43 protein-coding genes and 1 tRNA gene (1 of these 44 running past the window's edge) are annotated in these 57671 nt (G+C 43.8%); 35 read left to right on the top strand and 9 right to left on the bottom strand.

All coding sequences use genetic code 11. From position 1 onward, the window contains the following. Together ACQP6D_RS08865 and tsaD are read right to left on the bottom strand one after the other, a co-directional pair. Positions 1-1793 carry the 5' portion of an ATP-binding cassette domain-containing protein gene (locus ACQP6D_RS08865; RefSeq protein ID WP_427857985.1) on the bottom strand. It extends 112 nt beyond the left edge of the window, so the window shows 1793 of its 1905 coding nt (coding positions 1-1793); its start codon is at positions 1791-1793; its stop codon lies off the left edge, out of view. A 40-nt stretch (positions 1794-1833) separates the two neighbouring features. After that, positions 1834-2856, bottom strand: coding sequence for a tRNA (adenosine(37)-N6)-threonylcarbamoyltransferase complex transferase subunit TsaD (tsaD, locus tag ACQP6D_RS08860; RefSeq protein ID WP_427857984.1), 1023 nt, complete (start codon positions 2854-2856; stop codon positions 1834-1836). Between the two features lie 196 nt (positions 2857-3052). On the opposite strand from tsaD, the gene queC reads away from it, so the two are divergent. The 4 genes from queC (at position 3053) to lipA (ending at position 5692) form a co-directional block, all read left to right on the top strand. Further along, complete coding sequence (gene queC / locus ACQP6D_RS08855; protein ID WP_100152182.1) at positions 3053-3715, top strand: 7-cyano-7-deazaguanine synthase QueC; 663 nt, start codon at positions 3053-3055, stop codon at positions 3713-3715. A gap of 110 nt (positions 3716-3825) precedes the next feature. After that, positions 3826-4098: an HP0495 family protein gene (locus ACQP6D_RS08850; protein ID WP_100156240.1), complete on the top strand. Its 273-nt coding sequence runs from the start codon at positions 3826-3828 to the stop codon at positions 4096-4098. Next, positions 4095-4739, top strand: a complete 645-nt coding sequence (lipB, locus tag ACQP6D_RS08845; protein WP_100139671.1) for a lipoyl(octanoyl) transferase LipB — start codon at positions 4095-4097, stop codon at positions 4737-4739. The genes ACQP6D_RS08850 and lipB overlap by 4 nt, the downstream gene beginning before the upstream one ends. Then, on the top strand, positions 4736-5692 hold the full coding sequence (gene lipA / locus ACQP6D_RS08840) for a lipoyl synthase (RefSeq protein ID WP_267408305.1): 957 nt from the start codon (positions 4736-4738) through the stop codon (positions 5690-5692). Before lipB ends, lipA begins: the two co-directional genes overlap by 4 nt. A gap of 141 nt (positions 5693-5833) precedes the next feature. Here the strand turns inward: lipA and ACQP6D_RS08835 are convergent, their stop codons facing one another. Next, positions 5834-6091, bottom strand: a complete 258-nt coding sequence (locus ACQP6D_RS08835) for a hypothetical protein (protein WP_427857983.1) — start codon at positions 6089-6091, stop codon at positions 5834-5836. 763 nt (positions 6092-6854) lie between these two features. Between ACQP6D_RS08835 and gltB the strand changes: the two genes are divergently transcribed. Both gltB and ACQP6D_RS08825 read left to right on the top strand, forming a co-directional pair. Further along, on the top strand, positions 6855-11321 hold the full coding sequence (gene gltB, locus ACQP6D_RS08830; RefSeq protein WP_427857982.1) for a glutamate synthase large subunit: 4467 nt from the start codon (positions 6855-6857) through the stop codon (positions 11319-11321). A gap of 50 nt (positions 11322-11371) precedes the next feature. After that, entirely contained in the window at positions 11372-12781 is a 1410-nt protein-coding gene (locus tag ACQP6D_RS08825; RefSeq protein WP_427857981.1) for an FAD-dependent oxidoreductase, read from the top strand. A gap of 80 nt (positions 12782-12861) precedes the next feature. Here the strand turns inward: ACQP6D_RS08825 and ACQP6D_RS08820 are convergent, their stop codons facing one another. Together ACQP6D_RS08820 and ACQP6D_RS08815 are read right to left on the bottom strand one after the other, a co-directional pair. Further along, positions 12862-14490 (bottom strand): FAD-dependent oxidoreductase, encoded by a 1629-nt coding sequence (locus ACQP6D_RS08820; protein ID WP_427857980.1) that lies wholly within the window; start codon positions 14488-14490, stop codon positions 12862-12864. A gap of 13 nt (positions 14491-14503) precedes the next feature. Continuing rightward, positions 14504-16012 (bottom strand): polyamine aminopropyltransferase, encoded by a 1509-nt coding sequence (locus ACQP6D_RS08815; RefSeq protein WP_267391434.1) that lies wholly within the window; start codon positions 16010-16012, stop codon positions 14504-14506. Positions 16013-16256: 244 nt separating this feature from the next. Between ACQP6D_RS08815 and ACQP6D_RS08810 the strand changes: the two genes are divergently transcribed. The 6 genes from ACQP6D_RS08810 (at position 16257) to ACQP6D_RS08785 (ending at position 21296) form a co-directional block, all read left to right on the top strand. After that, the gene (locus ACQP6D_RS08810) at positions 16257-16655 is read left to right on the top strand and encodes a DUF350 domain-containing protein (protein ID WP_100139677.1); all 399 of its coding nucleotides are present in this window, start codon (positions 16257-16259) and stop codon (positions 16653-16655) included. Positions 16656-16683: 28 nt separating this feature from the next. Continuing rightward, positions 16684-17715 carry an SPFH domain-containing protein gene (locus ACQP6D_RS08805; RefSeq protein ID WP_267391432.1) on the top strand — a complete coding sequence of 344 codons (1032 nt, stop codon included), beginning with the start codon at positions 16684-16686 and terminating at the stop codon, positions 17713-17715. A gap of 8 nt (positions 17716-17723) precedes the next feature. After that, on the top strand, positions 17724-19586 hold the full coding sequence (locus tag ACQP6D_RS08800; RefSeq protein WP_427857979.1) for a DUF4178 domain-containing protein: 1863 nt from the start codon (positions 17724-17726) through the stop codon (positions 19584-19586). Beyond that, positions 19586-19951, top strand: a complete 366-nt coding sequence (gene speD, locus ACQP6D_RS08795) for an adenosylmethionine decarboxylase (protein WP_370388575.1) — start codon at positions 19586-19588, stop codon at positions 19949-19951. The genes ACQP6D_RS08800 and speD overlap by 1 nt, the downstream gene beginning before the upstream one ends. A 226-nt stretch (positions 19952-20177) precedes the next feature. Then, positions 20178-20915 (top strand): MBL fold metallo-hydrolase, encoded by a 738-nt coding sequence (locus ACQP6D_RS08790; protein ID WP_427857978.1) that lies wholly within the window; start codon positions 20178-20180, stop codon positions 20913-20915. An 81-nt stretch (positions 20916-20996) separates the two neighbouring features. Continuing rightward, complete coding sequence (locus ACQP6D_RS08785) at positions 20997-21296, top strand: helix-turn-helix domain-containing protein (RefSeq protein WP_427857977.1); 300 nt, start codon at positions 20997-20999, stop codon at positions 21294-21296. Between the two features lie 78 nt (positions 21297-21374). Here the strand turns inward: ACQP6D_RS08785 and ACQP6D_RS08780 are convergent, their stop codons facing one another. After that, a complete protein-coding gene (locus ACQP6D_RS08780; protein WP_100152195.1) occupies positions 21375-22181 on the bottom strand; it encodes an outer membrane protein assembly factor BamD in 807 nt (268 codons plus the stop codon). On the opposite strand from ACQP6D_RS08780, the gene rluD reads away from it, so the two are divergent. Both rluD and pgeF read left to right on the top strand, forming a co-directional pair. Continuing rightward, positions 22180-23304, top strand: a complete 1125-nt coding sequence (rluD, locus tag ACQP6D_RS08775) for a 23S rRNA pseudouridine(1911/1915/1917) synthase RluD (RefSeq protein ID WP_427857976.1) — start codon at positions 22180-22182, stop codon at positions 23302-23304. The two genes, ACQP6D_RS08780 and rluD, sit on opposite strands and share 2 nt — an antisense overlap. A gap of 12 nt (positions 23305-23316) precedes the next feature. Beyond that, a complete protein-coding gene (pgeF, locus tag ACQP6D_RS08770) occupies positions 23317-24111 on the top strand; it encodes a peptidoglycan editing factor PgeF (RefSeq protein WP_427857975.1) in 795 nt (264 codons plus the stop codon). Between the two features lie 86 nt (positions 24112-24197). Here the strand turns inward: pgeF and ACQP6D_RS08765 are convergent, their stop codons facing one another. After that, on the bottom strand, positions 24198-25034 hold the full coding sequence (locus ACQP6D_RS08765) for a hypothetical protein (protein WP_427857974.1): 837 nt from the start codon (positions 25032-25034) through the stop codon (positions 24198-24200). Positions 25035-25272: 238 nt separating this feature from the next. Then, the gene (locus ACQP6D_RS08760) at positions 25273-25725 is read right to left on the bottom strand and encodes a hypothetical protein (RefSeq protein WP_371688035.1); all 453 of its coding nucleotides are present in this window, start codon (positions 25723-25725) and stop codon (positions 25273-25275) included. Between the two features lie 771 nt (positions 25726-26496). Between ACQP6D_RS08760 and ACQP6D_RS08755 the strand changes: the two genes are divergently transcribed. The 10 genes from ACQP6D_RS08755 (at position 26497) to ACQP6D_RS08710 (ending at position 36196) form a co-directional block, all read left to right on the top strand. Continuing rightward, on the top strand, positions 26497-28287 hold the full coding sequence (locus ACQP6D_RS08755; protein ID WP_267391403.1) for a 2-isopropylmalate synthase: 1791 nt from the start codon (positions 26497-26499) through the stop codon (positions 28285-28287). A 227-nt stretch (positions 28288-28514) separates the two neighbouring features. Continuing rightward, positions 28515-28817, top strand: coding sequence for an urease subunit gamma (gene ureA, locus ACQP6D_RS08750; RefSeq protein ID WP_100156253.1), 303 nt, complete (start codon positions 28515-28517; stop codon positions 28815-28817). Between the two features lie 90 nt (positions 28818-28907). Beyond that, positions 28908-29222, top strand: coding sequence for an urease subunit beta (gene ureB / locus ACQP6D_RS08745; RefSeq protein ID WP_267408279.1), 315 nt, complete (start codon positions 28908-28910; stop codon positions 29220-29222). An 82-nt stretch (positions 29223-29304) separates the two neighbouring features. Further along, entirely contained in the window at positions 29305-31026 is a 1722-nt protein-coding gene (ureC, locus tag ACQP6D_RS08740; RefSeq protein WP_427857973.1) for an urease subunit alpha, read from the top strand. Positions 31027-31060: 34 nt separating this feature from the next. Next, positions 31061-32773 carry a DUF262 domain-containing protein gene (locus ACQP6D_RS08735; RefSeq protein ID WP_427857972.1) on the top strand — a complete coding sequence of 571 codons (1713 nt, stop codon included), beginning with the start codon at positions 31061-31063 and terminating at the stop codon, positions 32771-32773. A gap of 13 nt (positions 32774-32786) precedes the next feature. Further along, on the top strand, positions 32787-33284 hold the full coding sequence (gene ureE / locus ACQP6D_RS08730; protein WP_427857971.1) for an urease accessory protein UreE: 498 nt from the start codon (positions 32787-32789) through the stop codon (positions 33282-33284). Positions 33285-33295: 11 nt separating this feature from the next. Then, positions 33296-34015, top strand: a complete 720-nt coding sequence (locus ACQP6D_RS08725; RefSeq protein WP_427857970.1) for an urease accessory protein UreF — start codon at positions 33296-33298, stop codon at positions 34013-34015. Positions 34016-34038: 23 nt separating this feature from the next. Continuing rightward, positions 34039-34596, top strand: a complete 558-nt coding sequence (locus tag ACQP6D_RS08720) for a HupE/UreJ family protein (protein ID WP_367420100.1) — start codon at positions 34039-34041, stop codon at positions 34594-34596. A 137-nt stretch (positions 34597-34733) separates the two neighbouring features. After that, positions 34734-35369 (top strand): urease accessory protein UreG, encoded by a 636-nt coding sequence (gene ureG, locus ACQP6D_RS08715; RefSeq protein WP_100139710.1) that lies wholly within the window; start codon positions 34734-34736, stop codon positions 35367-35369. Continuing rightward, complete coding sequence (locus ACQP6D_RS08710; RefSeq protein WP_427857969.1) at positions 35369-36196, top strand: urease accessory protein UreD; 828 nt, start codon at positions 35369-35371, stop codon at positions 36194-36196. Before ureG ends, ACQP6D_RS08710 begins: the two co-directional genes overlap by 1 nt. 540 nt (positions 36197-36736) lie before the next feature. On the opposite strand, the gene ACQP6D_RS08705 is transcribed toward ACQP6D_RS08710, so the two are convergent. Next, a tRNA-Ala gene (locus tag ACQP6D_RS08705) sits at positions 36737-36812 on the bottom strand. A gap of 245 nt (positions 36813-37057) precedes the next feature. Between ACQP6D_RS08705 and mltG the strand changes: the two genes are divergently transcribed. The 11 genes from mltG (at position 37058) to ACQP6D_RS08650 (ending at position 57390) form a co-directional block, all read left to right on the top strand. Further along, the gene (mltG, locus tag ACQP6D_RS08700) at positions 37058-38062 is read left to right on the top strand and encodes an endolytic transglycosylase MltG (protein ID WP_427857968.1); all 1005 of its coding nucleotides are present in this window, start codon (positions 37058-37060) and stop codon (positions 38060-38062) included. A gap of 14 nt (positions 38063-38076) precedes the next feature. Then, positions 38077-38703, top strand: a complete 627-nt coding sequence (gene tmk, locus ACQP6D_RS08695; RefSeq protein WP_267391393.1) for a dTMP kinase — start codon at positions 38077-38079, stop codon at positions 38701-38703. Continuing rightward, positions 38700-39683 carry a DNA polymerase III subunit delta' gene (gene holB, locus ACQP6D_RS08690; protein WP_427857967.1) on the top strand — a complete coding sequence of 328 codons (984 nt, stop codon included), beginning with the start codon at positions 38700-38702 and terminating at the stop codon, positions 39681-39683. Before tmk ends, holB begins: the two co-directional genes overlap by 4 nt. Positions 39684-39698: 15 nt before the next feature. Beyond that, positions 39699-40058, top strand: a complete 360-nt coding sequence (locus ACQP6D_RS08685; RefSeq protein ID WP_100139715.1) for a PilZ domain-containing protein — start codon at positions 39699-39701, stop codon at positions 40056-40058. Further along, positions 40058-40840 (top strand): TatD family hydrolase, encoded by a 783-nt coding sequence (locus tag ACQP6D_RS08680; protein WP_427858014.1) that lies wholly within the window; start codon positions 40058-40060, stop codon positions 40838-40840. The genes ACQP6D_RS08685 and ACQP6D_RS08680 overlap by 1 nt, the downstream gene beginning before the upstream one ends. Next, positions 40837-41628, top strand: a complete 792-nt coding sequence (locus tag ACQP6D_RS08675; protein WP_427857966.1) for an MBL fold metallo-hydrolase — start codon at positions 40837-40839, stop codon at positions 41626-41628. Before ACQP6D_RS08680 ends, ACQP6D_RS08675 begins: the two co-directional genes overlap by 4 nt. Before the next feature lie 1530 nt (positions 41629-43158). Further along, positions 43159-45930, top strand: coding sequence for an SdrD B-like domain-containing protein (locus ACQP6D_RS08670; protein ID WP_427857965.1), 2772 nt, complete (start codon positions 43159-43161; stop codon positions 45928-45930). Between the two features lie 541 nt (positions 45931-46471). Continuing rightward, complete coding sequence (locus ACQP6D_RS08665) at positions 46472-47341, top strand: L,D-transpeptidase family protein (RefSeq protein ID WP_267391387.1); 870 nt, start codon at positions 46472-46474, stop codon at positions 47339-47341. Positions 47342-48463: 1122 nt separating this feature from the next. Beyond that, a complete protein-coding gene (locus ACQP6D_RS08660) occupies positions 48464-49324 on the top strand; it encodes a hypothetical protein (RefSeq protein ID WP_267408267.1) in 861 nt (286 codons plus the stop codon). Between the two features lie 131 nt (positions 49325-49455). Continuing rightward, positions 49456-53157: an Ig-like domain-containing protein gene (locus ACQP6D_RS08655; protein ID WP_427857964.1), complete on the top strand. Its 3702-nt coding sequence runs from the start codon at positions 49456-49458 to the stop codon at positions 53155-53157. A 48-nt stretch (positions 53158-53205) separates the two neighbouring features. Further along, on the top strand, positions 53206-57390 hold the full coding sequence (locus tag ACQP6D_RS08650; RefSeq protein WP_427857963.1) for an RHS repeat-associated core domain-containing protein: 4185 nt from the start codon (positions 53206-53208) through the stop codon (positions 57388-57390). The last annotated feature ends 281 nt before the right edge of the window (positions 57391-57671 follow it).

Genomic DNA, 57671 nt, shown 5'->3' with positions numbered 1-57671 from the left:
TTTGTGCGGTTTTCGTCAAGGTAGGCTTCTTCGCTGGCGAGAAAGGCTTCGCCTTCCTGCTGCTGTTGTTGCCAGATTTCCATGTCGCGTTCGGCTTTTTCGATATTTTTCATCAAGGGTTTGGTCAGTTTGGCTCGTTCCTGTCGCTGTTGTGCTTCGATGCGTTTTTGCTCTTTGCGCTTAATGCTGTCGCTGGAGTTTTGCGGCTGGTCGATACTGGTTTGCTCTTGTGTCAGACGCCATTGGCGGTAGTTGCTTAGGTCACCATCAAAGTGTCTGAGCTCACCATGATTAAGGTATATCAGGGCGTCGGTGGTGGATTCGAGCAGGCTGCGATCATGCGACACTACGATTAATGCGCCCTGAAAGCTTTGTAACGCTAGCGTCAGGGCGTGGCGCATGTCTAAATCCAGATGGTTAGTGGGTTCATCCAGCAGTAAAAGGTTGGGCTTCTGCCACACAATCATGGCCAGTGCCAGCCTTGCTTTTTCGCCACCTGAAAAGGGGGCTATAGGTTGCATTGCCATATCACCGATAAAGGCAAAGCTGCCAAGGAAATTGCGAATTTCCTGTTCGCGCACGTCTGGAGACAGTTGCTGAATGTGCCATATTGGGCTTTGGTCGGCACGTAGGGTTTCAAGCTGGTGCTGTGCAAAGTAGCCGATTTTGAGTTTTTCAGCTCGCACAATCTGGCCGCTTAATGGTTGCAGGCTGCCGGAGATGGCTTTTATTAGGGTGGATTTACCGCTGCCATTGACACCTAGCAGACCATAGCGGGCACCCGATTCGACTGAGAGGTCGATGTTGTGCAATACCGTTCGGTTGCCATAACCTAGATTGATGTTTTCCAGTTTTAGCAGTGGATTGGGCAGATGGTCTGGCTGGGCAAATTCAAATGAAAATTCGCTGTCCAGATGTGCTGGTGCGATACGTTCTAATCTGGCCAATGCTTTGATGCGACTCTGTGCCTGTACTGCTTTGGTGGCTTTGGCTTTGAAGCGGTCAATAAAGGATTGCAGATGCTGTATGTGTGCCTGTTGTTTGATATAGGCGGCCTGCTGCTGTGCGAGTCGCTGTGCGCGCTCTTGCTGGTAGAAATCGTAGTTGCCACCGTAAAGAGTCAGTTGTTGCTGTGCCAGTTCGACGGTTTGGGTGGTGGTGGCATTGAGGAAGTCGCGGTCGTGCGAGATGATTATCTGGGTAGTATCTAGTCCGGCCAGATGTTGCTCTAGCCACAGGACAGTTTCTAAATCCAGATGGTTGGTGGGTTCGTCTAGTAGAAGCAGGTCAGTACGGCACATGAGTGCCTGAGCCAGATTTAGGCGCATACGCCAGCCACCGCTGAATGATTTTACTGGCTGATGCTGTTCTTGTTGTGAGAAACCTAGGCCGTTTAGTAATTTGGCGGCACGTGCTGGTGCGCTGTAGGCACCGATTTCATCTAGACGTGCATGGTATTCGGCCTGTTTGAGTCCGTCGTTGCCTGCTTCGGCCTGTTGCAGCAGTAGTTGTAGTTGCTGTAATTCTGTGTCGCCTTGAAGTACGTAGTCCAGCGCAGGGATATCCAGTGCCGGTGTTTCCTGCTTGACGGTGGCTAGCTGCCAGTGTTTGGGTAGGCGTAGGTCGCCGCTGTCATGGCTGATTTTTCCTTCCAGCAGGGCAAACAGACTGGATTTGCCGGTGCCATTTTTGCCAATCAGGCCGACGCGCTGACCGGGATAGATGGTCAGGCTGGCGTGTTGCAGAAGCTGTTTGCTACCGCGCTGTAAGCTGAGATTTTTTATTTCAATCATACATATCAAACGCTACAAATTGAGAGGCAAGGGGGGCGGGTTAGTTGACAATCTGGCTAAGCGGCCAGCGCGGTCTAACATTAAAACTGCCGGTAGGGCGGGCGCTGGACAGATGCATAGCTCCGGCAAAGGCAATCATGGCACCGTTGTCGGTGCAGTAGGCTAGCGGAGGAAAGAATGTATGCACTTCAGGAAGGCTGCTGAGGCTTTGGCGCAACTGCCAATTGGCACCCACACCGCCAGCTACGACCAGTTGTTTGTAGCCGGTTTGCTGTAGTGCCTGTTTGGCTTTGCTGGTCAGTACATCGACAACGGCGTTCTGGAATTCGCGGCAGATATCATGTCTGATTTGTTCGGGTAAAGCTTCGCCGCAGCCAGTTTCTGCTTTGATTTTGTTGACGGCAGTGAGTACGGCGGTTTTTAAACCGGAAAAACTCATGTTCAGATCGTGCGAATGCAGCATAGGGCGCGGAAAATGCAGGCTGCCGCTGTGGCCAAGTCTGGCTAGCTCAGACAGTTTAGCACCGCCTGGATAGGGCAGGCCAAGTAGTTTGGCAGTTTTATCAAATGCTTCACCGGCTGCATCATCGATGCTTTCGCCCAGTAGGGTGTAGTCGCCGATGCCTTTGACGGCCATAAATTGGGTATGACCGCCAGAAACCAGTAAGGCGACAAATGGAAAATCCGGTTTGTCGTCGCTGAGCAACGGCGACAGCATATGGCCTTCTAGATGATGGACGGGAATGATGGGTTTATTTAGGGCAAAAGCCAGTGCGTTGGCAAAGCTGGCTCCGGCCAGTAATGCACCACCTAGCCCTGGGCCTTGGGTATAGGCGATGGCATCAATTTCGGCAAAAGTTTTGCCGGCCTGATGCAGACACGCCTGTGTAAGCGGGGTTAGGCGGCGAATATGGTCGCGGCTGGCCAGCTCGGGTACGACGCCGCCATATTCGGCATGCATGGCAATTTGTGTATGCAGCTGATGAGCCAGTAGTCCGTGTTCGGTGTCGTATAGGGCAACGCCGGTTTCGTCACAGGATGATTCGATTCCCAGTACCAACATGTTTGAATATTTGAATTTAAAGCAGTAAAGCGGTTTATTTTACCTGTTTTGGAGGCTTTCGTGGACTGGCTATCGGTAGGGGGAGAGCAAATGTTTTATAATAAGTACTTGCGTGGTTCGCAAACTTCCCACGTCAGGCGGCGGTAAAAGCGGTTTTTACGGCTGTTTCTGAAATCAAAACTAAGGAAACGAAATAATGAAACAACATACTCGAGCGCTGGTGATTTTTTCCGGCGGTCAGGATTCGACGACTTGTCTATTGCAGGCTATTGCGACTTATGGACGTGATAATGTGCAGACGATTACTTTTCAGTATGGTCAGCGCCATGCGATTGAGCTGGAAAAGGCACGCTGGATTGCGCAGGACTTAGGCGTAGCACAGACGGTAATGGATTTGTCATTGCTGCAAAGCATTACGCATAATGCGCTGATGGATAAGCAGCAGTCTATTGAAACTCCGGCAAATGGGCTGCCGAATACGTTTGTAGATGGACGTAATGCGTTGTTTTTGTTGTATGCCGCTATTTTTGCTAAAGGACAGGGTATTCATGATGTGATTGCTGGCGTATGTGAAACCGACTTTTCTGGCTATCCGGATTGCCGCAATGTGTTTGTACAGTCGATGAATGTGACGTTGAATCTGGCTATGGATTATGAGTTTCGTCTGATTACGCCGCTAATGTATCTGGACAAGGCACAGACATGGGCGCTGGCAGATGAGCTTGGCTATCTGGATTATGTGCGTGAGCATACGCACACTTGTTATAACGGCGTGGAAGGCGGCTGCGGTGAGTGTCCAAGCTGTGTATTGCGTGAACGGGGTCTGCAAACCTATCTGGCACAGAAAAGAGCTGTTTAATATGGGTTTAGGGCTGCTGTTTGCCTGTGATTAAATTTTTTTACGTGATTAAGCCTGTTTTGCATGTGATTTACATGGTAAAAACGTGACCAGACAGGAAAGGTATGAAGATGAGTGATGATCTGAAAACCAGTATTATTGAATTTCCGCTGGATTTCCCGATTAAGGTAATGGGTGAACAGCATCCGGAATTTGCGGCTCGGGTGCTGGACGTGGTGCAGCAGCATGCGCCAGAAACCGCAGCTTCAGATATTAATACCCGCCCGAGCAGTAAGGGTAATTATATTAGTGCTACAGTGGTTGTTCGTGCCGAAAGTCAGCAGCAGTTGGATGATATTTATCGTTCTTTAAGCAGCCATCCGATGGTGAAAGTTGTACTATGAAAGTGGTGCAGCTGGGTTTACGCGCTTATCAGCCGGTATTTGCTGCAATGCAAGAATTTACGGCTGCTCGCACAGCCCAAACCGAAGATGAGTTGTGGGTTGTTGAACATCCGCCCGTATTTACACAGGGCATGGCCGGTAAACCGGAACATATTCTGGTGCATGATGATATTGAGGTAGTACAGATAGACCGCGGTGGGCAGGTGACTTATCACGGCCCAGGTCAGTTGGTGGTGTATACGCTGATTGATTTTAAGCGTCGCCATATTACCGTGCGTGAGCTAGTAAGCCGGTTGGAAAACAGTATTATTGCCACGCTGTCCGATTATGGCATTGCAGCGGAGAATGACCCGAAACGGCCCGGTGTCTACGTTAGCGGCCGGAAAATCGCGTCGCTGGGGCTGCGCATTAAACAGGGTGCGGTGTATCACGGGCTGGCGCTGAATGTGAATATGGACCTGACTCCGTTTACACACATTAATCCTTGCGGCTATGCCGGCTTGCATATGACGCAGATTGCTGAGCTGATAAAGCCGTGTCCAACACTGGCTGAAGTGGCAGAACGCTTAACCGGCTACCTGAGTTTGCAATTGAATGCTCCGCCTCCTGAGCGGCCATCTACACAGAAAGTTGTACTATGAATCAAGATAACAGCCAAGGGGTAAAACACAAGGGTGCAGAAAAAACGGCACGTATTCCGATTAAAGTGGTTCCTCTGGAACAAAAGCTGAAAAAACCGGAATGGATTCGGGCACGTTTACCGAGCAGTCAGAAGTTTTTTGAAATTAAAAGTATCGTGCGCGAACAGAAGTTGCATACGGTATGTGAGGAAGCCAGTTGTCCAAATATCGGTGAATGTTTTAGCAAGGGTACGGCTACTTTCATGATTATGGGTGATATCTGTACTCGTCGTTGTCCGTTTTGTGATGTAGGCCATGGCCGTCCCAATCCGCTGGATGAGCAGGAACCAAGCCATCTGGCTGCTTCGGTAAAAGCAATGAATTTGCGCTATGTGGTGATTACGTCTGTTGACCGTGATGATCTGCGTGATGGTGGTGCGCAGCATTTTGCTGACTGCATTACTGCTATCCGTGAAGCCAGCCCGCATACTCAGATTGAGGTGCTGGTGCCGGATTTCCGTGGACGCCTAGATATTGCACTGGAAATTCTGGCGCAGACTCCGCCGGATGTGCTGAATCATAATCTGGAAACGGCACCGCGGCTGTATAAACAGGCGCGTCCTGGTGCAGATTATCTGCATTCACTGAAATTGCTGAAGCAATATAAGGCGCTACGTCCTGAAGTAGCCACCAAGTCTGGATTGATGGTTGGTCTGGGTGAAAGTGATGAAGAAATTCTGCAAGTGATGCAGGATTTACGCGACCATGATGTAGAAATGATTACGATAGGCCAGTATTTGCAACCCAGCAACAGCCATTTGCCAGTGCTGCGCTATGTGACACCGCAGCAGTTTAAGGCTTTTGAAAAACGTGCTTATGAGATGGGATTTAAGCATGGTGCTATTGGGGCGATGGTTCGCTCTAGTTATCATGCAGATGTGCAGGCTGAGCACGCAGGCGTGGTAAACGAATAAAACTTCAAGGGAGATGCGGGCATCTCCCTTATTCATTGATAACAAGATACAGCATACAAGCTAGAAGATGCGTATTTTGGTTGTTATTTACGATACTCGTGAATTTTAGCCGCTAAAATTTCAATGTGTCTTTTCGTTTTTTCAGCGGCATTTACGTGGACTTAGACTTTTTATTTCTTCGTTTGTATGTAAATCGTATACGCGAATAATAGCTCCTGGAGAACCTGCACACAGGCTAATTTTAGTGCTGGTAATACCTGTGCCATTTTGGGCAACAAATTTGATATTCGGAGCTAAATCTCTTCCAAATTCATCTTCCGCGACAATGTGATAATCGCCTTTCGGAGTCATACAACCACAGAGTAAGGCAATGGTGATCAGGCAAAAAATATTTTTCATTTATTTAAATTTCTTTTAATTTTGTAATGATATTTTATTTTATCGATAAATACTTTAAATGTCATTTGTTTGTCAATTTTCATTTTCTATCAGTTGTGTTTATTTAGGCAGATAGCTTTACCAGTGGGAGATTAAATAAATATTTTGGCAAAAAATTGATATTGGTTGGAATGGAAATGAATATATTGCCGGTGATCATCGGCATGGTGCTGCTCAGAGAATTTACTTTTCTGGTTCTGGATAGGGATTATTGAATACTATTTTTGGCGCAAGATCTGCGCTGTTGTCGCAAACATAAATTAAAAAATGTTTTAGGCTGGTGAGAGGATTTCAAATAAAGTCTGCACATTCATTCAAGTTAAAGATACGCAGGATAAGGACAATTTTTTTCTTTAGGGTCAGGTGTAGGCTGCCAGTTGTTATATATAATTGAATTACAATAATAATTGATTATTATTTTCATTTAGAATAATTTGCTGATGACATTATTCGTGTTTTCAGCAAATTTTTTTGCTTTCTGAAGACTGATTAACACGTTTATGTAAATTGGTGAAATATAGTGATTTTTTGATTAAATGCCGGTTTAATCTGCATATATATGTCTCTGGGTAGTGATTTATGCTGTAATTGATTCAAATTATAGCGTTTTTTTTATCGTTTCTATGAAAAAAGGTTTTGACGTTAAAGGGTAAATTTTTGTATGTTTGTTACCTTGTCTAACTAAATTGTGCTTTGCAATCAGTGCAGCAAACGAGGTTTCCTGATGTCCGGCTTATACGACCATACTCTGGTAAAAGAAAACTGCGGTTTTGGATTAATCGCCAATATTGAGGGTGAACCCAGCCATAAGGTGGTGCGTACCGCAATATTGGGGCTGTCGCGCATGCAGCATCGCGGCGCGATTTTGTCAGATGGTAAAACTGGTGATGGTTGTGGCCTGCTGCTGCAAATGCCGAAAAAATTCTTTCAGGCTGTGGCTGAGGAAAGCGGCATCACTCTGGCTAAAAATTTTGCCGTCGGCATGATTTTCTTTCCGCGCGATGAGGCGCTGGCACAGGAGTACAAAGCCATTATTGAAGAAGAGCTGACGCAGGAAACGCTGAATATTTCTTTGTGGCGCACGGTGCCCACCAACCCTAAAATGCTTGGCGCCATTGCGTTAGCCGATATGCCACATATTGAGCAGGTGTTTGTGAATGCACCTGCCGGCTGGCTGCCGCGCGATTTGGAGCGGCGGCTGTTTATGACGCGCCGGCGGATTGAGAAACGCATTAGTCACCGAGATTTTTATATTTGCAGCTTGTCTAATCAGGTGATGATATATAAAGGGCTATGCATGCCCAAGGATTTGCCGCGCTTTTATCCTGATCTGGCTGATTTGCGTATGCAAAGTGCAATTTGCCTGTTTCATCAGCGCTTTTCTACCAATACGCTGCCGCGGTGGCAATTGGCGCAGCCTTTTCGCTATTTGGCGCACAATGGGGAAATCAATACCATTTCCGGCAACCGTGCTTGGGCACGAGCACGCTCCTACAAATACCATACGCCTTTGATTCCGGATTTACAGACCGCTGCGCCGTTTGTGAATGAAACTGGCTCGGATTCCAGCTCTCTGGATAATATGCTGGAGCTGTTTGTGAATGGTGGTATGGATTTGTTTCGTGCTATGCGTTTGCTGGTACCACCGGCATGGCAGCACAATCCAGATATGGATGAGGATTTACGCGCATTTTACGATTTCAATTCTATGCATATGGAGCCATGGGACGGGCCAGCAGGAATTGTGCTCAGTGATGGGCGCTATGCAGCCTGTACGCTCGACCGCAATGGTCTGCGGCCAGCGCGCTATGTGATTACGCAGGATAAGCTGATTACTATTGCCTCCGAAGTAGGTATCTGGGATTACGCTCCCGATGAGGTGGTAGAAAAAGGCCGTGTCGGCCCCGGTGAGCTGCTGGTGATTGATACGCGTGAAGGACGGTTGATGCAGTCGGCAGACATTAATACCGAGCTGAAAACGCGCCATCCGTATAAAGAATGGCTAGACAGAAATGTTTTATCGCTAATTCCATTTGAAAAACTGCCGGAAAATGAAACCGGAGAAGCCATTTTTTCAGCAGACCAGCTGTTGGTTTACCAAAAACTATTTGGCTATGACATGGAAGAGCTGGAAAGTGTGATTCGTGTGCTGGGCGAGAATGGACAGGAAGCAGTAGGTTCGATGGGAGACGATACGCCGTTTGCGGTACTTTCGCAGCGACCACGCCTGCTGTTTGATTATTTCCGCCAATACTTTGCTCAGGTAACCAATCCGCCAATAGACCCTTTACGCGAAAAGCATGTGATGAGCCTTAATACTTGTATCGGGCGTGAGATGAGCGTGTTCTTTGAGGCTGAAGGCATGTCGCATCGGGTGAATTTTAAATCACCTGTATTGCTTTACTCCGATATGCAGCAGTTGCTTCAGCTTTCTGCCGAACACTATCAGCATCATCACCTGCAGGCGGTGTACAACCCACATGAAACCAGCTTGCAGGAAGCTTTGCTGCATTTGTGTGATGAGGCAGTTGCCGCGGTCAGAAATGGGGCAGTTCTGCTGGTGGTATCCGATCGCAATGTCAGCCGTAATGCTATGCCGATTCCGGCTGTGCTCAGTGTGGGCGCGATTCAGCAGCGGCTGGTAGAAACCAATTTGCGTTGCGATGCCAATATTGTGGTTGAAACCGCATCTGCACGAAATCCGCACCATTTTGCCGTACTGATTGGTCTAGGTGCTACAGCGGTGTATCCGTATCTGGCGTATGAAAGTCTGGCCAGAATGGTAAGTATTGGTGCGATTACTAAACCTTTACGGCAGGTGATGCTCAATTTCCGTAATGGTATCAATAAGGGGCTGTATAAAATCATTTCCAAAATGGGTATTTCTACCATTTCGTCTTATCGCTGTGCCTGTCTTTTCGAAGCCATTGGTTTTCATCATGAAGTCATGCAGTTGTGTTTCAAAAATATGGTAAACCGTATTGAAGGGGCTACATTTGCACAGCTAGAAGATGATCTGCGCTGGTTCCACAAACGTGCATGGCAGAAAAGCCGTGGTCTGGAAATTGGCGGTTTTCTGAAATATAAGCCGCAGGGTGAATTCCATGCCTACAATCCAGAAGTGGTGAATACCTTACAGGCTGCCATCAACAGCGGTGACTATGCCTGCTACCGCCACTATGCGGATGCTGTGAATAAACGCCCTCCCTCCATGCTGCGGGATTTGCTAAGGCTTAAAACGGAAGCAGCCACACCAGTGGCACTTGAACAGGTAGAAGCAGCAGAAAATTTATATAAACGATTCGATAGCGCGGCTATGTCGATTGGTGCATTAAGCCCAGAGGCACATGAGGCACTGGCCACGGCGATGAATCGTCTGGGCGGCTATTCCAACTCTGGCGAGGGTGGCGAAGACCCACGTCGCTACGGCACCGAACGTGTTTCACGGATTAAGCAAGTGGCTTCGGGACGTTTTGGCGTCACACCGGCCTACCTGATGAGTGCTGATGTGATTCAGATAAAAGTAGCGCAAGGTGCCAAACCGGGTGAGGGCGGACAGCTTCCCGGAGATAAGGTCACACCATACATCGCGCAATTGCGCTTTGCTGTGCCCGGTTCCACCTTGATTTCACCACCCCCGCACCATGATATTTATTCCATCGAAGATTTAGCACAGCTGATTTTCGATTTAAAACAGATTAATCCGCGTGCGCTGATTTCGGTAAAACTGGTGTCTTTACCGGGCGTGGGTACCATCGCTACCGGCGTAGCCAAAGCTTATGCAGATTTAATTACTATATCCGGCTATGACGGCGGCACTGGTGCCAGCCCGATAACCAGTGTGAAATACGCTGGTAGTCCTTGGGAGCTGGGACTGGCAGAAGCCCAGCAGGCACTGGTAGAAAACAATTTGCGCCACAAAGTGCGGTTACAGGTTGATGGCGGCTTGAAAACCGGTCTAGACATCGTTAAAGCGGCCATTCTGGGAGCGGAAAGCTTTGGCTTCGGCACTGGCCCGATGATTGCGCTGGGCTGCCGCTATCTGCGTATCTGTCACCTGAATAACTGTGCCACCGGCGTGGCTACGCAGGATGACACTCTGCGCCACGAACATTTCCACGGTCTGCCTGAAAAAGCGATGAATTATTTTAAATTCATTGCACAGGATGTGCGTGAAATCATGGCACAGCTCGGCATCACCCGCCTGACTGATTTAATCGGCCGCACGGAGCTACTGGAAATCGTTGCTGGCATCACTCCGAAACAGGGTACGCTGGATTTAAGCAAGTTACTGTATTCACCCAAGGTACCGGATGGCAGTGCTCGCTACTGTACGCAAACCAATCCGCCATTCGATACTGGTCGCCTCAATCACACTATCATGCAGGACGTTGGCGATGCCGTACAGAGCGGTGCCGATGTGGATCTGACCTATGATATCAATAATACCGACCGCTCCGTAGGCGCTGCCTTAGCCGGACAGATTGCTGCTACTCATGGAAATCGTGGCCGTACTTCACAACGCTTTGACATCTATCTAAATGGTACTGCCGGACAGAGTTTTGGTGTTTGGCTGGCTGGTAGCATGAATCTGTATCTAACTGGTGATGCCAACGATTATGTAGGTAAAGGTATGGCCGGCGGCAAAATCGTGATTAGGCCGCATGGCGGCACTGCTTTCCGGCCAGAAGACACCACCATTATCGGCAATACCTGCCTTTATGGTGCTACTGGTGGCAAATTGTTTGCTTCTGGCAAGGCAGGTGAGCGCTTTGCTGTGCGTAATTCTGGTGCCACAGTCGTGGTGGAAGGTATTGGCGACAACGGCTGTGAATACATGACCGGCGGAGTAGTGTGTGTATTAGGCAAAACCGGTATCAATTTCGGTGCCGGTATGACTGGTGGCTTTGCCTATGTGCTGGATGTGGATGGCGGCTTCAGACAGCGTATTAATTCTGAGCTGGTTGAAGGTTTAGACATCGCCGCACTTACCATGCATCAGGAAAATCTACGCGGCCTCATCGCCGAGCATGTGGAAAATACTCACAGCCCTCTGGGGGAACGCATTCTGGCTGAGTGGGACAACTATGTGAACCGCTTTGTGCTGGTGAAACCAAAAGCCAATGATGTCGATGCGCTTCTGGGGCACAAACCGCGTACCGTCACTGAATTGCGCGCTGTTACCCAGTAAGAGCAGACATTAAGACAGCAATAATCAAAAAATCGTGCAAGGAACACCACATGAGTCAACGCGAAAATGTTTATCAGTTTATTGATGTACCGCGTGTCGATCCACCGAAAGAACCGCTGAGCGTACGCCAGCAGGAATTTGCGGAAATTTATCAGCCCTTTACCACAGCACAGGCAATTGCTCAGGCAGACCGCTGTCTGGCCTGTGGTAATCCGTACTGCCAGAATAAATGCCCGTTGCACAACAACATTCCTAATTGGCTGCGACTGGCGAATGAAGGGCGGATTATCGAAGCAGCTGAGTTAGCACACACCACCAACAGCCTTCCTGAAGTCTGCGGTCGCGTGTGCCCGCAGGATCGTCTGTGTGAAGGCGATTGTACCTTGAATGCGGAATTCGGCGCCGTTACCATCGGAGCCATCGAAAAATACATCACCGAACAGGCATTTGCGCAAGGTTGGCATCCAGATATTGCCACCGTGGAGAAAGTGGGTAAAAAAGTAGCGGTGGTTGGAGCCGGCCCCGCCGGCCTCGGCTGTGCCGATGTTCTCATCCGCAATGGTGTGGACGTGACCGTATACGAACGGGCATCCGAAATCGGCGGCCTGCTCACCTTTGGTATACCGGCGTTCAAATTGGAAAAAGAAGTCATGATGCGGCGGCGGCACGTACTCACTGATATGGGCATAGAATTCAAACTGGGTGTCAATGTCGGCACCGACATTAGCTTGCAAGAGCTTGAGCAGCAATATGATGCAGTGTTTTTAGGCGTGGGTACTTATCAGGGACTACGTGCCGGCATCGAAAATGAAGAGGCCAGCGGTGTTTATCTGGCTTTGCCCTATCTGATTGGCAATACGGAACATCTGCTAAACATCGATAGCAAAGATTATGTATGCATGGAAGGTAAGCGTGTGGTGGTGCTTGGTGGCGGCGATACTGCCATGGATTGTGTACGCACCGCGCTGCGGCAGCAGGCTAAAGAAGTAATCTGTGCTTACCGCCGCGATGCTGCCAATATGCCGGGCTCCAGAAAAGAATTCAACAATGCGCGGGAAGAAGGCGTGCAGTTTAAATTCAATGTGCAGCCTCAGGCTGTGGTGACAAACGAAGCTGGCATAGTAACGGGCATTCAGGTTGTCCGCACCAGCATGGGTGCACCAGACGAACGCGGCCGGCGCCGTGCCGAAATCATAGCCGGTAGTGAAGAAATCATTACCTGTGATGCCATAATTGTAGCCTTTGGATTTGCACCTCACAGCATACCGTGGTTAGGTGAAGTTGGTGTCACCGTGGACGAACGCGGCCGTATTCAGACTAGTGGTGAATACAAACAGCAGACCGCCAATCCAAAAATCTTTGCTGGCGGCGACATCACCCGTGGTTCGGATTTGGTGGTTACCGCCATAGCAGAAGGACGTGATGCCGCACAAAGTATTATGGATTACTTCGAAATCTAGTATATCAGTAGCAGATTAAGCAGCCTGTGGACAAGTTCGTACACAGGCTGTTGTTTTTCAAATCAGACCTGTAATCAATATTACTGTTGTGCCAGAATCTGCTCAGCGGCACGTTTACCCCAATAGCAGGCTTCCTCGAAAATCGAATAGCCGGATAAATCACTATGGGCAAACTGTAAACGACCCTGATACGAGCGCAACGCCATTAAGCCCGCATTGGTGAGATAACCGGGCTGTGGTACGGCCATGGCATGGCCGCGTAGACTGATACGCGCCTGTACCATACGCTTTCGTAGCACAATGCCATAAATCTCTTCCAATTCTTTAGCCGCGCATTGGTATATTTCTTCAGGTGAGGCCGATAGCATCCAGTGACGTATGTTGGTCGGCGAATCATGATTCAATGCTGTATAGGCAGTGAAAGATGTAAAGGGTGGCGGCCCTTGCCGAATTTGCTGGTGCGTGGCCACCACATAGCCTAGCCCATCACCTTGATACAAAATGTTGTCCCATGCCAGCGCGCTGCCTCTTTTTTCTGGCGGCATGCCGCGCAGCAAAAAATTAGCCACAATCCAAGGGGCATACTGAGGCATATGGGTCTGCGGCTGAAAACCATATCGCTGAATATTCTGCACCACGTGAGCTGCGATATACAGTGGCATGGCACAGATTGCATGCTGTGCCTGTAGCCAGAAATATTGCTGTTGTGCAGTACAGATTAACAGACGTACTCCCTGAGCCTCTTCTTCAATCGAAACTGCATAAGCACGGAGACTGCGCGGCTGAGTAAATGGCTGATCGGTTTCAGGAATGTTTTCGATAGCTTGCAGACGGCAAAATGCGCGTATCCGCTGTGACAGCTCATGTAAACCGTGCGGCCAGGTCAGCACTGTACCGTGTTCATTCTGCTCTGTGCCACGGGCGCAGAAATAGTGCAGGCCGGCCCACGCACAGATTTGGCCGATGCCTTGCCCATAGTCATCTCGACAGCAATAGTCCAGATACCACAGCAGAGTAGGCGAGTGATAACCTTGCTGTTCCAGCCAATTGGCAAAAGTTATCCGTTCCAGACGGCGCCATTCGTTGTCGTTACTGGCCAAATCCAGCGGAATGGTAAATACACGCTTGCCATCCACACCGCGCTGGCTGCTGAGCTGATGAATAAAACGGAAAAAACGCTGACTATCGGCATCACGCTGAGGCAGCAATTCATTCTGCCAGTGTTGCTGATAGAATAATCGCTCATTGGGCACCTGTAGCAGTGAGCGCTCATCATACACACCATGCTGATACAGTTGTAAATCGCCGAGTAATTCTCGGATGTGTTCCGATTCCGGTGAGGGTAGGGGCAGATAATGCGCACCGGTGGGGTAATCCACACCAAACTGGTGTTCACCGCGATTATTGCCATTGCGTTCAGCACCATCAAGTAAAATATAATCGTGCATGCCCTGTCTGGATAACTGCCAGGCAGCAGACAGCCCCGCCGCACCACTGCCGACAATCACCGTATTCACATGGCGTGTTGGAATATTAGCTGGAGGTTGTCGTTGCGCATCACGAATAGCATGCCCCACAGCTTTACCGGGGAAATCCACACTGATTGGTGGCTGCCCTGGTGCAAAATAGCGCCACGCCTCATAGCTGCTCAAACCCACCATACTGGCGCCCAACACATTGCTGAGAAACCGGCGGCGACTGATTTTCATCTGCTTACCCCTATCAGCGCATCACCGCGCGCCAGTCAGCCTCAAAATATTCCACTAACTTCTGCGTGTTTAAATGATTTGGTTCTACTGCTCGCCGTTGCATATCTTTTGGAAACACAAACATTTCGCGTGTCGTTTCTGCATCTAGATAGCGTGTCGGCACCCGATAATGGTCTGGAATCAGAAACTCACCAGTCTGATTGGCCATCACATAGCCCCACTCACCAAAAGAAGGGACATACACATGAAAAGGTAGCGTTTTTAATCCGGCTGCTTCCAGTGTATTGACAATGCACCAGAACGCATTAGGTGCAAAGTAAGGTGAAGTAGACTGCACCACCAGATTACCATGCGGATTTAAATGTCGCGCCACCATACGGTACATTGGTACCGAATACAGTTTGCCAAGAGAAAAATTGGAAGGGTCAGGAAAATCGATAATCACTACATCGAATTTTTCCTGATTGTGTTGCAGCCATTGCGCTGCATCCGCATTAATAATGCGCAGTTTCGGGTGATTAAGGGAATTCTGATTCAGCTCACGCAAAGCTGCCGAAGTACGGAAAACACGCGTCATACTTGCATCCAGATCCACCAGCGTAATCTGACTTACCTGTGGATATTTCAGCACCTCCCGTGCTGCCAGCCCATCTCCGCCACCTAGTATCAAAATGCGGGAGGCCTGTGGATTCTGCTCCATCACCGGCAGTACCAGTGCTTCGTGATAGCGTGCCTCATCCACTGAAGAAAACTGTAAATTACCATTAAGAAACAATCTTGTATCATTATGCCATTTCGTAATCACCAGCCGCTGATAAGGAGAAGCGGTGCTAAACACCACTGGGTCACCAAAATAATGTTGTTCTGCTTTATTCGTAATGTGATTGGCGTAACAGAAAAACAGCAATAAAACCAACAGCACTATATTGCCGCGCATACGTAGACGCTGGTAACGAGGTAGCTCGTGCTTAAACAGCCGCGCTGTCAGCAGTGCCACTGCCGTATTTAAAATCCCGAACAACAGCGCACTTCTTGCCATGCCCAGCTTTGGAGCCAGAATCAGAGGAAACAACAACGAAACAGCCAGCGCTCCTAGATAGTCAAAAGTCAGTACACGGCTGACCACTTCTTTAAACTCCACCTCACGCAGATTCAGCACCCGCATCACCAGCGGCAGCTCCATTCCCGTAATAATACCGATAATCAGCACCAGCCCGTATAGCACCGAACGAAAAGGTGCCGCAGAAAAACCAAATAAAACAAACAAAAGCAGCGCCGAAACACCGCCGACAATTCCCACCAGAATTTCAATATCAATAAAGCGGCTCAGCGCATCACGGTCGGATATATAACGAGTCAGATGCGCACCAATGCCCATCGCAAACATATACACACCGATAATCGACGAAAACTGGAGTATCGAGTCACCAAGCAAATAGCTGGCCAGTGCCGCCATAATCAATTCATAAGCCAGCCCACAACTGGCCACAACAAACACAGAAACAATCAAAGCAGGATTCACAAATTATCCTTTTAATATTTTTTCAGCATCACAGCAGCCACCTGCCGTCCGTTGAAACCAGCTCTGTAATAAAAATAAAGCATCCCGATTAAAAAATACTTAATAAATATTTCTGCTCTAGCAACAAACCTGATACCACATTTCAAGCTAAAGCTAACAAATTGCAAAAAAAAGTAAATAATAAACTATACAAAAACATTATTATACGGTATGTTAAAAAACTAAACAGTCAGGATAATAAACTATGGTAATTACTCTCTGGCAGTACATACAATATTTAAAATATTTTGGCGTTGCCCTGTTGCTACTTATCGTATTTATTATTTTTTATATACGAATAACTCCGGTAGCCGAACTAAAATTGATTAAGCAGGGCAACCTTGCCTGTGCCGTCTCAATGAGCGGCGCCATGATCGGATTCTGCATCACCCTCATTTCCAGCATGTTGCAATCTGTCAATCTCATCAGTTTCATCATCTGGGGCGCGGCAGCCATGATTGTGCAGATTCTGGTGTACTTTATTGCCACATTGCTTATCCCCAAGGCCAATTTCGAACTGGCGAACAACAATATCGCCGTCGGCGCCTTGTTTTTCGGGCTGTCAGTGTCTATCGGCATCCTTAATGCAGCTGCACTAAGTTAACAATCAAACATCTGAACGGGATACAAAAATGGTTCTGAACTCAATTTTTGGCATTAACAAACTCGGTGGCTTCATCAAGAAACAATTCATTGATGTAATCCAGTGGGAAAACCCCGACCCTGAAGTCCTGATGTGGCGTTTTCCGATTAAGGATCAGGAAATTCAAAACGGAGCCGCACTCATTGTCCGCGAATCACAAAATGCCTTGTTTGTAGACGAAGGCGCCATCGCCGACCTGTTTGGTACCGGTACATTCACACTCAATACCCAGAATCTGCCCTTACTAACCGATCTCAAACATTGGGGTAAATTATTTCAATCACCATTCAAATCCGACGTGTACTTCTTCAATATGCGTCAGCAGCTTTCCAGACGCTGGGGCACCGCACAGCCGGTTACCATCCGCGACAATGATTTCGGTGCTGTTTCTGTGCGTTCATTTGGTATGTATTCATTCCGTATTGCCCAGCCAGAATTGTTTTTTAGCCAAGTAAGCGGTGTATGCGAAGAATACCGCACCGAAACACTGGAAGAACAGCTGCGCAATCTGGCTGTTACTCAGCTTGCATCCGCTTTTGGCAACGCAAATATTCCTTTTCTGGATATGGCCGCTAATCAGATGCTGCTGTCGGAACAAATGACTACTCTATTACAACCGGCATTCACAGCCATGGGACTTGCGCTGGAAAATTTCACCGTAGAAAGCATTACCCTACCAGAGAGCCTGCAAGAGCGGCTGGATGAACGCATGGGCATGGGTATCGTTGGCGACATGGGACGCTACACCCAATACCAGACGGCTCAGGCTATTCCACTGGCTGCACAGAATGAAGGCGGAGTAGCCGGCATCGGAGCTGGATTAGCTGCCGGTATGAATATTGCTAATGTCATGACTTCAGGTATCACCGGTGCTGCCACTTCCGCACCGGCCTCTAAACCAGAAACAGCAGATATAACCGCTCGATTGTCACAGCTGAAAACCCTGCTGGAGCAGAATCTTATCAGTCAGAGCGACTATGATTCAGCTAAGGCCGAGATTCTCAGAAAACTCACTGACTAAATGGCTGTATGAACAGTTTTTCCTATCTGCTGCACAGTACTTGTCCGAGCTGTGGTGCCGAAATCGGTATACGCTCAGCAACCGCCGTCACCGCAGTTTGTGGCTATTGTCATTCTGTTTTATTAATCCAACAGAATGCATTAGTACTATCCGGCCGCCATTCTGCAGTTTTAAATGATCTATCACCACTGCAAATCGGTACTACCGGGATGTGGCAGGGTAAACCGTTCACCCTCATCGGGCGTATGCAAGTCAGCTACGAAGCCGGTTCGTGGAGTGAATGGCATGCACTGATGCATGATGGCAGCAGTGCATGGCTATCTGAATCCAATGACCGCTTTGTTTTCACCCGCCTGCAGTCTACACCTCCTCAAGCGAAAGCTTTACCAGAATTCAGCAATCTCAAAGTAGGAAGCTCTTATTTCAAATACAGAGACCGGCACTATGCCGTAGCCGATATCCGTGATATCCGCCGCGGCCAGTATGCAGCCGAAGGCGAACTGCCGGTGCCTTTACCTGAATCGGAAAAGGCACAGGTAGCAGATTGCCGCAATGGTACATCCTTCATTACACTAGATTACGCCGACGGTCAGGCACAGCCACAAGTCTTTGCCGGTAAAGGCGTGGCACTCAGTGCCCTGAGACTGCAAAACACCCGTACACCCGACCAGATTCGTACCCGTTCCGGTTATGTCAAGGGCAGTACCAAAAGAGGTAAATGTCCTAATTGCGGCGGGGAAATACGCTGGGTAAGCGGTGTGGCAGACCACGTTGTCTGCCAGTATTGCCGCAGCCAGCTCAACATGAGTGAAGAAACGGCTCACCAGAATGCGACGCATGAAATGCGTGAGCATCAACAACGCGCTCTAACCATTAAAATCGGCAGCAAAGCACGCATTGATAATGAAAACTGGTGGGTGCTGGGCGCCATGGTGTTGTATTACGTACCGGTAGAAAAAGTTATGCCGGATGTACCGCTTTATATCCAGCTGGCTGAACGCAAAGAAAGTGAAGATGAGAATGACTCAGCTGGCTGGACAGAATATCTGCTCTATTCACCCAAAAAAGGGTTTCTATGGCTGGTGGAGCAGGGAAAAAACCAATGGGCAATAGCTACCACATTGGATGACTGGCCGGTTCTGAAAAAACCGCTAGAACCAATTGATGCAAACAAAGACAGCGTCCCATTTTTATATGATTACGCAGCTCAAGTTGAGTATGCAGCTGGAGCCTTTTACTGGCAAGTCTCTCCTGGCGACAGAATGTATTACATCGATTATGGGTGCGAAGAGCGTAAATTATCTACCACCCTGACCCGAAACGAACAATCATGGTCTGTCGTCAGCAATATACCGGCGACACTGGTGTCTGCATGGTTTCAGGGAAATAAAAACATCAGCATTGATGCCAAACCCATGCCTGCTGATAAAGCAGCAGTTCTTGTTCGTGAACATCAAAACATTAAAGCAAACGATTTTACCAAAGCCAACATTAAAAGCTGGCGGGTGAAAAACGTATTGCATCTCAGTACCGATATCTACACGCCAACCTTCTGGATGCTGGTATTTATTGTTTTGAATTTGCCTATTTTTATTAAAATTTTTATTGCTGGTGTAGCAGATTTTGAATATCTGTTCACGCCTTTGTGTTGGCATATTCTTGCCTATGGATTACTCCGTGATTTTCCTTATCGGGAACTCTTTATATTCGGTTCAGCAGAAGGTTATAAAAAATTCAATATCTTCATGGCTATCCTGATTGTGATCGGCTTTACTTGGATAAATTATGCTTCGTATTCTTCTGAGAAAGCAGATGATTCTACTGTTGGTCACAGCTATTATGGAGGTAGCAGTGGACATTGGCACAAATAATGCAGAATAATCATATTATCGGGCAGCACTGTCTGCTGGATGTTTATCAGTTGGACAGCAAATGGTTACAGAACAGTAGTGCAATTGAGCAGCTCCTGCGTCAGCTAGCCCAAGCTGCACGGGCACATATCTTAGAAAGCTATTTTCATACTTTTGGTGGTAGTGGAGGCGTAACCGGCGTATTGCTACTGGCCGAGTCACATATCAGTATCCATACGTGGCCGGAGCATCAGTATGCCGCTATTGATATATTTATGTGTGGAAAGTTGCTGGCAGAAGCAGCAGTTACTGAATTAAAACAATTGCTACCAGACGCACAGATGCACATTCGCTGGCTGGCACGGACATATCAGCCACAAGAATAAATGCCAGTTTCATTGCTTTTGAGCATAAAATTTCGCAGATTCAGCAATACTGCAAAAAATAAATAGCTGGCAAACAAACAGGCCAGTGCAACACAATTAGCAATCAGTAAAAAATTTTTAAAAACGAGATATTAACTTTTATAGATGTTCATCACTATCGGCTACTATAATTCCAATACAGGCTAATTAGCTTACGGATAAAAGTATCGAATAAGGTGAGCATAAAATGAAAATAATTGTACTTGCTATAAAGTTTGAATATAACGGTATTGAGCAGATAATTAATCCTGTAATTATACAAGATGATAGTCATATGATCTTAATTGATGCGGGGTATCCTTGTCAGTTTGAGTTATTTAAGGCAGCAGCAAAAAAGAGTGATATTGATTTAAATAAGTTATCTCATATTATCATTACGCACCATGATTTTGATCATATAGGTTCGTTAGCAGAATTTAAGAAAAGATTTCCTCATATTCAAATATTGTCATCAAGTATAGAAAAAGCTTATATAGAAAAGCATAAAAAACCATTGCGTTTAGAGCAAGCAGAAAAAAGATATCCTTTCTTGTCTGATAATGAAAAGCAACAGGCACTGATCTTCCATAAAATATTAGAAAATATAGAAGGTGTTGAGGTAAATGATATTTTGCACAACCATCAAGTTTTACCTATTGGTGAAGGGGTAGAGGTTATTTTTACGCCTGGGCATACCCAAGGTCACATATCGTTATATATCAAGGAAAATAAAACCCTGATAACGGGTGATGCACTTGTTTTAGCTAATGGTAAATTATTTATACCTTTTCCAGAGTTTGCTTATAATTTAGCTCAAGCCCAAAGTTCTATAAAAAATCTAATGAATTATGAGATTGATGAGATGATTTGTTATCATGGGGGCAGATATAAAGGTAACTGGCAAGATATATTTATTTTAGACAATGATTTAATCGAAAATTCATAAACACAAGCATAATGTTTAATATTGATACCTATATTCTTAATATAAAATACGCGGTGTTAGCTAATACTTTTTAATTAAAAAGTGAATAATGAAGCAGCTAAAAATTTAAATATTACCCAACCCAACTTGTCGACAGCGGTTAAAGAGTTAGAGGCCGAATTTGGCATTGAAATTTTTGTACGCACTTCAAAGGGAGTATCTTTATCAACCGATGGTGTAGAGTTTTGGGGTATGCCAAAAACAATCAAACCTAGAATAAATAATATCGATACAAAATCACCCTCAACTCAAAAACATCAATATCCAAATTATTATCTTATCTGGAGAAAAATTTTTATAGCATACAGGATTAAAAAGAATTTCAGTCTCCAGTCCAAATAACAAAATAAAAAATTAGACCGATACCTTGTATCGATCTAATAGGAATGTTCATCGGTTTTTAAGATTCACTGTTAGGTTTTACTTCCAATAACGCCACCATGGAATGGCATTGTGATCCTGCCACGGAGATTGCAGATAGGGGCTATTTGGAAAATTCTGTGCCAGAACGCGCTTGGTATCATCACTGAGCTTCTGCTCACCCAGTTTTTCATACGCAGAAACCATAATAGCCAGCGCTTCCTCCACATTAGGCGTATTCTGATATTGAGAAATAACCGTCTGTGCACGGCCAACAGCCGCCAGCCATGCACCACGTTTCATATAATAACGTGCTACTGAAAGCTCATTTCCGCCTAGTGCATCCAGTAGTTTCTGCATCTTATCGCGAGCATCAGCAGCATATTTACTTTGAGGGAAATATTCTACTAGTTGAGCAAAAGTGGTATAAGCTTCCCGGTTAGCTTTCGGGTCGCGGTCAGACCAATCTTGTTTGGCCAGCTTATTAACAAAGGATTTATCCTCATTCAGCTGAATCAGTGCTTTCAAATACAAAGCGTAATCCATATTGGGGTGCTGCGGGTACAAACGCTGAAACTGTTCAATTGCCGCCAATGCTTTATCATTCTCATCATCTTTATAATAAGCATATGCCGTGTCCAGCTGAGCCTGCTCCGCATACGAACCATACGGGAAACGAGACTGCAGAATTTCGTATAATTTCTCTGCATGAGTATAATTACGATGCATCAGCTCATCGTGTGCTTCATTATACAGACGCTGAACAGACCAGTCCTGAGTAATCTGGGAATCCTTATCGACCGTACTTGTGCTGGCACAGGCACTCAGTAAAAGGCCTAAGGCCACCGCCAAAAACAAATTTTTCATGAAAGACACTTCTTTGTTAGAGAATGATGACGATTATAACGATGATTTGCCCTTTGCGGCAGATGAAGCTGCACAAAGTTATAAAAATTGGACCGTACCTAATGAACTAGCCGGCCTACGCCTAGACGCAGCATTGGCCAAACTGGCACCTGAGTTCTCCCGCAGCCGTCTCACTGCCTGGATCAGGGAAAATCACGTTACCGTTAACGGCCACATCGTACCGCCGAAGTATAAACTGATCGGCGGTGAAACCATACAGGTAGCCATACAACAGGATGAAAGCCAGCTCGCATTCACCCCCGAAGCCATGGCACTAGACATTATATATGAAGATGATAGCGTACTGGTATTGAATAAACCGGCTGGTCTTGTTGTACATCCCGCAGCAGGCAATTGGCAGGGCACACTACTGAACGGCCTGCTCGCCTATTGCCCAGCACTGGCACAAGTACCGAGAGCCGGTATCGTGCACCGTCTAGATAAAGATACCAGCGGCCTCATGGTTGTAGCCAAAACCGTGCCGGCACAAACACACTTAGTACGCCAGCTACAAGCACGGACTGTTAAACGGATCTATCGTGCAGTGGCTGACGGAATCGTACCTTATGATGGCAAAATCGAAACACTGATTGGCCGAGATCCGCATAACCGCACACGAATGGCCGTGGTACCGTTTGGTGGCAAAGAAGCCATCACCCACGTCAAAGTGCTCGAACGATATGCCGATTTCAGCTATATCGAATGTCAGCTCGAAACCGGACGTACCCATCAGATACGCGCACACATGAAAGCCGCAGGCCATCCGCTTGCTGGAGATCCGCTCTATGGCAATCCGCGCCATCCAGCTACCACCGAAGCCAAAGCAGCAATAAAAGCAATGGCACGGCAGGCACTGCATGCTTACCGGCTCAGTTTCATTCATCCGCAGACACAAGATAAAGTACAGTTTGAAGCTTCACTGCCCGAAGATATCTATCACTTACTTTCTGTACTGCGTCTACAGGCAGGCATGGATTCAGCCATCAAAAACGCTGATGAATGGCAGAAACGTCTGACTGATGATGAAGACGAAGACTGGGATGACGATGATTACGACGTGGATGTAATTTACATACGCGAATAATAAGGCCGCCGCATGAATACAAAATGGGACATGAATCAGGCACTTGGTCTGAGTCAGGACAAAAACACCTTTGCACAGGCAGACTGGCCAGCACCAAACAATGTACATACCCTGATCACTACACGACTGGGTGGCATCAGCAAAGCGCCATTTGCATCATTGAACGTTGGTGCACACGTAGGTGATCATCCTCAAGCCGTAGCACAAAACCGCGCCATCGTGCAACAGCAGGCAGCACAGCTAATCGCCTATCTGAATCAGACTCACAGCGTAAATGTAATCGCAGCCACAACGGCATTATCTGCATTGCAGTCTGGACAGCCAGCTGAAGCCGACGCCAGCTATAGCCGCCAAGGGGAAAAAGTCGCCTGCGCCATCATGACAGCCGATTGCCTGCCGGTACTACTGTGTGACCGTGCCGGTACAACCGTAGCTGCCGCCCATGCCGGCTGGCGCGGACTGGCCGGTGGCATATTGCAAAATACCATAGAAGCCATGCGGGTCAGCCCATTGGAAATACTGGCTTATCTTGGTCCGGCAATCGGACCCGAAGCTTTCGAGGTCGGCTCCGACGTATGGAAAGCTTTCTGCCTGCATCAGCCCAAAGCACAGGCTGCTTTTACTGATATCGGCAACAACCATTATCTTGCCGATATATATGCGCTGGCACGGCTAGCTCTGGCAGATGCCGGTGTACATCAAGTCTATGGTGGCACAGAGTGTACGGTATTGCAGCGCGAACGCTATTTCTCGTATCGGCGTGATGGACAAACAGGCCGCATGGTTAGTGCCATCTGGCTTGATTAAAGCGTATCTCATCGGCTTAACTTTCCGTTTGGTTAATCACAAGCATAAAATGTGACATCAAACCCAAAGGTAGATTTCAAGAAAAATCAATTGTTAAGCGGCGGTAAACCAGCATTCTGCAATACAGCTTCAATTTCCTGCATTAATGCTGAGGCAGCACTTAGACCCAGATGGGTAGGGCAGGTAAACATATTTTCAGCCTGCCGATGAGAATACTGTGTACATTGATTAACCAATAAATGACTTTCCGGTGGTGCCGTTTTAATTAACCATTGCCCGCCAGCCCATGAAACCCAGTTTTCCCATTCAGCAGAAAAGCGGTTTTCTGCCAGCCTTATGTGAAAGCCACGGATATTCATCCACTTATTCGCTACGGGTACCGGAATATTGTGGTAAATCTGAGCCTGACGCATCAGATGACCGGCGATCCGGATATCGTGATTTCCACAGCCTACTGGATCCAGCGTAACTAAAAAACGGCAGCGGATACCATGAGCAGCCAATATCCGGCTCAGATGCGCACCGTTCCAGCCGCCAAGGCTGTGGCCAACAATAAAAACCTGAGTATGCTGGCCAATATTTTGGCATAAACGGATAAACGCCGGATTTAGTCTCAGCGAAGGCACCGAAGCATCATGATAACGTTTAGCCTCACGGTAAAAAATTTCTGTATAACTTAAATAATCACAACGATAATAATGCCGAACAAATACAGACGGCAAATGCCAGTGCGCTTGCAAATATCTAAACATACGAAAATGAAAGCGCCGTGCTAGATGATAGGTAATACGATGCGGCCACGGACTCTTCAGAGGCAAATTGACATTACCCCACAAAAAAGATTCCTTATCAGCTGCACCACCTATAAAGAGCACATAAATTAAAGGCCTAGAAGAAGTATCATTTGTGAATATATGGTTCATAATTAAACGTACACAACAAATTAGTTTTGATATACACAATACTTCTCAAGATTTTGGGTTATTGCATAAAATTGAAGATAAGATGTCTAATCCATACTCTAAAAATATAATTTAATCCTTATTTAACTGATTTTTCTGTCTAGTTATTTTTATCCACCCCTCTTTCTGCTGCTACATGAGGCAGAAAACAAATATATATTTATAGAAATAAAAAGAAAAACTACAAAAAACTTTAAGTTTAGCTGAGTAATGATTTTTTAATTTTATTAATCCGAATACCATCACGAATATTTAAAATGATTAATATGCAGTTTATTAATCCGGCACATAGTTCTAAGGTTTGTACTGAATAAAAAGTACTATCTAACATCTGAAATGAAAGATACTCTAGATATATAGCACAAGGAATAAGGATAAAAACGCCATTCAACGCAATAAATGGCATTCTCTTTCTCTTCTTTAAAATATTAACATTTTTTGATTGCCCAGCCAGTTTGAAACCAATAGCCCCTGTGATAATTAAACATGGAATCAGAACAAACAGACCGCGCCAAACAATCAAAGATTTTACTTTTTGAATTAGAAGAATATTTCCACTTATTTCTGCATAAATGGTACTGCCCATAAATAATAAAATTAATATTAAAGATATTAATCCTGTAACCTTGTGCAAATTTCTCAATATTTTCATTAATTACCCCAATAAAACAAAAAATTATATTAATTTATGTGAAATCAATTAATAATGAGCTTATTTATTATAAATAATAATTAATGTATATATGTTGATTTTAAGCAAAAATTTAAAGTTGATTCTTTTATTTATTAGAATATGTAAACAAATAGGTTGGTAAGGTAATTGAAAAATGATTGTTTAATTAATCATTTTGCTAGCGAAATGCCTTTACCAAAGCTGCGTTAAACATTATTACCATAGTAGTACAGCCTACAGGCTTTGCTAATCCCAATATTTTGCCAAAAGCTTAAGGCAAATTGTGCAGGCTAATTTGGTGGGTAATCGAAAAATAAGCAGTATTGATAAGTCAGAAGAAGCAATATGTTAGAGGGTATTTCTGGCTACTGTAAAACACTTATTAGGAGCAAGTCTCAGCGACTCATGCTCCTAATGTCACGCATGTTGTCATCTGTAAGAAAAAATAAATTGGCTACTACAAAGTGTACGAATGTCATGCTGAAGGTGTAATTGCAGGTATTTGATTGAAAGAAAATTTAGCCATGTAAGGCTGAGGCCGATAGGAAAGCCGTTGTCTGACCTATTCAATATTAGGGTAGTGTGGCGATTTATCGTGCTTCATTATAAAAATGTACAAAATGTCTAAAAAATAATTTCAATAATATCTTTGAATAAAATAAACTTGTTTTTTTGTCCAATTTTACGTATATTAGCGTAATAGAATAATTGTAGCATGATGAAAAAAGTAAATTGGACAAAAGGTCAGTTATGCAATTGAATATAGACCGCTTAATTGCCTATTTTGGTGGCGTAAATGCTTTAGCTGAAGCCCTGAAACAGCATTATCCTGATAGCGCAGCCTCTGCCGCTGCCATCTATAAATGGCGTAAGCGTGGTTCCTTACCACTGAATCAACTGCAAAAAATTATTCTGATGGCTGAGAAACAAAACAAGCCGCTCGATATCAATGCATTTATGCAACACAATAACACTACCTTGGAGAGACCAAGAATGACCAGTACCAATAATCGAGTCATTATATTTGATACCACTCTGCGTGATGGAGAACAGTCGCCGGGAGCGGCTATGACGAAGGAAGAAAAAATTCGCATTGCACGCCAATTGGAGAAGCTGGGTGTGGACGTAATTGAAGCCGGATTTGCGGCAGCCAGCCCAGGGGATTTTGATGCTATTCACACCATTGCTGAAATTATCCAGAATGCCACAGTGTGCTCATTATCCCGTGCAAATGAACGCGATGTACGTAAGGCTGGCGAAGCAATCGCACCAGCCAGGAAGAAACGAATTCATACTTTTATCGCCACCAGTCCCCTGCATATGGAGCATAAACTGCGGATGAAACCGCAGCAGGTGAAAGAAACCGCAGTCAAAGCCGTTAAAATCGCGCGCGAATATACGGATGATGTTGAATTCTCTTGCGAAGATGCATTGCGTAGCGATATTAATTTTCTAGCTGAAATCTGTCAGGCAGTGATTGAAGCAGGTGCCACCACCATTAATATCCCTGATACCGTGGGCTATGCCATCCCATTTCAGACAGAAGCCTTTTTCCGTGAATTGATTCAGAAAACACCGGGTAGCGATAAAGTAATTTGGTCGGCACACTGCCATAATGATCTCGGACTTGCTGTGGGTAATTCACTAGCAGCGGTGATTGGCGGTGCTAGGCAGGTAGAATGTACCATTAATGGATTGGGTGAGCGTGCCGGCAATGCCAGCCTTGAAGAAGTGGTAATGGCATTGAAAACCCGCCATGATGTTTTTGGCTTGGAAACCAATATCGACACCACGCAGATAGTACCAACCTCGAAAATGGTGTCTACTGTAACCGGTTATCCGGTGCAGCCGAATAAAGCCATAGTTGGTGCTAATGCTTTTGCACATGAATCCGGTATCCATCAGGATGGCGTGCTGAAATGCCGTGAAACATATGAAATTATGTCTGCTGAATCAGTAGGTTGGAGTACCAACCGCCTGACACTAGGCAAACTCTCCGGCCGCAATGCTTTCCGTACCAAATTGCAAGAGCTGGGTATTGAACTGGATAGTGAAGAAGCTTTAAATGCGGCTTTTGCCCGCTTTAAAGAGCTGGCGGATAAAAAACGCGAAATTTTCGATGAGGACTTGCATGCACTGGTATCAGATGAGTTAGTCAGCCGCGCGCCTGATCGTTACAAATACGTTTCACTGAGTATTCATAGTGAAACCGGTGAAGAGCCGGTAGCTGAAATCGTCTTTAATGTGGACGGAAACGAGAAACGCGCCAGCAGCCATGGTTCTGGTCCGGTTGATGCTGTATTCAAAGCTATTGAATCAGAAGCGGGTAGTACCGCGGATTTGCAGCTGTATTCGGTAAATGCCATTACAGCGGGTACCGAAAGTCAGGGCGAAGTAACAGTGCGGCTGTCGCGTGAAGGCCATCTGGTTAGCGGGCAGGGAGCTGATACCGATATTATTGTTGCCAGTGCCAAAGCCTATCTGTCAGCCCTCAATAAACTGGAAAGCCAGCCCAGAGTAAAAGCTCAGGGAGTGATTTAACTTGCATTGTTCTTTATATTGGGTTGTTTATATTAAATAAATCCAGTTTTCAGCAGTGTTAAACCCGTATAAGCATATGTTTATACGGGTTTATCAATTTCACCGAAACATTCAGCTACCTATATACAGAAACACTACTTTAAGTTTATTATCAATTGTAAATAAAACTATCTTAGTTTATAGCGCAATGTAAATAACACTCAGATATTTACACAGGAAAACAAACCATGCATTTAACCAGTCGTGAACAGGAAAAACTAATGCTGTTTCTGGCCGGCGAACTGGCTGCCAAACGCCGTGCTCGCGGTGTACTGCTGAATTATCCCGAAGCCATAGCTTACATCAGCAGCCAGCTACAGGAGGCAGCACGTGACGGCATGAGCGTAGCAGAATTAATGCAGTATGGTGCGACATTATTAACCAGCGCTGACGTGATGGAAGGTGTGGCTGAAATGGTAAATGAAGTACAGATTGAAGCAACTTTTCCGGATGGTACCAAACTGGTGACCGTGCACCAGCCCATTCGCTGATACAGAATTCAAACATTGCAGGTTACGCCCTGCTAAATAGCGACTGCATGCGAACAAAATATTCGTACAACGTCTGATCAGGAGAAATGTATGATTCCCGGAGAATATGTGCTGGCCGCAGACGATATTATCGCCAATCAGAATCGCCGTACCCTTACCATTACTGTAGTGAACCGTGGCGACCGTCCCATACAAGTGGGCTCACATTATCATTTTTATGAAACCAATGCGGCACTGGAATTTGAACGAGAACAAACGCGCGGCATGCGCCTGAATGTGCCTTCTGGTAATGCTGTACGTTTCGAGCCTGGTGAAGTAAAAACCATAGAATTAACTGAATATGGTGGTTTGAAAAATATATTTGGATTCCATAATGCCATTAATGGCAGTCTAAACAATCAATAATTATTTGTATCCAGATACCAGACAGAACCAAACTAAGTCACCATTAAATATTTCTACCAGTGAATTGAATCGAGAATCTGCCATGAGCCTGAAAATTTCCCGTCAGCAATATGTTGCTACCTATGGGCCTACCGTAGGCGATAAAGTGCGTTTGGGTGATACTGAATTGTTTGCCGAAGTAGAACGCGATTTACTTACTTATGGAGAAGAGGGCAAATTTGGCGGTGGAAAGTCCATTCGGGATGGTATGGCGCAGTCTGCTACTGCCACACGCAGCAACCAGAATGTGTTGGATATGGTAATTACCAATGTACTGATAATGGATTACTGGGGAATCGTCAAAGCTGATATCGGTATTCGTGATGGTAAAATTGTGGGCGTTGGGCAAGCAGGTAATCCCGATACTATGGATGGTGTGACACCAAACATGATTATCGGTGCGGCCACCGAAGTCCATAATGGTGCCAATCTGATAGCCACAGCCGGGGGAATAGATACCCATATCCACTTTATTTCACCGCAGCAGATTACCCATGCCATTGAATCCGGCATCACCACCATGATTGGTGGAGGGACAGGGCCAGCAGACGGCACCAATGCCACCACAGTCACACCAGGTGCGTGGCATATACAAAAAATGTTACAGGCGGCAGAACAGGCACCAGTCAATCTGGGCTTTTTTGGTAAAGGCAATTGCGCCAGCCTCGAGCCTTTACGTGAACAGATAGCCGCCGGTGCGCTGGGGTTGAAAATTCACGAAGATTGGGGTGCCACCGCGGCTGTTATCGATGCTTCCTTAAAAATTGCGGATGAAATGGATGTGCAGGTAGCTATCCACACCGATACTCTGAATGAAGGCGGATTTCTGGAAGATACCATGCGTGCTATTGATGGCAGAGTAATCCATACCTTTCACACAGAGGGCGCAGGCGGCGGCCATGCACCGGATATCATCAAAGCTGCTATGTATCCGAATGTTTTACCAGCGTCTACCAATCCCACACGCCCGTTTACCGTGAATACCATCGATGAGCATCTGGATATGCTGATGGTATGTCATCATCTGGATAAAAGTGTGGCTGAAGATGTAGCCTTTGCCGATTCACGCATTAGACCGGAAACCATTGCTGCCGAAGATATTCTGCATGATATGGGTGTATTCTCAATTATGAGTTCGGATTCACAGGCGATGGGCAGGGTTGCGGAAGTTATCGTACGCACATGGCAAACTGCCGACAAAATGAAACAGCAGCGTGGCTCGTTGCCTGAAGAAACCGGCAACAATGATAATTTCCGTATCAAGCGCTATTTAGCCAAATACACCATTAATCCTGCCATAGCTCAAGGCATCAACGATTATGTCGGTTCAATCGAAGCCGGCAAAATCGCCGATTTGGTTTTATGGAAACCAGCTTTTTTCGGCGTCAAACCTGAAATTATCATCAAAGGTGGCACCATCAGTTATGCCCGTATGGGTGACCCGAATGCCTCTATCCCGACTCCTCAGCCGGTAATCTATCGTCCTATGTTTGGTGCACTGGGACGGGCTGTGCAAGATACTGCCGTATTATTTGTTTCACAGGCTGGAGTAGATAACGATATCCGTAGCCGGTATGGATTGCATAAACAAACTCTTCCTGTGCGCAATTGCCGTAATATCGGTAAAAAAGACCTAATTCATAATCATGCCATGCCGGAAATTACCGTGAATCCGGAAACATATGAAGTACGCGTGAATGGTGAGCATATTACCTGTGAGCCAGCTAGAAAAGTAGCTTTGGCGCAGCGGTATTTTCTGTTTTGATATATTTAAAATTATTCGATATTGGATTAAAAAAATGAATCTTCGTGCTTATTCTAGATCTATTAAAGACATTCTCACATTACAAAGAAAATACATTATACCTAGATATCAACGCGAATATTCTTGGGAAATTGAGCAGGTTGAGGAATTTTGGAAAGATATTACTGAACAATTTGACTATAAAACAGAAGAATATACAACTCGGGATTACTTTATAGGTTCTTTTGTTTTAGTTGGAGATGATGAGAAAGACACTGAATTTATGATTGTAGATGGTCAACAAAGACTAACAACAATTACAATTTTACTTTCAGTTTTGACTCATATCGGAGAAAGTTTTGATAAAGATTTTGCTAATAGTTGCTATGTTTATATAGAAGGTAAAGATTCAGATTATAAAGATTTTTTTAAATTAGAAAATGAATCTCCCAAACCATTTTTTCAGAAAGCAATTCAATTTAAACAGCCACAATCTATTACAAATTTAAATGATCTTACAACTGAAGAATATAAGTTATTAAAAGCTTATAAGTTTTTTGAAGAAAAGATATTATTTCAAAAAGACAAAATTTCTGAATTTAAAAATTTTTTAAAAGCACTACGAAATCAGCTTATTCGCTGTAGTACAGTTTACATAACAGTAGAAGAAGAGAAAGATGCCCAAACTATTTTTGAAACATTAAATGCTAAGGGAAAAGAATTATCAACTTTAGACCTAATTAAAAACAAAATTTTCGAAGTCCTTGATGAATTACATCCCAGTGACGAAGCTAAAAATTCTTGGAAACAACTAAAATTAATTTTAAATTCAAAAAATGATAAAGTACTTATGAATGTCTTTTTCAGGCATTTTTGGATTGCAAATTATGCATTTGTTACTGAAAAAAAAATATATACCAGTTTTCAAAATAAAATACCCAAAAATAAAAAAAGTTATATAGATTTTTTGTTCAAACTTTTAAGTTTTGCTAGAAATTATATGAAACTAATCTCTCCAGAAAGAGTTTTTTATGCTGAAATAAGTATTTATAATTCGGTAATGGCTATCAAGGATTTCAGAGTAAAACAACCATACCCTTTAATGACAACTTTGTTGGGATATTATAATGAGAAATTAATAAACCTTAAACAGTTAATAAAAATATTCAATCAATTGGAAATATTTCATTTCATATTTACAGCTGTTACTTCTTCACGAGCATCTGGATTAGAAAGTACTTATTCCAAATATTCTCAAGAGTTAATTAAAACTAGGGATGAGAAGAAAATAAAAAAAATTTTAGGCAATTTGTCTGAATATTTATATAATAAAATTATCGATATACCCTATGAAAATTTTGAAAAAAAATTTGTTGAGTTAAAGTTTTCCAATGAGTTTACAAAGGACAAAAAAATTATTCAATATATATTTAAAAATTATGAAAAAATCCTTTTAAAAACTGACGAATTATCAGTGAATAAATTTTCTATCGAGCATATTCAATCTCAGAAAACAGATACCGACTGGACCCATACAATAGGTAATCTTTTGCCTTTAGCTGAAGATTTAAACAAAGAATGCAAAAATTACCATTTATCAAGAAAAATAAAAGTATTTAATACTTCGGAATTACAGCAAGTTAAGGAATTCTGCAGATATTATAAATCTAAACAGGTTTGGACTGAGATAGATTCTGTAAATAGGGCTAAAGAATTATCTAAAACCATTTACAACTATAGTATAGATGTGCTTAAAAACGATGATTAAAATAGAAAAAATTTTGGACACAAAAAAAAATCTTGAGCAGAAAAATTTATTGATCAACCAATTGATTGATTATGTGTTTTTGCAATGGTTTGAAGCAGACCGCCGCATTATCCGCACTACCACCAATGACGGCCGTGAAATTGCTTTTCGCCTGCTGAAAGAAGGACAACGTCTGCATCATGATGATGTGGTGTATCTGGATAAGCAGCTGGCTATCGTAGTGCAGATTGAGCCTAGTGAAGTGATGGTTCTGGCACCACAGACACTAGCGGAAATGGCACGCGCCTGCTATGAAATCGGAAACAAACATACACCATTGTTTTTAGACGGAAATGAATTACTGTTACCATTTGATAAACCATTGTTTGAATGGTTGCAAGCAGCTGGTTTTGCGCCTACGCGCCAGCAACGGCGGTTAAGTGAACAATTGCGTGCCAATTCTGCACCAGGTGTGGGCGGTAGTCACACGCATAGCCACAGCCATGATTTTGCAGAACACCACCATCATTAATGTTTGCATCTATGAGCAGCTTTGGAAGCCAGCTTGATATTCACGCTTTAACCCGTGCAGGTTTATTGTTGCAACTGGCTGATCCTACGCTGCCAATTGGAGGCTTTAACCACTCCGGCGGGTTGGAAACCTTTGTTCAGCACGGCGCAGTACATAATTCGGCTACCCTGAAAGAATTTGTTTGTACCCAATTGCAGCAAAACTGGATACACAATGATGGTGCCTATGTATCATTGGCCTATCATTCCAGCAAAGACAATAATCTGCCAGCACTGATGCAGCTAGATAAACAGATAGGTGCTGCCAAAGTAGCTCGTGAACTGCGTGAGAGCAGCTACAAACTCGGCATACGCCTGCTGAAAATTTTTGCACCGCATTACCAGACAGCCATAGTGAGATCGTTTCAAGATGCACTGTTGTCACAGCAGGTACGGGGATTTTATCCACTGGTATTTGGTCTGCTGGCAGCTGCAATGCATTTAGATAAAGCGGCTACCCTACAGGCATTTTATTACAACGCTGTCGTGGGCCTGATTACTAATGGGGTGAAATTGATTCCACTTAGCCAGATGGCGGGGCAGGAACTGTTAATTGAATTGCATGAAAAGATTGCTGAAACCGTAGCTGCTAGTATGCAGCCTTCTATAAAGCAATTAGGTGCGACAACACTGGCCACAGATATCAGAGCCATGCAGCATGAACGATTATATACTCGTTTATATATGAGTTAGATTCATCTTTAATGGAGAAAATCATGAAAAAAATATTTACCTTGTTATTGTTAAGTCCGGTACTGGCTTTTGCTCACCCCGGGCATATAACTGAAGGCTGGCAGGCGGGTGCATTGCACCCGCTCAGTGGCTGGGACCATTTGCTGGCAATGCTGGCCGTGGGTTTGTGGGCTGCTACTTTCCGCGGAAAAGCACGCTGGCTAATACCATCAACATTCGTTGGGGTGATGATAGTTGGTTTTATACTTGGTGCACATGGTATGCAGATACCGATGCTGGAGCAGGGAATAGCCGCTTCGGTACTGGTACTGGGTCTTGCTGCAGCGTGGCTTAAAAAAGTACCGGCTTCAGCAGCCATGGTTTTGGTCGGACTGTTTGCTCTGTTTCACGGCGTAGCACATGGTGCTGAAATGGGTGTTCATGGCGCATTCAGCTATGCATGTGGCTTTGTTATTGTTACCGCTGCGTTGCACGCCGCCGGTTTTGGATTGGGTACGGCCTTGAGCAAACAGCAATGGTTATTACGCCTGACTGGCAGCTTGATTGGTCTGGTTGGCTTTGGGATGCTGTTCACAGCCTGATCGCTATCAACTCTCCGTTCAGACAGAAAAGGCTGATTTGCCTTTCTGTCTGTCCACATGAGTTTAACAGTCTAAAAACATTGTTCACAAAATAAATACAATTAAGCGCTTACCAAAGCGAAAGGTCTGCACATAAGATGCGTCAATACATAAAAATCGGCGTTGCCGGTCCGGTGGGTTCGGGCAAAACCGCATTGATTGAAAAACTGACTCGCCATATGGCACAGCAATACAGCATTGCAGTAATCACCAATGATATATATACACAGGAAGATGCCGAGTTTCTGACCAAAAATAGCTTGCTGCCACCTGAGCGTATTATGGGTGTAGAAACTGGCGGTTGTCCGCATACCGCCATCCGTGAAGATGCCAGCATGAATCTGGAAGCAGTAGACGAAATGGTGGCGCGGTTTCCAGATATTCAGATTGTCTTTATCGAAAGTGGTGGTGATAATCTTTCCGCCACCTTTAGCCCGGATTTGGCCGATGTTACTCTGTTTGTTATCGATGTGGCACAAGGCGAAAAAATTCCGCGCAAAGGGGGCCCCGGTATTACCCGTTCTGATTTACTGGTCATTAACAAAACCGATTTGGCTCCTTACGTAGGTGCCAGTCTCGAAGTCATGCAGCATGATGCTCAGCGCATGCGTAAAGGGCAGCCGTTTGTATTCACCAATCTGATGGCAGAAGAGGGGATCAATACAATAATAGACTGGATTAAAAAATACGCCTTACTGGAAAATGTAGCAGAACCTGCAGGCTTGATACGCTAATGCACAGCCGATTAGCACTTATTACTCAGCTCAACCAGCGCAGACAGACAATCTTAGGCAATTGCTTTTATACCCCGCCACTGAAAATCCTGACTTTACCCCATATGGCTACACCGGTATGGCCTCAGGCACTCTTGGTGATGCAGATGAGTTCTTCGCCGGGTTTGCTAGCTGGTGATCATATAGATATTGAGATAGAGCTGGCGCAACAAACACAACTGTACTTGTTCACACAAGCCTTTACTCGCATCCAATCCATGCCTCAGGCAGCAGAAGCGCAGCAGCATACACGTATTTTTCTACATGAAAACAGCCGGCTTTGCTATCTACCGCATCCATTGGTGCTGCATCGCGATGCGGCCTTAACTCAAAGGATGCAAATCAGTCTAGCGGATAACTGCCAGCTAATTTTGGGCGAAATCATCGCCTGCGGCCGCGTACTTAATCATGAACGCTGGGATTTTCGTTATTTGTCATCACGAGTAACCATCGACTATCAGCAACAGCCATTACTAAGCGACAATATCTTCTGGCAACCCAATCGCCAACCTCTTAATGTATTGGGACAGATGGAGCAATACACCCATCAAGCCTGCCTCTATTATGTCAATACCGCCGCCAGCAAAACGGACATGCAGCAGCTAATTAACCAAATATACACCGCTTTATTGCCAGATTGGCCACTTGAGAACGATGATTATCTGTGGGGTATCACACAAGCTGCAGATTGCGTTTTATGTGTGCGTGCTTTGGGAATGAATGCAGAATCGCTGCAAAATTTTATATATCAAATAAACCAAAATATTTTGATTAATAAAAATGATTGAAATAATGAAATAAATAATTCAATTTTAAATTGCATTAAATTGAAATATAAATTTGTATAAACTTTAAAATTTATTTTATTCGAATAAAAAGAATCTCTTTTTTATTCAAATTGTATCTGTTACATAGTTAGATTGAGTACCTTTTTAAAAGAGAAAACCTTGAAGCAGATAGCAGATTTCAAAATATGCTTAATCTTTAACCTTTAGTTACAGATAATAATTCACCTAAATTCTACTTTAGTACTTTAATGTTTTCAAATCTCTACACAGCTTCGTATATAAGTAAGTAAGTAAGAATAGCTTTCAATTAGAATGTGTATGAGTTTCAGATTTTTAGAACTGGCTAAAATGGAATTCATGCGATTCATTTCTCTTATTTTTAGCATGATTTTATTTGCAAATAGTCATTTGCTTTTATTTTCAAAGGTAAAAGAAAATCGAATAATTTATAAAACCGGAGCAAAACGCAAGCGCTGTAAAAAGCAGATACAAAAAAAGACGCATGTTTGCGTCCATTTATATATAAAATCATTATTTATATGGTGGAGGTAAGCGGGATCGAACCGCTGACCTCTTGCATGCCATGCAAGCGCTCTACCAACTGAGCTATACCCCCGATTGTTACAGCGTTTATTGCTGAACAGGCTGCGCATTTTACCTGAACTACTGAATTTTGCAAGCCCTAGCTTAAGCTTTCTTGTTAAAGTGGAAATACAGTTCTCAATCTGTAAACTATTCTACCCAATAAATATTGCATATCTGGACACACATTTGGATTAAAGGCAGGAGTGGTGACTTCTGCCAATTAAATTTATACTTACAGGCTAGTCTAAAATAATCTTATTTAACAGGATAGCTTTTATGCGGCGTAAACAACGACGGGCGGTATTGCTGATTTTGACGGGTTTACTGATGTTTGCGCTAGTATGGGCATCGTTGTTGTTTATGCCTAAAAGTAACGCGGGCTATCGTTTGAAAGTGCCAGCAGGCTATGGTATTAGCGGAGTAAGCAGGATACTTACCAGTAATGATGTGATTTACAGCCGCTGGGTATTTGTTGGCACGGCCTATATGCTTGGCATGGGTGATAAAATTCATCGTGGCAATTATCGCTTGCCCCGCTCGGTATCAAGCTGGCAGATTCTGCAAAGGCTGCGAAATGGTAAGCCAGACAGTATTAATGTGCAAATTATTGAAGGTAGTACGTTTGCACAGATGCGCAGGATTGTTGATAGTACACCTGATATAGAACATCTTACTCGTGGCTGGACTGATGCCCAAATACTTAAACAAGTGGCAGATGATACCCATTATGCCCACGCAGAAGGGCTGTTTTTTCCAGCAACGTATGATATTAGCTCTGATAGCAGTGATTTATCGCTATATCAGCAAGCATATAAGGCGATGCAGAAACATTTGCAGGCCGCATGGGAAGAACGGCGCAGTAATCTTCCTTACCAGTCTGACTACGAAATGCTGATTATGGCCAGTCTGATAGAAAAGGAAACTGGACATGCGGAAGACAGAAGCAATGTGGCCGCGGTATTCGTTAATCGGCTTAATCAGCATATGCGCTTACAAACAGACCCTAGCGTGATTTATGGCATGGGCAGCCGCTATAAAGGTAAAATTGGCAAAGCTGATTTACGTCGTGACACACCGTACAATACTTATACTCGCGCCGGACTACCGCCCAGCCCGATTGCATTGCCGGGCAAAGCTGCGCTAGAAGCGGCTGCTCATCCGGCAAGTAATGATTACCTGTATTTTGTGGCGCGTAATGATGGTAGCGGACGTAGCCAGTTCAGCCACAGTCTGAACGAGCATAACGCAGCGGTTCGCCAGTATATTCTGAAAAAACCCTGAGCAGATTAGTATAGATGAAAGCAAAATTTATTACGTTGGATGGGATTGATGGTGCCGGTAAATCAACCAACCTCGATACCATTCGTACATGGTTTGAAAAACACCAATTGCCGGTTCTCTTTACCCGTGAGCCGGGAGGCACTGCTATTGGTGAAGCGTTACGCGAGCTCTTGCTTAATCCTGCTACCCGTGCCAATGCCCGCACTGAAACACTGATGATTTTTGCTGCCCGTCAGCAGCATCTGGATGAGGTGATTAAACCGGCTCTGGCACAAGGTATGCATGTTGTCAGTGATCGTTTTACAGATGCCACTTTTGCTTATCAGGGTGGTGGACGGGGTCTTCCTCTGGCTGATATCGCTGTTCTGGAAAACTGGGTACAGCAGGGATTGCAGCCCGATTTAACTCTACTACTGGATGTGCCCTTGGCTGTGGCTCAGCAGCGTCTAAGTCACAACACAAGTCCCGATCGCTTTGAGCAACTGGATACTAATTTTTTTGAACACACACGTCAGGTTTATTTAGACCGTGCCGCGGCGGCACCGCAACGCTACGCCATCATTAATAGCAGCCTGCAACTGGATGCTGTAGCAGCGCAAATCAATCAGAGTCTGGCACAACAGTTTGGATTGAACCCATGATTTACCCATGGCTCGAACCTGTTTGGCAACAGATTGCCCAGCACTGGCAGCAACAACCGCAAGCATGGTTGCTTTATGGCCATCCGGGAATCGGTAAACGGGAATTTGCCGAGCATCTGGCGCAAGCACTGCTGTGTGAGTCCCCGCAAGCCAATCATCAGCCGTGTGGTACATGTACTTCTTGTCATTTATTCAGCCAGCACAGCCATCCGGATTTCCTGATGGTAAAGCCGGAAGAAGCAGAAAGCGACGGTGGTGAACGAAAGCTGGCACAAATTAAAGTAGAAACCATCCGTAATGTGCTCGACTTTGCTCACCTGAGTGCCCATCGCGGCGGCAAACGTGTGGCTTTAATTTACCCTGCTGAAAGTATGAATACACAGGCCGCCAATGCATTGCTGAAAATTCTAGAAGAACCTCCGGCTGGGATGGTTTTTATTCTGGTCAGCCATCAGAAAGATCGCCTACTACCTACCATTAAAAGTCGTTGTCGTCAGGTTGTGTTAACCATGCCCACACCAGCAGAGGCATTGGCCTTTGCTCAACAATTACATGGTGAAAAAACGGCTGATTTGCTTGCCTTTCACGGCGGGGCACCCTTGTTTTCTGATAACGACAGCCATACGCAGCTACGTAATGAACTTATCCCTTTGCTCGTCAAGCCACGTCTGATTGCCATGCTGGATTATGCTGCTGCTTTTGACAAACAGAAACTGGCTCTAGCAACCTTTCTCGACTGGCTGGCCAAATGGTTACTGGATATGTCTCTAGCGCAGCAACATATGTGTGCCATGTATTATCCGGCTTGGCAAAATGCATTGAACGAGATTACTGCACAAATCGACCCATTATCCCTGTTTGCTTTAATCGATAGAGTAAATGCGCTAGCCCCTTACGGTAAACATACCCTCAATGTTAAAATGCAACTAGAAGACTTGTTAATAGATTATCTTAATGTGTGGCAGCATAAACACACATAAGCACAAAGGAAGTTTATGGCTGAAGCGCCTACCAATCTGCCGGGCAAAATGCTCAATTTAACCATTCCCGATAAACCAGAGCTGTATCGCAGCTATATGGCATTTCTACAGCATGGTGGCCTGTTTGCGCCCACAACAGATACGTTTCAAATGGGTGAAGAAGTATTACTGGCGGTAAACCTGCCCGAATTCAACGAAGCCAAATATCTGCGCACAAAAGTAGTATGGATAAACACCGCCGCTACATCTACCGGACAGCCTCAGGGAATCGGACTGGCTTTTGGCAAAGATGAAGACAGCATTGCCGTAAAGCAGAGTATTGAAGATATTCTGCCTGGTTTACTGCTGAGCGAACGCACAACATATACCCTGTAATCATGCTTATCGATTCACACTGCCATTTGAATATGCCTGAGTTGGCAGCCAGACTGCCACAAGTTTTGGAGAATATGGCACAGGCAGAAATAGGGCAGGCTATTGCTATTAGTGTAGACCGACAAAGCGCAGACGAAGTGCTGGCACTGACCGAGCAGCATACAAATCTTTTTGCCAGTGTCGGTGTGCATCCTGAAGACCAAAACTCGGCGGAAATGAGTGTGGATGAACTGATTGCGGCTGCACAACATCCTAAAGTAGTCGGTATCGGGGAAACTGGCCTCGATTATCATTGGTGCAGTGGTGATCTGGCTTGGCAGCATGCACGCTTCAGCACGCATATACAGGCCTCTAACCAAACCGGTCTGCCCCTGATTATCCATACCCGTGATGCTGCTGCGGATACACTGCGCCTTCTACATGAAAACCAAGCACAACAAGGCGTTATTCATTGCTTTACCGAAGATACTGCCTTTGCTAAAGCAGTATTGGATTTAGGCTTTTATATTTCTTTCTCTGGTATAGTGACCTTCAAAAACGCGCAGCAGATACAAGAAGCTTGCAAATACGTGCCTTTAGATCGCATATTGGTTGAAACTGATGCTCCTTATCTGGCTCCAGTGCCCAAGCGTGGCAAACCAAATGAACCGGCTTACGTACGTTACACCGCCGAATTTGTCGCACAGCTTCGCGGCGAGAGCATGGCAACCATCGAAGCAGCCACCACCGCCAATACCTATCGCTTGTTTAGCAAATTACCACCGCTGACTAGCCAGCCATGACACAGATTACCCTAACTGTACTTGGCTGTGGCAGCTCCTCCGGCACGCCAGTAATCGGTTGTGAATGTGCTACCTGCACCAGCAGCGACCCGAAAAACAGGCGCACCCGTTGCAATGCTCATATTCAGATAGGCAAACAGCACTGGCAAATTGACACAGGTACCGATTTTTACCATCAGGCTTTACAACATCAACTGTCGCGTATCGATGGCGTGCTCTACACCCATCCTCATGCCGACCATCTAAACGGTATCGATGATTTGCGCGCATTCTGCTACAAACAGCGCGCGCCCATACCGATATACGGCCATCGTGATACATTGGCTAATATTTGCAGCCGCTTTGATTACGCTTTTCTGGAACAAAATAACCACTGGAACCGTCCTGTACTGCGCGCACATGAGTTACCGTTAAATCAGGGGCAGAGCAGGGTTCTCACTATTGAAGACGTACCTGTATGGCAGTTTGCTGTATCACATGGAAGCTGGACAAGCAGTGCTTATCGCATAGGCAACATTGCCTGGTTTACCGATCTCAACCATATTGACGAATCCATTTTCCCACATTTACAGGGACTAGATTACCTGTTTCTCGATTGCTTGATGGACACTTCATACCCAAGCCATCTTAGTACCAAACAGGCTTTTGCTTACGCCGAACGCATTCAGGCCAAACATACTTACTTTATCCACATGACCCATAAACAGGAATACCATAATTTAAAGCAACGTTGCCCGAAAAACTGCGAACCTGCTTATGATGGATTGGTTGTGCACAGCAGCTATTAGTTTCGCTGTGATTTGAACTAACCAAATAAAACACAGTTATTTAATAAACTGCGCGTGCTATCTATTGCAAACACAAATTTGTTTGTAACAAATAACATAACTACTCACAAGTTGAAATCTATTCTGATACTGAAATTGATGTTGTAATATTTGTTCTTTAATGCAAATTTTTTCATATCAATTATTAGGAATAAATAAGGTTTTAGTGACAACTGTTTAACTGTAGATTTGTGTTTTGAATGATTTTAATCTTAACTCTAAAATTCTTCTATTATCGATATGTCTAGGCATCATTGAAACGAAAAGAGCTGAATGATTCAATCGCATAGTGAGGTTAATCAGTTTGGCAGGTACTGGTTTTTTGTATCTGTTAATGTGTATTAAACTTTAATACATAATTATATCTTTATTATTATTCCATCTATTTATAAATAAAGTAGCCTCAGTAGTGTTCTAAACTAATTCATGATGTTTAGTTTGTTTATATATTTATGCTTTTGGTATTTATTTGCAGTAAATTTGGCTTGCAAATGATAATTGAAAAAGGGTATAGTTAAAAAAATTTTATAAATAGGATTTTGCTGCACTGATTCATGTATAAAAACGGTGTAAAGATATTCGCTGTAATATTTATTATATTTGGCAGGGTAGTTTATAAAAAGGGTAATGATGGGAATTAGAGGTTTAACATTTTGCAATAATTTATAATGGGTCTGAATTTTATGATGATTAAATATTTAATCTATAGAAAGAATTTTGATATCTTTTGCCGATAAAAAATTCAGCTTCGTTTGTTTAATCTTAATATAGTTTAGGTTAAATATTGATTTTGCTTGTGCAGCTATTATATTTCTCTTGAATACTATGTGTACTATTTATAGATTTTTTTTTTGAACGTTGCTTCCAATTTAATGCAAATTTAAATTTTATTCATTGCATACTTATGCTTTACAATAAAAAAAATCGTGCATTCCAGAACAAATATTAGGAAAGTATTTCACTTGAAGAAATATAAGCCGGATGCTTGGTTACTTTATTTTTGTGTCAGCATTAATTTTGAGTGCTGTACTTTTAATTCTTTCAACTAACGCGCCATATACAAAGCTTTAGTTGTAGTTTTTTGAAAAAATATAATTGATTTTTGTGCCGGCGGCTTTTTGCTTTGCTGGCTTTTATGGTCAGATAATATTCCACTTATATAGCTCAGAATAAAAGTATTGTCTTGATTATATTTATATTTATGGGTTTGAAATCTATTTAGATGATTTTGATAATTTATTTACGCTGTTTAAATTATAACTAGATGGGACATAATTTATCTGATAATTTAAAAAATATCATTATATTTTAATTACAATAATTTTATATGCATATTAAAATGGAGAATATAAGAATCTGAATAAAAATTAGAACTATCTATAAATAATATTTTTAAGGAGAGTAAACAGATAAATATGAGTAGATGAGTAAGTGTGACTTGATTTATCTGTAAATTCAATAAAATGAATAATAATATATAAAGGTTAAATGATGAAGGGTACCCTGTTGAAATATGGTAAGGGGTTTTGCCATATGCTGACTCTTCTGGCATTTTTGTTCTGTAGCATTTTGCCGGTCAGATCGGCATTTGCGCAGGATGTGGAGTGTGCGGAAGTTAAAATTGTGATTGAGCAAAAGCTGTCTTTTGAGCGGCAAGCTTTTGATGCTCGGATGTTAATTAAAAATGGTCTGGATGCAAATCTGAAAAATATTCGTGTGGAGCTGGTTTTTACGGATAAGGATAATCAGCCAGTAGAAGTTACGCAAAAAACTGAGGATAGCCAGGCCAAATTCTTTTATCGTACTGATTCTTTGTCCGGTGTTGATGATATTAATGGGACGGGGCAGATTGCGGCCAAATCCAATGCTGATATCCATTGGATGATTATTCCTGCATTTGGCGCAGCTCAGGATAAGGACACGCTTTACAATATAGGCGCAAAACTCACCTATGAGCTAAATGGTCAGGAAACGACAGTAGATGTGGTGCCAGATTATGTGGTAGTGAAACCTCAGCCATTGCTGACGCTCGATTATTTTTTACCGGGAGAAGTTTATGGTGACGATCCGTTTACGGCTGAGGAAGAAACACCTGAGCCTTTTACTCTTGGTGTTCGTATTCGCAATGATGGTAAGGGCATTTCTTATCACACGGTGATTGATTCAGCTCAGCCGAAGATTGTGGAAAATAAGAAAAATCTTTTGGTGGATTTTTCTATTCTGGGCAGCTATATCAATAATCAGTCTGCAGATAAAAGTCTATTGCTGAATTTTGGAGATATTGCTGGTGGTGCTTCTACAGTTGGCCGCTGGAATATGATTGCCAGTCTGTCGGGGACATTTACGGATTTTAAGGCCACGTTTACACATGCGGATACACTGGGTGGGGCTGTGACCAGTCTGTTGAAAGCCACGAATACCCACTCCTTAATTCATGATGTAAAAGCTGATTTACCGGATAGCGATGATGTCACAGATTTTCTGGCTCGTGATGGTGATGTAGTACGTTTGTATGAATCTAGTGGCCTGAACTCAGATGTGTCTGAGCAGAGCAGTCAAGCTTTATTGCAAGCAGGTGATAAAGGCTATCAGCTTTCTTTTCCTGCTACAAAAGGATTTGTTTATGCCAAGGTGGCGGATCCTTTTCAGGGCAGCAGACAGCCAGACGATGTGGTACGTTCGGATGGTAAACACTTGCTAAGTGATAATGTCTGGTTATCCAAATCGCGTAATAAGGATATGTCTTGGTCTTATTATGTGAATGTGTTCGATTCTGATTCTACCGGTCAGTATAGTTTATTTAAGCATAATGCTACGTATGCTCAGGGGCTGATAGCCGGTACAGTCTACAATGATGTGAATGCTGATGGCCTGCTAAATCATGATGAAAAGGGTTTAAGCCATATCAAGGTTGTTTTGTCAGGGCAGAATGTGGCCGGTAAGCGCATTGAACAAGTGTCCTACACTGACGAATCAGGCAGGTTTAGTTTTGATAAGTTAGCGGCCGGTGATTATTCTATCTGGGTTGACGATGTTGCAGATATGATTGACGGACCAGCTGTGGCAGGTAGTGCCGGTGGTCAGGCTCTGGCAGGTAAAATCGAGCATATTGTTCTGCAAGACAATATGCATGCTGAAAATTATCTGTTTGCTAAGCAAGCTGCGGTTCAGCCGCCTGTGGCTGGTGATGCAGATATTGCTGTGAATATTGAGACAGTAGAGTGGAATGATAAACTGCCTGCGGATACGGCACAATTTTTACTGACTGTGTCGAACCAAGGGCCGGAAACTGCACGAAATATTCATGTGCAGCCTGAATTGTCATCTGATTTGGAAATTACTGAGCAAAAAGTTTTGTCTGGCAATTTCAATTCTCTGAAGCAGCGTATCGATGCGCTTGGCGCCAATGAGGCGGTTACGATGCTATTTACTGTGCGAATGAAAAATGCTGATGGTAAGGGTGAATTTACTGCACATATCAACAGTGATTCAGCTGACCCTGATATGAGTAATAATGTTGCATCTGCTGCTGTGGCTCCAGGTAAGACAGATGTTGCAATCAGTGCTGAAGCCGTTGAATGGAATAATTCTTTAGATCAAGATACCGCTCAGTTACTCGTCACAATTAGTAATAACGGACCACTGAGTGCACGTAATGTTTATCTCCAACCTGAGTTACCAGATAATCTGGAGATTACAGCTCAGCAAGTACTGGCTGGAAATTACAATACTCAGGAAGAGCGTATCGATAATCTAGCCGCCGGAGAAAGCACCACGTTGTTACTGACGGTTAAGGTGACCGGATCCGATAAGGTAAGCCAGTTTACGGCTCGGATTAAAAGTCAGACGGAGGATGCTAATTTAAATAATAATGAGGTCAGTATTCCTGTGATGCCTGGAGCAGCTGATATTGCTTTGGAGGTTGAAAAAGTAGAGCTTACTCCGGCATTACCGGCTGACTGTGTGCAATTGTTGTTGACTATCACCAACAATGGTCCTGCGGAAGCACGCAATATTTCTCTGCAATCGCTATCCGATGATGTACAAATCACGAAACAGAAAGTAGTGATGGGCAATTATAATGAGTCTGCAAACCGGATTGATAAACTGCCTATAGGCGAAGAGACGATTATTCTGCTGACAGTCAAAATTACCAGCGCAAGCGGTAAGGCTGATTTTAAAGCACGAGTTCAGGGGTTGTTAGCTGATCCGAATAAGACTAATAATTTAGTTACCTTTCCGGTTTCATTAGAAAAAAAGTAAGAGACAAGCGGTAAAATCATTTTAGTAGGTTTCTGGACAGCGCATCACAGTATGTGTCAGCTGGACAAAAAGTAACTAACAAACAAAAGCATTACCAATGGATTACAGGCTGTGGGTAATGCTTTTTTATTTCTTATTGCTAATAATTTTTATGTGTGAAATTATCAAGAAACAACAGATGTTTGTTCAGTAGTTTTTAAATAGCAAATTGAAGCTGAAGCAGCACAAAATATTAACTAATGCGTTTTAAAAAAATAAATTAGTTGCCGAATGTTAAGTTTTTCTGTTTGATTAAATACAAGTTAAGCATCAAGTTATTATGGATTGCCAAAATCAGCAAGAAAGTAAATAATTGATTAGTAAATTTAAATTCTGAATAGAATGCTAAATAAATTGATTTATTTTTACATACTATAGTAATATAAGTTGAATAAGATACTTTTAATCTTAAAGCGCTGACGAAATCATATAAATCAGTTGTTTAACAACCAGCCATCAGTTTAAACAGTCAGATTTCTGTTGAAAAAATCAAAGATAATATATGTCAAAATTAATCGGAAACCTGCTTTGCCTCTCCAGCCTGATATTTTTGGTTGCTGTAGGGTTTGTTTTATTGATTTCGGCTGTAGTGAGAAAACGCAAAAACAATTTTAAATTCAGGAATAATAGAATCTTTGGTTTTTTTGTGGGTGGCTGTGTAATTGCTTTTATTGCTGGGTTTGTGCTGGTGTTGAAGAATAATCCGCTATACATTGATTCTTTATCAGCAATTAATCAGGCATTGAATCGATACCATCATGCTCAAGCTTTGGAATATCCACTTCAAACGAATCCGGCCAATTATCCAGTACGCGGGGATAATATTTATTTGCGTCTTTTTAAGCAGGAAGGGATTCTGGAAATCTGGACTCAACATAAAAATCAGCCATACAAGCTATATAAAACATGGAAAATTTGTACTTTTTCTGGTGGACTGGGACCTAAAAAAGCAGAAGGTGATGGCAAAAGTCCGGAAGGCTTTTATGCAACCCAGAAAAATCTGCTCAATCCACATAGCCGTTATCATCTGTCCTTTAATATTGGTTTTCCAAATACTTACGATCAAGCAAATGGTTTTAACGGTAGTTATATTATGATACATGGTAAATGTGTTTCTGCAGGTTGTTATGCCATGACAGACTCAAGTATTGAAGAAATATATACTCTCGTCAGCTTGGCATTAGACGAGGGGCAGAAGCAGATTCCGATACATATTTTTCCATTTATGATGAGCCCATCTAATATGAAAAAAAATCAGGATTCAGAATATTTTCCTTTCTGGCAACAATTGAAACCCGCATATGATATTTTTGAAACTCAGCGACGAATACCATATATCAGCGTTGAAAGACGGCATTACGTTGTCCAATAATTTTATTCTGTTGTTACTTTAATTCGCCTGTTTAAGAAAACATTTTCATTAGTTAACTTAATCATTATCCAGATATATTTTGGAAATTAATAGCATAATTAAATCTTGCTAGTTGAAGAAGATAAAGATATAAACGTCTCTAAAGGTGCAAATAATCGCGCATGAAACAGAAATATTTAAAGATAACTTCCTAAATTGTTGTATGGAAAAATAAGTATCATCTAATTGCTGATAGTTAAAACAAGGCTTTTTAAGCATATTTAATCAACTGATACAAATTATTTGCCTAAAAATATTAGGGTATGCTAATATTAAAGGTGTGCAAAAGAAAGTTATTATCTAATTTTAAAAAATTATTAACTGTTTACAAAATTTATTGGCTACATACAGCCGTATGAAATCCGTGATTCAGACTTCAAAACAAGATAGAGCGCAATCACAAAGCTCTGAAACCTTTAAATCTGAAATCCGTATATATAGAGCATCTGTACCATTTCTTTATCTTGATTCGCTTGTGAGCCTCATTAATGCGAGCAGGAGAATTGATTGTTGCAAATAATGGAGCTATGCAATTAAGTTAATATTTCATTGATATTTAGCTAATATAGAGGAACTATTCACAATAGAAAAATTTTGAATTTAATAAATAGATTAAAAATATTTGTATTTTAATGGCAACCATAAAATAGAGGTTGAAAGTTTTTAATGACAATTAATCTTATCTGGATTGTGGTAATAAGTAATTTATGCTTTTAAAATAAATATTATTTGTTTATTTTATGAAATATAGCTAATTAATAATGCTATTCGAAGATATTTAAAATTTTTCTAGTGGTTGCTAACGTGCAATCGCTCTATTACTGGCCACCGGAGTAGAAATTTTACGCGATTCAGAAATAAAAGCGCTTGTATGTTGAATTCAAATGATAATTTTTAGTCGAATAATGATTACATATTAGCAATAAACCATTTTAACCATTGTCAAATCAAGCTAATTGGTAAGTATTAATATTTCAATTAGATGAGAAATACTATTTAGCTTGATTATTCAGCTGCAACACCACGATATATCGTTGTAGCTGTAAATTTTGAATGATAAACCAATAAAAATACAGATATGCGATGCTGAAGTTATCACAGATTATTTATATCACTGGAATTTTATTTTTTTTCAGTGTACGGATATTGGCACAGGAATTATCTGCCTGTCTCAATGATAAACCAGACTTGGCACAACAACCTGTAGCCGTAAACTGGCCGCAAAACCACGTTAAACAACCACTTGATCATAAATACTGGCTTAGCATAAAAGCGTTAAGTCAGCCGCAATGGCAGGATGCGGTGTGGGTGGATATCAGAACTGGTGCAGTGCAACAAGAGACAGGGTTGAAAATGCTGGCTGTACCGCTTAGTCGATTGTATAGTGCCGATTTTTTAGCTCATAAAACCGTGATTTTGGTTGGAACTGGATTTGATGAATTACAGATAAATCAAACTATTAAAAATTTAAGAAAAAAAGGTTTTAACCACGTATATGCTTTAAGCGGAGGATTTTTTGTCTGGGAAAAAGTACAAAATCATAATAAGCCCAATCTGCAGGAAATCTCTGCACTTGAGTTTTTATCCGGTGGTCAATCCATACAATGGCAGGTGATTAGTATAGGTTTGAATTCACAACAAATGAATACTTTACCAGAACTACCTGCTAAACAATTTAGTCTTGCCCAGATATCTAGTCCAGAACTAAAGCAATACATCAGCCAAGGAGATAATCGTAATGATGCCTTTATACGCTATGTACTGGTTAGCCCAGATGAACACACGCTTAGGCTATTGCAACGGCAAATGAATTTTGCAGAAAACGACCATATTGTCTGGTTGCAAGGCGGATTAGCGGCTTATCAGCAATATATACAACAACAAAATAATTTAATGAATCATGCTGGACAAAGTTTATCCAGACCATGCCGCATAACTATTTAATTTATTTAAGGAGTATTCGAACTCATGAGGGGTACACAATGAATATTTATCAATACTGGAAAAAAAGGTTTTTCGGTTTAAACATAAAAAAAGAGCCAAAACATAAAAATAAGCAGAGAAAAGCATATGCAATGGTTGTCTGTGCATTATGCACCATTGCCAGTGCGGCAAGCTATGCCGGTACCGACACAAAACTGAAAGGTGATGATAAAGTCAGTGGCGCATTACCGATTGGTTTTGAGTTTAATTATTATGGCAAAAAATATAATAAATTTTATGTGAGTACAAATGGATTGCTGCAATTTTCGAATCCAAGCAGCAGTTACAATAACTCTTGCCTACCTGCAATCAATAATACACTGTTTGTTTTCTGGGATGATTTAAGAACTGATGTATACGGCCAGCCTGCTGGTACCATTAAATACGAAACACAGGGTGAAGCGCCAAACAGAAAACTCATTGTGCAATGGACGAATCAGTATTTTTATAGTTCGAATCTGCCTATGGGAACCTTTGAAGCGATTCTTTATGAAGGTACAAATCAGATTAAATATCAGTATCGTACTTTAAATATTGATCTAAGCAAAGGCGAGAGTGCAACAATTGGTATTCAGGGCATCACGCCAAAGAACGTTCAAGTAGGCTGTAATAAAGCCAATATCATTAAACCAGAACAGGCTATTTTATTTACGCCTAATAATGATTTAAGTGAATATACCAAGAATGAGAATGCTGAGTACAATTTTATCGATATTTCTGATCTAACACCGGCTGCACCACAACCTGCTGCCCGTTATACAAATCAGGCACCAAGCTGGACATGGCAGAATATCAATACACTTGATACATGGGAAATTGAAATTCAGGATGCTTCCGGAAATACCGTCTATAAAAAAATACTGAATAAAGTAAATCAATATACTTATGATGCCGGTTTACAAAATGGACAGTCTTATCGCGCCCGTGTACGCGGAAGTATTAATCGAGGTGCTACCTGGGAAATGTGGTCTTCAACCTCTGAGCTCATTACCGTAGATACGACCAAACCGGTTGTGGAACTAAACCAATTCAGTCGTGTTAATGACAAAGCGGTGAGAGTTGGTTACAGCAGCAGTGATAATCTGAGTGGTATAGCCTCTATACATCTGCAAATTGCCAATAATCCAGATTTCAATAAACCCATTATCGATCAGGATATTAATCTGCAAAGCAATAATGTGCAGATAGATAATGTGCCTGTTGGTGGAATGTTATATGCCCGACTGAATGCTTTGGATAAAGCAGGCAACAGCTCAGGCTATACTCAAGCATCTGCTATTACGGTTACACCTCCAGTACTTATCAGCCCTGTTACCCAGACAAAGGTTAAGAACGCAGCATTAAAAGTTCAGGGTACTGCTGAGTCTGGTGCAAAAGTACAGTTGTATCTGAATGATAAACCAGTGGGTGAAAAGGTTACTGCTGATGCACAAGGCTATTTCACTCAGGATATTCTGTTGCCGAAAGAAGGTAGTTACCGCTTACATGCTGTAGCGCAGAATGATGCTGGCAGCAGTGAGCCCAGTGCACCGGTGCAGTTTGATTTCGCTTTACCGACACCCACTGCAATCATTACTACTCCCAGTGATAATCAAACACTTGCTGCTCCGGTTGATATTCAGGTAGATGCTGCAGATGAACTTGGTATCGAAAAAGTAGATTTATTGATAGATAACAAACAGTTTGCTACTCTGTCAGAACGCCCCTATCAGGCACACTGGCCTCTGACCATGGAGGATAATGGCAGCCACAAAATCAGTGCAAAAGTGACCAATACCAGCGGCAAAACAGTGACCAGCACCCGTACGGTCAATGTCAAAATTGAACCACCGGCTCCGCCTCCCACACCTTATACCGGTAAAATTACCGCAATCAGCCCTGCGGTTAGTTATGGCCCGCAGCCAGTAACCATTAGCGGGCAGGCTGTTTATCGTGCTGAAAATACGATAGCTGCAAACGTACCGCTAAAACTGGTTTTGAATGTAAAAGGGTTTGAACGCAGAATAGCTGTTGCCACTGATGAAAACGGCCATTTCACCTATACCTTTACCCCGCAGGAATCTGACTCGGGTACATATCAGGTTGGCATTATTCATCCGGATGAAAAAACTGTTACCAGTCAGGGCAGTTTTGATATCAACCGCATCGCATTTAATATAAAAGGCTATCAGCTCAAAGCGCCGCGAACCATCACCACACCCATACAGGTTAATGCTACAGCCAGTACCGGTGCTAAAAACCTGCGCTGGGTATTGGCTGCTGAAAATCAGCCAGATGGCGTATTGCCTCAGGGCGTGAATATTGAATCTGAAGCTGTAAATATTGCCCCCGGACAGAGTCGCACGACAACAATTAAATTCACCGCAGACGATCATGCAGCCGAAAAGGGCAGCTTGTTTTTGGTGGCCTATGCCGATGATTCAGGAGATCTGGTACGCGGTAAATTACAGATTAATTATGAGCTTGGTCAGCCAATGCCTGAATTGTATGCATCGCCTACCTATATACAGACTGGCTTACAGCAAAATACCAGCTCCACAGCCAAAGTCAGCGTTGGCAATAAAGGATTGGCAGCGGCAAAAAATGTTCAGGTAGAGCTGGTAGATGAGCAGGGTAATCCCGCTCCGAGCTGGGTATTTATTGCCAGTGATAAAAATATTAATGAAATTGCGGTTGATGAAAAAGTACCGGTACAAATCATGGCTCAGCCGGACAACAGCATCCCCGACGGCATTTACAACTTTATTATCAGAGTATCCAGCAGCGGCAAAGTAGCAGGCACCATTCCGGTAAGAATTTCCGTTACCCAGAGCGGACAGGGCGTAGCTCACTTTGATGTGGCTGATATCTATACCGCCACCCTAGATGCAGACGGACAGCCCATCAAAGGCGTAAAAGGAGCAACCATCAAGTTGCAGAATGATAGTGTATTAACGGAACAATATACTTTCAATACAGACAAAGATGGTATCGCAACCTTAAACAAGCTGCCGGCAGGCATCTATCGCTATCGCGTTAGCGCACCTAATCATATGGATGCCAGCGGCCGTATTGTGATTCAGCCTGATAGCACAACTAATCAGCATGTATTTCTGGAGTATCAGACAATCAATGTAGAGTTTGGCGTGACTGAAACCTCCATTAAAGATGTGTATGACATTAATGTTAATGCCACCTTTAATACGCAAGTACCGGCACCTGTCATTATGCTCGAACCATTGTCTATTAATCTTGGTGCAATGCAGGTTGGAGAAGAAAAAACGGGCCAGATTACAGTCAGCAATTATGGTCTGGTACAGGCTGATCATGTGGTACTGAATTTGCCGAAAACTGATGCTCACTTCAAGTATGAATTTTTTGGTGAAGTGCCCAGTGTGCTCAAACCAAAAGAAAAAGTAGTGATTTCCTATAAAGTGACTGCTCTTGATCCGAAACAGCAGGCGCCGGCAGAAACCAGAATTGCTTCGCTATCAGACTTGCTACGTGCCGCACCAGAAGAAGACGACTGCACATCCTACGAAGCTAGCTATGAGGAATCACATCAGAGTGAGTGTCCCAGTGGTGACATTTCCAAAGGCAGCAGCAGTGGACGTTTCTATCAATACAGCGGTAAAAAATGCTCAACCAAGGGCAGTGGTATCGGCTGGGGAGGCGGCGGTTCACTTGGAGGAGTGGGCGGCGGCACTTTCGGAAATGGGGCTGGAGCGGGCTCACCGGAGGCGATGCCGATAACGCCTGGCTGTACCCCGGATGCGCCCTGCGCTTCAGGCGGTTCGAAAGATGGTTCGTGCTAATACCAACAAATAAAACAAAATAAATAAATTAAACACAAGGGTCAAAAAATGAAAACGAACAACCGACCCGGGAACAGCCTAAAGGAGCGGCTGTTCCGGGTAATCAGCTACATACTTATGCTGGTAATGGCAGTGCCGCAGATGGCTTATGCCCGCATCAGCGGCAATGACGAAAAAATATCTGGCATCAGTCATGCCAGCGTCAGACTGCCGAATACCGAATATACCGAAAACACCGTAGACATGCGGGTAAAAGTATTAGGTGGAGAAGTCAAACTCAACCGCACCTGGGAAAATGGACGTTGGTATCTCAATCCAGCCTGGGCCGAACTACGCTTCGTATTAGATCCGCTCGACAGCAGCGTCAAAACCATCGATCGTGCCGGTACCCTGTATCAGCGCAGCGGCGAAGCCGACTTATATACCTACAAACAAGTATCCATCAGCAAAACCGAAACCGGCTGGCGCTGGACGGATCCAGAGGGTAACTGGATAAACTATGACAGCAAAGGCCGGCCACTGGCCTATGGCAATGCCAGCAACGTACAAGTTAGCTTTGAGCTAGATAAAGACGGGCAGCGCAAAGCCATAAAAGATAACAACGGCGAACTCGTATACAGCCTAGACTATGACAATCAGGATCACCTAATCAAAGCCACCGACCGCAGTGGCCGCAGCGTCAGCTACAACTGGTCCGGAGACCGCCTGATCCAAGTAACCGACGTAATGGGCAACGTCTGGAAATATAGTTACGACAACAACGGGCAGATAAACCGCCACACTGATCCCGATGGTGGCGTCACCAAAATTGATTACATCGTGTCCGTACCCTCATCACAGTTTGCCATGGGCAGCGGCCGCAATGGTGGCGTAATATCACACAGTGCCGTAGTGAGCACCGGCGCAGCCGATCATGAAAACAAACTGGCACGCGTAGGCAAAATCACCAGCAAAACCGGTGCTGTGACTGTTTATAACACCGAGTACAATCGCGTCAACAAACAGTACACCATCACCGTCAACGATCCGTCCGGACAAAAAACCGTCACCGTATTTGACAGCAATGGACGCGTACTGACCGAAAGCATAAACGGCCATCTTACCGCCCGCTATGATCGAGACAGTGCCAATAACATCGTCAAATACACCGATGAACGCGGGCAGATTACCACTACCCAGTACAACCAAGCGGACTATCCAGTTAAAATCACCTATCCGAATGGCGCAGTAGAAGAATATCAATACAATCAGGCCAACAAACCGGTCAAACAAATTAACGCCAAAGGCGATAGCATCACCTTTGAATACAATGCAGCCAACCAGCCGACCAAAATCACCTATGCTGCCGGCAAACCCGAGCAACGCATCGTCAACTTCGAGTATGACAACCTAGGTCAGCAAACCAAAGCCACCATTGGCAATAATCAAAAGAGCATCAGCCTGCAGCAAAGCTTTGACCGCTACGGCAACATAGCCAGCTATACCGATGGCAAAGGGCAACAGTACCAGTACAGCTATAACATACAAGGTCAGCCAACCGAATTACAGAACCCTTTACAGCAGAAATGGCTATTGGGTTACAACGCTGCCGGTTACACAACACAAGTAACCGACCCACTCAAGCACACCTTTACCATGAAAACCGATGCCCTCGGCCGAATAGTAGAGATGACCGATGCGCAAGGCAACAGCACCCATTACAGCTATCAAAATACAGCAACAGGGCGCGAAATAAAAACCACCGACGCATTGAATCAAGTTACCACCCAGCAGTATGACAAGCTCAATCGCCTGATCAATACCATTACCCCATCCGGACTGGTTAGTGAACAGAGCTACGACGGCAACAGCAGAATCAGCCAATATAAAGACTACAAGGGCAATCAGCTTAGCTACGAATATGGCGCACCCGGCACCATTCAGGCTGGACTTTTGACCAAAATAAATTATCCGGCCTACAGCGAAAGCTACGATTATGACAACGTGGGTAACATCATCAGTGTCAACCAGCAGCTGGACAGCAATACCCAGATAAGCAGCTACAGCAGCTATGACCAACTAGGCCAACAAATCAGCCGCATTGATGCTGCCAATCGCACCAGCCAAAGCCAATACAACGCACTGGGACAAATCACAGCCGACATAGATGCACTGTCAGGTAAAACCCAGTACCAGTACGACCTATTCAGCAACCTCAGCGTACTGACCGATGCCAAAGGCAACCAGTACCACTTTGAATATGATCAAAATAACAACCTGCTCAAAGAAACCAAAACACTGGGCAACGACGTCGAATACAGCTACAACGCTGCCAACCAGCTGACCGAACAGAAACAGGTCAACGGCAACCGCATACAGTATCAGTATGATGCAGCGGGAAACATCAGCCAGCAAAACTACATCGCAGCCGGTACCGACACCGCCGAACAGACAGTCAACTACCAGTACGATGCTAACAACCAACTGACAGAAGTACAGCAAAGCGGCAGCACCAACAGCCATTACACCTATCAGCGCGATGCCCTGGGTCGAATCGTTGAAGAAAACATCAGCTATGGCCGCATCAGCAAAACCTTAAAATACAGCTATGATACAGATGGCAACCTAGCCAGCATCACCTATCCCGATAACAGCACAGTAAACTATCGTTATGCCAACGGCCAGTTACAGCAAGCCATACTGCCAAACGGAGAAGAAATCAACTGGCGTGATTACCAATGGAATCAGCCTAAACGTATCACCTATCCGCAAGCAGAACAAACCAACAGCTATGATGCCTTACAGCGACCAACACAAATCAAACTGGTTAGCAAAGGACAAACCCTACTCGAACGCCACTACAGCTACGATAAAGTTAGCAACATCAGCAGTATCCAGACAGAAAAAGGCAGCAGCAACTACCAATATGACCAATTGGATCGCTTAACCCAAGTCAAACCGGAACAAGAAAGCCTAGCGCAACGAGCAGAATCCTACAGTTACGATGCCATCGGCAACCGCACCGGTAGCGCCCAACAACCAGGTGAGTGGCAGTACAACGACCTTAACCAACTCATCAAGTGGGGAGAAGGCAAACAACAGACCAGCCTCAGCTACACCATCAACGGGCAGCTAGCGACAGAAGAAAACGCCAATAAAAAACTCAGCTATAGCTACAACGCTGCAGATAGACTAAGTAAAGTCAGCAACGACAATGGAGAAATAGCCAGCTACCAGTACGACCCATTTGGCCGGCGCATCAGCAAAACCGTAAATGGCAAAACTACCTACTACATCTACAGCAGCAAAGGGCTGATAGCCGAACTGGATCAGACAGGACGAATGCTAGTAGCGTACGGCTGGGCACCAGACAGCGATTGGGGCACCAGGCCCTTATGGCAGGCCAATCTAAATGAAGGCCAAACCCTAAAAAATGCCAGCTATCATTACCTGATAACAGACCATCTGGGCACCCCACAACTAGCAATAAACAGTGCAGGAGAACAGAGCTGGAAGATTACCAGTGATGCATTTGGCAATGGTGAACTGGATGCAAATAACCAAATCACCATGAACCTGAGGTTTCCGGGACAGTATTACGACGAAGAGACCGGACTATCGTATAACTACTTCAGGGATTACGACGCGAAGACGGGGAGATATATTCAGAGTGACCCGATAGGGTTAGCTGGGGGAATAAACACGTATGGATATGTAGGTGCGAATCCACTTCTATATATTGATATATTCGGATTATCTTATTGGGATTGCATTCTGAATAAATCTAAAAAAGCTTACGATAGAGGCCATGAATTTGGTACTAAGACAGGAACTGCATTAGGTGCTGCTGCCGGTGGTGCAATAGGCATGGTAGTAGGAGGTGGATTAAGCGGAACTGGTTGTACCATGGTACTACCGGTAGTAGGAACAGTTGGTTGTGGAGCTTCAGGTGCTGCAATGGGAGGAGCAGCAGGAGCCACGGCAGGAGCCATTGTAGGTGGAACTATGGGACCGGCAGCAATTGGTGGGTTTAATGGTATCGCTGGTGGATTAGCAGGAATTGTTTCATGTTCTAGTTCAGATGATGGCGGTGAAAAAGATTGCGAAGAAACTGAAGAACAACGATGTCGCAAAGTTAAATATAATTGTCTGAAGGAATGTTCAGACGACGCGTTACCTACAAAAAACTATGGTACTAGTTTTAGAATATGTGTAAGGAAATGTATGGAAGAAGAGGGGTGTTATAATTTTTAAAATTCTAAAATTAGTTTTCAGTATTTATAATTTGTATTATTAATAAAATTTAGCTAAAGTAAATTAAAGTCTTTAATTATTAACATATATTCCATAAATACAAAAGATATTTAAATAAAGATAAAGCCCAGTAATTTTATTTAATAACTGGGCTTTATCTTTAAAATATATTATTTGTTGGATATTTGACTATGATTACTAAGTTTTAAATAAAAATTATAATATGGTATTTTGAAAATTATTAAAAATATGTTATTTTTAGATAGATGTTATATTATTTT

The organism is Snodgrassella sp. CS2, assembly GCF_050310315.1.
GTDB classification, from domain to species: domain Bacteria; phylum Pseudomonadota; class Gammaproteobacteria; order Burkholderiales; family Neisseriaceae; genus Snodgrassella; species Snodgrassella alvi_E.
This window is presented reverse-complemented; position numbering and strand designations above follow the sequence as displayed.

Excerpts from the sequence above, each read along its gene's own strand:
- tmk (WP_267391393.1), top strand. The coding sequence starts at position 38,077 with ATGAAAGCAAAATTTATTACGTTGGATGGGATTGATGGTGCCGGTAAA.
- ACQP6D_RS08650 (WP_427857963.1), top strand. The coding sequence starts at position 53,206 with ATGAAAACGAACAACCGACCCGGGAACAGCCTAAAGGAGCGGCTGTTC.
- rluD (WP_427857976.1), top strand. The coding sequence starts at position 22,180 with ATGAAAGACACTTCTTTGTTAGAGAATGATGACGATTATAACGATGAT.
- speD (WP_370388575.1), top strand. The coding sequence starts at position 19,586 with ATGCAGAATAATCATATTATCGGGCAGCACTGTCTGCTGGATGTTTAT.
- ureB (WP_267408279.1), top strand. The coding sequence starts at position 28,908 with ATGATTCCCGGAGAATATGTGCTGGCCGCAGACGATATTATCGCCAAT.
- ACQP6D_RS08660 (WP_267408267.1), top strand. The coding sequence starts at position 48,464 with ATGCTGAAGTTATCACAGATTATTTATATCACTGGAATTTTATTTTTT.
- tsaD (WP_427857984.1), bottom strand. The coding sequence starts at position 2,856 with ATGTTGGTACTGGGAATCGAATCATCCTGTGACGAAACCGGCGTTGCC.
- ACQP6D_RS08820 (WP_427857980.1), bottom strand. The coding sequence starts at position 14,490 with ATGAAAATCAGTCGCCGCCGGTTTCTCAGCAATGTGTTGGGCGCCAGT.
- ACQP6D_RS08685 (WP_100139715.1), top strand. The coding sequence starts at position 39,699 with ATGGCTGAAGCGCCTACCAATCTGCCGGGCAAAATGCTCAATTTAACC.
- ACQP6D_RS08790 (WP_427857978.1), top strand. The coding sequence starts at position 20,178 with ATGAAAATAATTGTACTTGCTATAAAGTTTGAATATAACGGTATTGAG.
- pgeF (WP_427857975.1), top strand. The coding sequence starts at position 23,317 with ATGAATACAAAATGGGACATGAATCAGGCACTTGGTCTGAGTCAGGAC.
- gltB (WP_427857982.1), top strand. The coding sequence starts at position 6,855 with ATGTCCGGCTTATACGACCATACTCTGGTAAAAGAAAACTGCGGTTTT.
- ureA (WP_100156253.1), top strand. The coding sequence starts at position 28,515 with ATGCATTTAACCAGTCGTGAACAGGAAAAACTAATGCTGTTTCTGGCC.
- queC (WP_100152182.1), top strand. The coding sequence starts at position 3,053 with ATGAAACAACATACTCGAGCGCTGGTGATTTTTTCCGGCGGTCAGGAT.
- ureC (WP_427857973.1), top strand. The coding sequence starts at position 29,305 with ATGAGCCTGAAAATTTCCCGTCAGCAATATGTTGCTACCTATGGGCCT.
- ureG (WP_100139710.1), top strand. The coding sequence starts at position 34,734 with ATGCGTCAATACATAAAAATCGGCGTTGCCGGTCCGGTGGGTTCGGGC.
- ACQP6D_RS08810 (WP_100139677.1), top strand. The coding sequence starts at position 16,257 with ATGGTAATTACTCTCTGGCAGTACATACAATATTTAAAATATTTTGGC.
- ACQP6D_RS08800 (WP_427857979.1), top strand. The coding sequence starts at position 17,724 with ATGAACAGTTTTTCCTATCTGCTGCACAGTACTTGTCCGAGCTGTGGT.
- ACQP6D_RS08670 (WP_427857965.1), top strand. The coding sequence starts at position 43,159 with ATGAAGGGTACCCTGTTGAAATATGGTAAGGGGTTTTGCCATATGCTG.
- ACQP6D_RS08710 (WP_427857969.1), top strand. The coding sequence starts at position 35,369 with ATGCACAGCCGATTAGCACTTATTACTCAGCTCAACCAGCGCAGACAG.
- ACQP6D_RS08735 (WP_427857972.1), top strand. The coding sequence starts at position 31,061 with ATGAATCTTCGTGCTTATTCTAGATCTATTAAAGACATTCTCACATTA.
- ACQP6D_RS08850 (WP_100156240.1), top strand. The coding sequence starts at position 3,826 with ATGAGTGATGATCTGAAAACCAGTATTATTGAATTTCCGCTGGATTTC.
- ACQP6D_RS08835 (WP_427857983.1), bottom strand. The coding sequence starts at position 6,091 with ATGAAAAATATTTTTTGCCTGATCACCATTGCCTTACTCTGTGGTTGT.
- ACQP6D_RS08805 (WP_267391432.1), top strand. The coding sequence starts at position 16,684 with ATGGTTCTGAACTCAATTTTTGGCATTAACAAACTCGGTGGCTTCATC.
- ACQP6D_RS08765 (WP_427857974.1), bottom strand. The coding sequence starts at position 25,034 with ATGAACCATATATTCACAAATGATACTTCTTCTAGGCCTTTAATTTAT.
- ACQP6D_RS08675 (WP_427857966.1), top strand. The coding sequence starts at position 40,837 with ATGACACAGATTACCCTAACTGTACTTGGCTGTGGCAGCTCCTCCGGC.
- ACQP6D_RS08755 (WP_267391403.1), top strand. The coding sequence starts at position 26,497 with ATGCAATTGAATATAGACCGCTTAATTGCCTATTTTGGTGGCGTAAAT.
- ACQP6D_RS08655 (WP_427857964.1), top strand. The coding sequence starts at position 49,456 with ATGGTTGTCTGTGCATTATGCACCATTGCCAGTGCGGCAAGCTATGCC.
- lipB (WP_100139671.1), top strand. The coding sequence starts at position 4,095 with ATGAAAGTGGTGCAGCTGGGTTTACGCGCTTATCAGCCGGTATTTGCT.
- ACQP6D_RS08825 (WP_427857981.1), top strand. The coding sequence starts at position 11,372 with ATGAGTCAACGCGAAAATGTTTATCAGTTTATTGATGTACCGCGTGTC.
- ACQP6D_RS08725 (WP_427857970.1), top strand. The coding sequence starts at position 33,296 with ATGAGCAGCTTTGGAAGCCAGCTTGATATTCACGCTTTAACCCGTGCA.
- ACQP6D_RS08665 (WP_267391387.1), top strand. The coding sequence starts at position 46,472 with ATGTCAAAATTAATCGGAAACCTGCTTTGCCTCTCCAGCCTGATATTT.
- mltG (WP_427857968.1), top strand. The coding sequence starts at position 37,058 with ATGCGGCGTAAACAACGACGGGCGGTATTGCTGATTTTGACGGGTTTA.
- holB (WP_427857967.1), top strand. The coding sequence starts at position 38,700 with ATGATTTACCCATGGCTCGAACCTGTTTGGCAACAGATTGCCCAGCAC.
- lipA (WP_267408305.1), top strand. The coding sequence starts at position 4,736 with ATGAATCAAGATAACAGCCAAGGGGTAAAACACAAGGGTGCAGAAAAA.
- ACQP6D_RS08780 (WP_100152195.1), bottom strand. The coding sequence starts at position 22,181 with ATGAAAAATTTGTTTTTGGCGGTGGCCTTAGGCCTTTTACTGAGTGCC.
- ACQP6D_RS08760 (WP_371688035.1), bottom strand. The coding sequence starts at position 25,725 with ATGAAAATATTGAGAAATTTGCACAAGGTTACAGGATTAATATCTTTA.
- ACQP6D_RS08720 (WP_367420100.1), top strand. The coding sequence starts at position 34,039 with ATGAAAAAAATATTTACCTTGTTATTGTTAAGTCCGGTACTGGCTTTT.